This window comes from Paenibacillus sp. KS-LC4 (genome assembly GCF_036894955.1).
In the GTDB taxonomy this organism is placed as follows: Bacteria; Bacillota; Bacilli; order Paenibacillales; family Paenibacillaceae; genus Pristimantibacillus.
On record NZ_CP145905.1, the window covers coordinates 5,595,001 to 5,650,677 of the forward strand.

72 protein-coding genes and 1 other annotated feature (2 of these 73 cut by a window edge) are annotated in these 55,677 nt (G+C 47.2%); of the genes, 3 read left to right on the forward strand and 69 right to left on the reverse strand.

The window, feature by feature from the left end; translation table 11 throughout:
- Positions 1-526: the 5' portion of a stage II sporulation protein M gene (locus V5J77_RS23640; RefSeq protein WP_338553270.1), read on the reverse strand. Its footprint begins 101 nt before the window's first position; 526 of the gene's 627 nt are visible here — the first part of the coding sequence; the start codon lies at positions 524-526; its stop codon lies off the left edge, out of view.
- A 109-nt stretch (positions 527-635) separates the two neighbouring features.
- Between V5J77_RS23640 and pdaB the strand changes: the two genes are divergently transcribed.
- Positions 636-1,451, forward strand: a complete 816-nt coding sequence (gene pdaB, locus V5J77_RS23645; protein WP_338553271.1) for a polysaccharide deacetylase family sporulation protein PdaB — start codon at positions 636-638, stop codon at positions 1,449-1,451.
- Positions 1,452-1,480: 29 nt separating this feature from the next.
- On the opposite strand, the gene V5J77_RS23650 is transcribed toward pdaB, so the two are convergent.
- Positions 1,481-2,101, reverse strand: a complete 621-nt coding sequence (locus tag V5J77_RS23650) for a KinB-signaling pathway activation protein (protein ID WP_338553272.1) — start codon at positions 2,099-2,101, stop codon at positions 1,481-1,483.
- Positions 2,102-2,264: 163 nt separating this feature from the next.
- Between V5J77_RS23650 and gerD the strand changes: the two genes are divergently transcribed.
- Complete coding sequence (gerD, locus tag V5J77_RS23655) at positions 2,265-2,963, forward strand: spore germination lipoprotein GerD (RefSeq protein ID WP_338553273.1); 699 nt, start codon at positions 2,265-2,267, stop codon at positions 2,961-2,963.
- A 153-nt stretch (positions 2,964-3,116) separates the two neighbouring features.
- Here gerD and V5J77_RS23660 read toward each other — a convergent pair whose 3' ends face one another.
- The 66 genes from V5J77_RS23660 to V5J77_RS23985 form a co-directional block, all read right to left on the reverse strand.
- The gene (locus tag V5J77_RS23660) at positions 3,117-4,226 is read right to left on the reverse strand and encodes an Mrp/NBP35 family ATP-binding protein (RefSeq protein ID WP_338553274.1); all 1,110 of its coding nucleotides are present in this window, start codon (positions 4,224-4,226) and stop codon (positions 3,117-3,119) included.
- A 133-nt stretch (positions 4,227-4,359) separates the two neighbouring features.
- Positions 4,360-5,112 carry an N-acetylmuramoyl-L-alanine amidase CwlD gene (gene cwlD / locus V5J77_RS23665; RefSeq protein ID WP_338557029.1) on the reverse strand — a complete coding sequence of 251 codons (753 nt, stop codon included), beginning with the start codon at positions 5,110-5,112 and terminating at the stop codon, positions 4,360-4,362.
- Positions 5,113-5,283: 171 nt separating this feature from the next.
- Positions 5,284-5,979, reverse strand: coding sequence for a phosphoadenylyl-sulfate reductase (locus V5J77_RS23670; RefSeq protein ID WP_338553275.1), 696 nt, complete (start codon positions 5,977-5,979; stop codon positions 5,284-5,286).
- 332 nt (positions 5,980-6,311) lie between these two features.
- Positions 6,312-6,704 (reverse strand): 30S ribosomal protein S9, encoded by a 393-nt coding sequence (gene rpsI, locus V5J77_RS23675; protein ID WP_046234255.1) that lies wholly within the window; start codon positions 6,702-6,704, stop codon positions 6,312-6,314.
- A 20-nt stretch (positions 6,705-6,724) separates the two neighbouring features.
- Positions 6,725-7,162, reverse strand: a complete 438-nt coding sequence (rplM, locus tag V5J77_RS23680) for a 50S ribosomal protein L13 (RefSeq protein WP_046234254.1) — start codon at positions 7,160-7,162, stop codon at positions 6,725-6,727.
- Between the two features lie 184 nt (positions 7,163-7,346).
- The gene (truA, locus tag V5J77_RS23685; protein ID WP_338553276.1) at positions 7,347-8,105 is read right to left on the reverse strand and encodes a tRNA pseudouridine(38-40) synthase TruA; all 759 of its coding nucleotides are present in this window, start codon (positions 8,103-8,105) and stop codon (positions 7,347-7,349) included.
- 528 nt (positions 8,106-8,633) lie between these two features.
- Positions 8,634-8,999: a 50S ribosomal protein L17 gene (gene rplQ, locus V5J77_RS23690; protein WP_046234252.1), complete on the reverse strand. Its 366-nt coding sequence runs from the start codon at positions 8,997-8,999 to the stop codon at positions 8,634-8,636.
- A gap of 42 nt (positions 9,000-9,041) precedes the next feature.
- Entirely contained in the window at positions 9,042-9,986 is a 945-nt protein-coding gene (locus V5J77_RS23695; RefSeq protein ID WP_046234251.1) for a DNA-directed RNA polymerase subunit alpha, read from the reverse strand.
- 126 nt (positions 9,987-10,112) lie between these two features.
- A complete protein-coding gene (rpsK, locus tag V5J77_RS23700) occupies positions 10,113-10,508 on the reverse strand; it encodes a 30S ribosomal protein S11 (protein ID WP_046234250.1) in 396 nt (131 codons plus the stop codon).
- A gap of 19 nt (positions 10,509-10,527) precedes the next feature.
- On the reverse strand, positions 10,528-10,896 hold the full coding sequence (rpsM, locus tag V5J77_RS23705) for a 30S ribosomal protein S13 (RefSeq protein ID WP_046234249.1): 369 nt from the start codon (positions 10,894-10,896) through the stop codon (positions 10,528-10,530).
- An 18-nt stretch (positions 10,897-10,914) separates the two neighbouring features.
- Positions 10,915-11,028, reverse strand: coding sequence for a 50S ribosomal protein L36 (rpmJ, locus tag V5J77_RS23710; protein ID WP_003333770.1), 114 nt, complete (start codon positions 11,026-11,028; stop codon positions 10,915-10,917).
- A gap of 44 nt (positions 11,029-11,072) precedes the next feature.
- The gene (infA, locus tag V5J77_RS23715) at positions 11,073-11,288 is read right to left on the reverse strand and encodes a translation initiation factor IF-1 (RefSeq protein ID WP_046234248.1); all 216 of its coding nucleotides are present in this window, start codon (positions 11,286-11,288) and stop codon (positions 11,073-11,075) included.
- A gap of 3 nt (positions 11,289-11,291) precedes the next feature.
- Positions 11,292-11,573: a KOW domain-containing RNA-binding protein gene (locus V5J77_RS23720; protein ID WP_338557031.1), complete on the reverse strand. Its 282-nt coding sequence runs from the start codon at positions 11,571-11,573 to the stop codon at positions 11,292-11,294.
- Positions 11,573-12,343, reverse strand: coding sequence for a type I methionyl aminopeptidase (gene map, locus V5J77_RS23725; RefSeq protein ID WP_338553277.1), 771 nt, complete (start codon positions 12,341-12,343; stop codon positions 11,573-11,575). Before map ends, V5J77_RS23720 begins: the two co-directional genes overlap by 1 nt.
- Entirely contained in the window at positions 12,343-12,993 is a 651-nt protein-coding gene (locus tag V5J77_RS23730; RefSeq protein ID WP_338553278.1) for an adenylate kinase, read from the reverse strand. Before V5J77_RS23730 ends, map begins: the two co-directional genes overlap by 1 nt.
- 86 nt (positions 12,994-13,079) lie before the next feature.
- Positions 13,080-14,381, reverse strand: coding sequence for a preprotein translocase subunit SecY (secY, locus tag V5J77_RS23735; RefSeq protein ID WP_338553279.1), 1,302 nt, complete (start codon positions 14,379-14,381; stop codon positions 13,080-13,082).
- Positions 14,382-14,822, reverse strand: a complete 441-nt coding sequence (gene rplO / locus V5J77_RS23740; protein WP_046234243.1) for a 50S ribosomal protein L15 — start codon at positions 14,820-14,822, stop codon at positions 14,382-14,384. It abuts the gene before it with no gap.
- A 44-nt stretch (positions 14,823-14,866) separates the two neighbouring features.
- A complete protein-coding gene (gene rpmD, locus V5J77_RS23745) occupies positions 14,867-15,046 on the reverse strand; it encodes a 50S ribosomal protein L30 (RefSeq protein ID WP_046234242.1) in 180 nt (59 codons plus the stop codon).
- Between the two features lie 13 nt (positions 15,047-15,059).
- Positions 15,060-15,557, reverse strand: coding sequence for a 30S ribosomal protein S5 (gene rpsE / locus V5J77_RS23750; RefSeq protein WP_046234241.1), 498 nt, complete (start codon positions 15,555-15,557; stop codon positions 15,060-15,062).
- Between the two features lie 30 nt (positions 15,558-15,587).
- Positions 15,588-15,956, reverse strand: a complete 369-nt coding sequence (gene rplR, locus V5J77_RS23755) for a 50S ribosomal protein L18 (RefSeq protein WP_338553280.1) — start codon at positions 15,954-15,956, stop codon at positions 15,588-15,590.
- A 60-nt stretch (positions 15,957-16,016) separates the two neighbouring features.
- Positions 16,017-16,559 (reverse strand): 50S ribosomal protein L6, encoded by a 543-nt coding sequence (gene rplF / locus V5J77_RS23760; protein WP_338553281.1) that lies wholly within the window; start codon positions 16,557-16,559, stop codon positions 16,017-16,019.
- 31 nt (positions 16,560-16,590) lie between these two features.
- Positions 16,591-16,989, reverse strand: a complete 399-nt coding sequence (rpsH, locus tag V5J77_RS23765; RefSeq protein ID WP_338553282.1) for a 30S ribosomal protein S8 — start codon at positions 16,987-16,989, stop codon at positions 16,591-16,593.
- A gap of 31 nt (positions 16,990-17,020) precedes the next feature.
- On the reverse strand, positions 17,021-17,206 hold the full coding sequence (locus V5J77_RS23770) for a type Z 30S ribosomal protein S14 (protein WP_006037933.1): 186 nt from the start codon (positions 17,204-17,206) through the stop codon (positions 17,021-17,023).
- Between the two features lie 26 nt (positions 17,207-17,232).
- Positions 17,233-17,775: a 50S ribosomal protein L5 gene (rplE, locus tag V5J77_RS23775; RefSeq protein WP_338553283.1), complete on the reverse strand. Its 543-nt coding sequence runs from the start codon at positions 17,773-17,775 to the stop codon at positions 17,233-17,235.
- 29 nt (positions 17,776-17,804) lie between these two features.
- Positions 17,805-18,158 carry a 50S ribosomal protein L24 gene (gene rplX, locus V5J77_RS23780; protein WP_074905002.1) on the reverse strand — a complete coding sequence of 118 codons (354 nt, stop codon included), beginning with the start codon at positions 18,156-18,158 and terminating at the stop codon, positions 17,805-17,807.
- Positions 18,159-18,216: 58 nt separating this feature from the next.
- Positions 18,217-18,585: a 50S ribosomal protein L14 gene (gene rplN, locus V5J77_RS23785; protein WP_046234236.1), complete on the reverse strand. Its 369-nt coding sequence runs from the start codon at positions 18,583-18,585 to the stop codon at positions 18,217-18,219.
- A gap of 44 nt (positions 18,586-18,629) precedes the next feature.
- Entirely contained in the window at positions 18,630-18,893 is a 264-nt protein-coding gene (gene rpsQ, locus V5J77_RS23790; protein ID WP_046234235.1) for a 30S ribosomal protein S17, read from the reverse strand.
- A 54-nt stretch (positions 18,894-18,947) separates the two neighbouring features.
- Positions 18,948-19,148, reverse strand: a complete 201-nt coding sequence (rpmC, locus tag V5J77_RS23795) for a 50S ribosomal protein L29 (RefSeq protein WP_046234234.1) — start codon at positions 19,146-19,148, stop codon at positions 18,948-18,950.
- The gene (gene rplP / locus V5J77_RS23800) at positions 19,138-19,572 is read right to left on the reverse strand and encodes a 50S ribosomal protein L16 (RefSeq protein ID WP_046234233.1); all 435 of its coding nucleotides are present in this window, start codon (positions 19,570-19,572) and stop codon (positions 19,138-19,140) included. Before rplP ends, rpmC begins: the two co-directional genes overlap by 11 nt.
- 2 nt (positions 19,573-19,574) lie before the next feature.
- The gene (gene rpsC, locus V5J77_RS23805; RefSeq protein WP_338553284.1) at positions 19,575-20,237 is read right to left on the reverse strand and encodes a 30S ribosomal protein S3; all 663 of its coding nucleotides are present in this window, start codon (positions 20,235-20,237) and stop codon (positions 19,575-19,577) included.
- Between the two features lie 13 nt (positions 20,238-20,250).
- A complete protein-coding gene (rplV, locus tag V5J77_RS23810) occupies positions 20,251-20,586 on the reverse strand; it encodes a 50S ribosomal protein L22 (protein ID WP_046234231.1) in 336 nt (111 codons plus the stop codon).
- A gap of 42 nt (positions 20,587-20,628) precedes the next feature.
- Entirely contained in the window at positions 20,629-20,907 is a 279-nt protein-coding gene (gene rpsS / locus V5J77_RS23815; RefSeq protein ID WP_338553285.1) for a 30S ribosomal protein S19, read from the reverse strand.
- 64 nt (positions 20,908-20,971) lie between these two features.
- Positions 20,972-21,802, reverse strand: a complete 831-nt coding sequence (gene rplB / locus V5J77_RS23820) for a 50S ribosomal protein L2 (RefSeq protein WP_046234229.1) — start codon at positions 21,800-21,802, stop codon at positions 20,972-20,974.
- A 17-nt stretch (positions 21,803-21,819) separates the two neighbouring features.
- Positions 21,820-22,113, reverse strand: coding sequence for a 50S ribosomal protein L23 (gene rplW, locus V5J77_RS23825; RefSeq protein WP_046234228.1), 294 nt, complete (start codon positions 22,111-22,113; stop codon positions 21,820-21,822).
- Positions 22,113-22,736 carry a 50S ribosomal protein L4 gene (gene rplD / locus V5J77_RS23830; RefSeq protein ID WP_338553287.1) on the reverse strand — a complete coding sequence of 208 codons (624 nt, stop codon included), beginning with the start codon at positions 22,734-22,736 and terminating at the stop codon, positions 22,113-22,115. The genes rplW and rplD overlap by 1 nt, the downstream gene beginning before the upstream one ends.
- Before the next feature lie 27 nt (positions 22,737-22,763).
- On the reverse strand, positions 22,764-23,387 hold the full coding sequence (gene rplC / locus V5J77_RS23835) for a 50S ribosomal protein L3 (protein ID WP_056035792.1): 624 nt from the start codon (positions 23,385-23,387) through the stop codon (positions 22,764-22,766).
- Between the two features lie 46 nt (positions 23,388-23,433).
- On the reverse strand, positions 23,434-23,742 hold the full coding sequence (gene rpsJ / locus V5J77_RS23840; RefSeq protein ID WP_197938307.1) for a 30S ribosomal protein S10: 309 nt from the start codon (positions 23,740-23,742) through the stop codon (positions 23,434-23,436).
- A gap of 476 nt (positions 23,743-24,218) precedes the next feature.
- Positions 24,219-25,013, reverse strand: a complete 795-nt coding sequence (locus V5J77_RS23845; RefSeq protein WP_338553289.1) for an ATP-binding cassette domain-containing protein — start codon at positions 25,011-25,013, stop codon at positions 24,219-24,221.
- Positions 25,013-25,909, reverse strand: a complete 897-nt coding sequence (locus tag V5J77_RS23850) for an ABC transporter permease (RefSeq protein WP_338557033.1) — start codon at positions 25,907-25,909, stop codon at positions 25,013-25,015. The genes V5J77_RS23845 and V5J77_RS23850 overlap by 1 nt, the downstream gene beginning before the upstream one ends.
- A 126-nt stretch (positions 25,910-26,035) precedes the next feature.
- Positions 26,036-27,097 carry an ABC transporter substrate-binding protein gene (locus V5J77_RS23855; RefSeq protein ID WP_338557035.1) on the reverse strand — a complete coding sequence of 354 codons (1,062 nt, stop codon included), beginning with the start codon at positions 27,095-27,097 and terminating at the stop codon, positions 26,036-26,038.
- 199 nt (positions 27,098-27,296) lie between these two features.
- Positions 27,297-28,487, reverse strand: coding sequence for an elongation factor Tu (gene tuf / locus V5J77_RS23860; RefSeq protein WP_338553290.1), 1,191 nt, complete (start codon positions 28,485-28,487; stop codon positions 27,297-27,299).
- A gap of 117 nt (positions 28,488-28,604) precedes the next feature.
- A complete protein-coding gene (gene fusA / locus V5J77_RS23865; RefSeq protein WP_338553291.1) occupies positions 28,605-30,680 on the reverse strand; it encodes an elongation factor G in 2,076 nt (691 codons plus the stop codon).
- A 56-nt stretch (positions 30,681-30,736) separates the two neighbouring features.
- Positions 30,737-31,207, reverse strand: coding sequence for a 30S ribosomal protein S7 (gene rpsG, locus V5J77_RS23870; protein ID WP_046234219.1), 471 nt, complete (start codon positions 31,205-31,207; stop codon positions 30,737-30,739).
- 52 nt (positions 31,208-31,259) lie between these two features.
- Positions 31,260-31,679 (reverse strand): 30S ribosomal protein S12, encoded by a 420-nt coding sequence (rpsL, locus tag V5J77_RS23875; RefSeq protein ID WP_046234218.1) that lies wholly within the window; start codon positions 31,677-31,679, stop codon positions 31,260-31,262.
- A 157-nt stretch (positions 31,680-31,836) separates the two neighbouring features.
- Positions 31,837-32,067, reverse strand: a complete 231-nt coding sequence (locus V5J77_RS23880) for a ribosomal L7Ae/L30e/S12e/Gadd45 family protein (RefSeq protein WP_338553292.1) — start codon at positions 32,065-32,067, stop codon at positions 31,837-31,839.
- A 220-nt stretch (positions 32,068-32,287) separates the two neighbouring features.
- A complete protein-coding gene (rpoC, locus tag V5J77_RS23885) occupies positions 32,288-35,917 on the reverse strand; it encodes a DNA-directed RNA polymerase subunit beta' (protein WP_338553293.1) in 3,630 nt (1,209 codons plus the stop codon).
- A gap of 90 nt (positions 35,918-36,007) precedes the next feature.
- On the reverse strand, positions 36,008-39,574 hold the full coding sequence (gene rpoB, locus V5J77_RS23890; RefSeq protein WP_338553295.1) for a DNA-directed RNA polymerase subunit beta: 3,567 nt from the start codon (positions 39,572-39,574) through the stop codon (positions 36,008-36,010).
- 310 nt (positions 39,575-39,884) lie between these two features.
- Positions 39,885-40,481, reverse strand: coding sequence for a class I SAM-dependent methyltransferase (locus V5J77_RS23895; RefSeq protein WP_338553296.1), 597 nt, complete (start codon positions 40,479-40,481; stop codon positions 39,885-39,887).
- Between the two features lie 117 nt (positions 40,482-40,598).
- Positions 40,599-40,958, reverse strand: coding sequence for a 50S ribosomal protein L7/L12 (rplL, locus tag V5J77_RS23900; protein WP_338553297.1), 360 nt, complete (start codon positions 40,956-40,958; stop codon positions 40,599-40,601).
- An 80-nt stretch (positions 40,959-41,038) separates the two neighbouring features.
- A complete protein-coding gene (rplJ, locus tag V5J77_RS23905; RefSeq protein WP_338553298.1) occupies positions 41,039-41,542 on the reverse strand; it encodes a 50S ribosomal protein L10 in 504 nt (167 codons plus the stop codon).
- A 60-nt stretch (positions 41,543-41,602) separates the two neighbouring features.
- Positions 41,603-41,755, reverse strand: a sequence feature (ribosomal protein L10 leader region).
- Positions 41,756-41,771: 16 nt separating this feature from the next.
- The gene (gene rplA / locus V5J77_RS23910) at positions 41,772-42,464 is read right to left on the reverse strand and encodes a 50S ribosomal protein L1 (protein WP_338553299.1); all 693 of its coding nucleotides are present in this window, start codon (positions 42,462-42,464) and stop codon (positions 41,772-41,774) included.
- 137 nt (positions 42,465-42,601) lie between these two features.
- Positions 42,602-43,027 carry a 50S ribosomal protein L11 gene (gene rplK, locus V5J77_RS23915; RefSeq protein ID WP_046234210.1) on the reverse strand — a complete coding sequence of 142 codons (426 nt, stop codon included), beginning with the start codon at positions 43,025-43,027 and terminating at the stop codon, positions 42,602-42,604.
- A gap of 100 nt (positions 43,028-43,127) precedes the next feature.
- Positions 43,128-43,661 (reverse strand): transcription termination/antitermination protein NusG, encoded by a 534-nt coding sequence (nusG, locus tag V5J77_RS23920; protein ID WP_046234209.1) that lies wholly within the window; start codon positions 43,659-43,661, stop codon positions 43,128-43,130.
- 23 nt (positions 43,662-43,684) lie between these two features.
- A complete protein-coding gene (gene secE / locus V5J77_RS23925) occupies positions 43,685-43,894 on the reverse strand; it encodes a preprotein translocase subunit SecE (protein ID WP_046234208.1) in 210 nt (69 codons plus the stop codon).
- Between the two features lie 18 nt (positions 43,895-43,912).
- Complete coding sequence (rpmG, locus tag V5J77_RS23930) at positions 43,913-44,062, reverse strand: 50S ribosomal protein L33 (RefSeq protein ID WP_015847242.1); 150 nt, start codon at positions 44,060-44,062, stop codon at positions 43,913-43,915.
- Between the two features lie 327 nt (positions 44,063-44,389).
- Positions 44,390-45,040: an RNA polymerase sporulation sigma factor SigH gene (gene sigH / locus V5J77_RS23935; protein ID WP_338553300.1), complete on the reverse strand. Its 651-nt coding sequence runs from the start codon at positions 45,038-45,040 to the stop codon at positions 44,390-44,392.
- A 192-nt stretch (positions 45,041-45,232) separates the two neighbouring features.
- A complete protein-coding gene (locus tag V5J77_RS23940; RefSeq protein WP_338553301.1) occupies positions 45,233-45,757 on the reverse strand; it encodes an NYN domain-containing protein in 525 nt (174 codons plus the stop codon).
- 2 nt (positions 45,758-45,759) lie between these two features.
- Positions 45,760-46,515, reverse strand: coding sequence for a 23S rRNA (guanosine(2251)-2'-O)-methyltransferase RlmB (gene rlmB, locus V5J77_RS23945; protein WP_338553302.1), 756 nt, complete (start codon positions 46,513-46,515; stop codon positions 45,760-45,762).
- Entirely contained in the window at positions 46,515-47,021 is a 507-nt protein-coding gene (locus V5J77_RS23950) for a ribonuclease III domain-containing protein (RefSeq protein ID WP_338553303.1), read from the reverse strand. The genes rlmB and V5J77_RS23950 overlap by 1 nt, the downstream gene beginning before the upstream one ends.
- On the reverse strand, positions 47,018-48,439 hold the full coding sequence (gene cysS / locus V5J77_RS23955; protein ID WP_338553304.1) for a cysteine--tRNA ligase: 1,422 nt from the start codon (positions 48,437-48,439) through the stop codon (positions 47,018-47,020). The genes V5J77_RS23950 and cysS overlap by 4 nt, the downstream gene beginning before the upstream one ends.
- Positions 48,436-49,098 (reverse strand): serine O-acetyltransferase, encoded by a 663-nt coding sequence (cysE, locus tag V5J77_RS23960; protein WP_338553305.1) that lies wholly within the window; start codon positions 49,096-49,098, stop codon positions 48,436-48,438. The genes cysS and cysE overlap by 4 nt, the downstream gene beginning before the upstream one ends.
- 4 nt (positions 49,099-49,102) lie before the next feature.
- The gene (locus V5J77_RS23965) at positions 49,103-49,363 is read right to left on the reverse strand and encodes a hypothetical protein (protein ID WP_338553306.1); all 261 of its coding nucleotides are present in this window, start codon (positions 49,361-49,363) and stop codon (positions 49,103-49,105) included.
- A gap of 390 nt (positions 49,364-49,753) precedes the next feature.
- Positions 49,754-51,220: a glutamate--tRNA ligase gene (gltX, locus tag V5J77_RS23970; protein ID WP_338553307.1), complete on the reverse strand. Its 1,467-nt coding sequence runs from the start codon at positions 51,218-51,220 to the stop codon at positions 49,754-49,756.
- 811 nt (positions 51,221-52,031) lie between these two features.
- The gene (ispF, locus tag V5J77_RS23975) at positions 52,032-52,514 is read right to left on the reverse strand and encodes a 2-C-methyl-D-erythritol 2,4-cyclodiphosphate synthase (protein WP_338553308.1); all 483 of its coding nucleotides are present in this window, start codon (positions 52,512-52,514) and stop codon (positions 52,032-52,034) included.
- Between the two features lie 2 nt (positions 52,515-52,516).
- On the reverse strand, positions 52,517-53,221 hold the full coding sequence (gene ispD / locus V5J77_RS23980) for a 2-C-methyl-D-erythritol 4-phosphate cytidylyltransferase (protein ID WP_338553309.1): 705 nt from the start codon (positions 53,219-53,221) through the stop codon (positions 52,517-52,519).
- Positions 53,222-53,277: 56 nt separating this feature from the next.
- Positions 53,278-54,375: a PIN/TRAM domain-containing protein gene (locus V5J77_RS23985; protein ID WP_338553310.1), complete on the reverse strand. Its 1,098-nt coding sequence runs from the start codon at positions 54,373-54,375 to the stop codon at positions 53,278-53,280.
- Between the two features lie 149 nt (positions 54,376-54,524).
- Between V5J77_RS23985 and V5J77_RS23990 the strand changes: the two genes are divergently transcribed.
- The gene (locus V5J77_RS23990) at positions 54,525-54,920 is read left to right on the forward strand and encodes a DUF1573 domain-containing protein (RefSeq protein ID WP_338553311.1); all 396 of its coding nucleotides are present in this window, start codon (positions 54,525-54,527) and stop codon (positions 54,918-54,920) included.
- Positions 54,921-55,111: 191 nt separating this feature from the next.
- On the opposite strand, the gene pssA is transcribed toward V5J77_RS23990, so the two are convergent.
- Positions 55,112-55,677, reverse strand: the 3' portion of a protein-coding gene (pssA, locus tag V5J77_RS23995) for a CDP-diacylglycerol--serine O-phosphatidyltransferase (RefSeq protein ID WP_338553312.1). Its footprint extends 181 nt past the window's final position; 566 of the gene's 747 nt are visible here — the last part of the coding sequence; the start codon falls outside the window, past its right edge — the gene reads right to left on this strand; it ends in the stop codon at positions 55,112-55,114.

Genomic DNA, 55,677 nt, shown 5'->3' on the forward strand with positions numbered 1-55,677 from the left:
AAAATAAAATTTCCAAACCGCTCTTATCCACCTGCCCATTTGGGCTAACCGTTGACTTCATTAGCTTTAAAACAAGGACACCAAATCGCATCCCATATGCACCAGCAATAATAATTGCCGGAATTTCAATAATACCGTGCGGCAACAAGCCTTTAAAAATCATTTCCATTACAGTGCCCGCTCCATGCAGCTCAGCTGTCCGGTTCACCAAATAACCAATAATCATGCCATTAAAGACGAGGAAGAAAAGCGGAACTACTCCAAGAAAAGCACCAAGGTACATGATGAAGATGGATTTAATGGCATTGTTGAAAAAAATGAACAATATATAGCTCATCGTCGGATTGTCTGACTGATCGAGCTGCTGTGCCAGCTCCGCTATCGCCTTCAGCTGTTGATCCATCATATCGCTAATTGCCGTATTGCTTCCACCTACAACAATGCCGGCAAAAAATAAGATACACCCAAAAGCAATATAGCCGCTCATCGAGCGAAAATGATCGAGAATTTCCCGAGGCTTAAACAAATGATGCCCTCCTCTGCCCATTATAAATTGAACAAGCATGAATAACTTGGCGCTATGAGCATAGATTGTACTAGAACAAGCTTCCATTAGAGAGGAGAGCCCGCCTAAGATGAACTTTTTTTATGTAATGAACGGTCGTAAAATCAAGCACTACAGTCTTATTGTACTTGCACTCGTATTTTCGGTAGGCGTCATTTACGCGGAGCGCGACAATATTACGGTGTTTTCACCGCAACAGCCCGCTGCCATCTACAGTGTTCCGACAGAAAAGAAAGTTGTGGCCCTTACGTTTGATATTAGCTGGGGCGAAAAACGCGCGGAGCCAATACTGAAAGTGCTTAAGGACAAAGGTATTACGAAAGCGACCTTTTTTCTATCGTCGCCCTGGATTCAATCGCATTCCGATATTGTGAAGAAAATAACCGACGCCGGTTATGAGATCGGAAGCCATGGTCACAAGCATGATTATTACAGCAAGCTGAGCGACGATGAAATCCGTACGCAAATATCTACTGCTCATTCGATTATTTCCGATACGACTGGCAAACAGCCTAACTTGATTCGAATGCCGAATGGCGATTTTGACAAACGGGTGCTCCGTATTGCGAGCGAAATGAACTATAAGGTCATTCAATGGGACACCGACTCCCTGGACTGGATGAACATTGGCACCGATAAAATCATTAGCCGAGTAGTGAGTCGCGCTCATCCTGGCGATATCATATTGATGCATGCCAGCGATTCCGTAAAACAAACGCATGAAGCACTGCCCGTTATTATCGACCAGCTGCGCTCCAAGGGCTATGACTTCGTGACGGTGACGGAGCTCATTACACAGACGGAAACCGAGGGCAAAGCCGTACAAGACAAATCCACCCTCTCCTCCACCGGTACAAGCCAATTGAACGCAGCAGTGAAGCGTTAAGCGATGCAGGTTTAAAAATAGCTCCTACATTAAGCGACCGGCTTTGCAGATGATGCAGATTCGGTCGCTTCGCTTTTCAAAATCCGCGGCAGCATCAAAATTTGGTATGCATTACATGCAAACAACGGCACAATCATAAAGATGACGGCGGCCATATTAGTCTCCCCTTTTAAAGCCGGAGAAGCTTCAATGAACGTAACGGTGAACATTAGGAAAACGGTCGGCACAAAAGCTACCGCTTTCGTCTGCTTCACCTTTATATAAGACACAGCAAGGGAGAACAGCATAAGCAGAAGCGGCAAAAGCCAGAAGAACCAGCCATTCGTCCGCTGCTCAAACAGCAAATAGCCTAAAGCAAATGCTGCAAACACGGTGGTATAGCCTTGCAGCGTATTCCAGAGATAGCTTTTGCGAAATATGCTAAGCGCGATATAATTTAAAGTCAAATAAGCAAAGAAGCACATTTGGCTGAATACACCAAACATAAGGCCAACAAGTGCCATCATAGCAAAATTGAATCCTGAGGCATCCAGTCCCATAAAGCCGAATTCTGGATCCGTCCACTGCATCGTTATTCCGCATATCGCTGTAGCCAAACCACCGACTGCCATACAGCTCCAAAAAAGAAAAAACCATTTTCTGATATTCACGTTTGACATCCCCCTAAATTTTTCAAGCACTACCTGTCCAACACCCTTTATTTTACCACGTTCACATTAAAAAGCTAACCTTTCCCCATGATAATGGACGGAACTTTGGCACATACTACTCCCATCAATACAGGAATGCTGCCACGAAGGGAGAACACGAATCATGCGCATTCGTATGACGGTATTTATGCTTCTCATTGCAACGTCCTTTGTCTTGACCAGTTGTGGATCGGAATCATCGGGAAGCAGCCAGCAAGTCACGTACAAAGACATGAAATCCATGGTCATTGATATACTCAAAACGGAGGATGCTCAAAAAGCGCTCCAGGAATCGGCTCAGCAAATGTCGGGCTATAATGGAAACACGTCCAAGCTTCTGTCTGTGCAGGATCAGGAGCAAGTTCGTCTGGCGGTGAAGGATGTATTGGTCGCACCTGAATATGACAAGGTAATCAAAACGCTGATGACCGACGTTCGTTTCGCCGGGGAATTTGCCAAAGCCGTCAATAAGCAGAACAAGGACATTCACAAGCAGCTGCTTAAGGACCCGTCGTATCAGGAGCAGTTAATTAAGGTGATGAAAAATCCGGAGATGGACAAGATGATTTTGGAGGTGCTGCAAAGCACGCAGTATAAAAAACAAGTCATGTCGATTATGCAGGAGTCGATGCAAAATCCGCTTTTCCGGCTTGAAGTGCTCGATCTAATGAAGAAAGCCGTTCAAGAAGAACTGAAGCCAAAGCCTAACGAGAAGGTCGACAAGCAGGGCTCTGGAGAAGAGCAACAAAGCTCCGGTGATGATAGTGGCGGCGACCAGCAGGATTCTGGCTCGGGAGACGGGCAGCAGGATAGTGCCATGTAGCTTGTGATCAAAAATGAAATGGCTAACGCCGTCCTAGTTAAAAAGAAAGTAAAAAAGCCCCGCTGTGAATGCAGTTAGGCCAGCTATCTGGCTAATGCTTCATTCATATGCAGGGCTTTTGTCATTTTCGTTATTAAATTGAAGGAACGGGAGCTATTCGCATTTTTGCAGCACTTTGTCTGCTAGCTCCAGATACAGCTGGCCTGTCTCGCTCTCAGCCTTGTATACGGACGGCGAGAAGTCCGGCTCTGATGGATGATTATCCGGCGCACCAAGCGGAATTTGGGACAGCAGCTCGGCATGAAGCGACTCCGCTAGCCTTCCACCACCGCCGCGGCCAAAAATGTACTCCGGCTCGCCGCATTTGCTGCATTTGTAATACGCCATATTTTCTACGATACCGATGATTTCATGCTCGGTCTTAATCGCCATTGCTCCTGCGCGGGCAGCAACGAATGCAGCTGTAGCATGCGGCGTCGTAACGATAATTTCTTTGCTTTGCGGGATAATCTGATGAACGTCCAGCGCTACATCGCCTGTTCCCGGCGGCAGGTCAAGCAGTAAATAATCAAGCTGACCCCATTCGATTTCGTCAAAAAAGTTGCGCAGCATCTTGCCCAGCATCGGCCCGCGCCATACGATCGGGCTGTTATCCTCGACGAAAAAGCCCATCGACATCACCTTCACCCCGAATTTTTCAATCGGGATGACCCGCTCGTTCACGACCTGCGGGCGCTCTTCAATGCCCATCATATCGGGCACGCTGAAGCCGTAAATGTCGGCGTCGATTATGCCGACACGCTTGCCCCTGCGAGCGAGAGCGACCGCGAGGTTCACGGTCACTGTGGATTTGCCGACGCCGCCCTTGCCGCTGGCGACGGCAATGAACTGCACCCCGCTGCGGGCATCCAGCAGCGGGCTCGCCAGCCCGGCCCCGTGGCCTTGCACGGGGCCGGCGGCGCCTGCGCCTGCGGCAGCGGAGGCTTCGCCGCCGCCGCTTGGCGCCCCGCGCTGCGCGGATGCATCCGCCGCAGCTGCGGGCTCTAGCGCACGAAACCGGCAATGCACGGTTTCGGCGCCCAGCCGCGCTAGCGCTTCGCGCAGCGCGGCTTCCAGCGAGGGCTTCGCCTCCTCGCTGGCAATCAGGACCGTCAGTGAAACTTGACGGTCCTTCACCATCACATCGCGGACGGCTACCTCGCCCGCCGTATATATCGCCGTTACTGCTTCAACGGCTTCCAAAGCTTGCTCACGTGTTAACATAGGATACGTCCCCACCTTTATGTATGCGATTACTGCTTATTAATAATGATTATAGCATAGTTAAGCAGCAACATTCATTGCTGTAACGTGTCGAAACGGTTTCATCCTTGTGGCGTGCCCTCTGCCGGCAGCATCATTTTTCTCCAGCAGCGAATCTCAAAAGCCCTTGATAGATGGAAGCCGCCACCTTCCGCTGGTATTCCGAATCGGCTAGTCTGGCCGCTTCCCCCGGATTAGACAGAAAACCGACTTCAATCAAGGCCGTAGGCACCTCCGTAATGGCTTTAAGCAAATAGACGGAATTTTCCGTTGCTGCAACGCGACTCGTATTTTCCAAATTGCGTTTAATTTCGTTCTGGATAGCCGCAGCAAGCAGCTTGCTGCCGAGATGAGTAGCCGGATTGTAAAAGGTTTGTGCCCCTGACCATTTTGCTGATGGAATACTGTTCATATGGATGCTTACGACCAAATTAGGCTGGCTCTCCTTGATGATATTGACACGCTTATGCAAATCCTCCGTTTTCCGTCTGCTGTAGGTTTTCGTATCCGGAGCTGCCAGATCATAATCCCCTTCGCGCGTCAGCACGACAATAGCTCCCGCCTGCTGCAAATAATCGCGCAAATAAAGCGCAATTGCCATATTCAAATCTTTCTCAACGACTCCCTGCTTGCTCACCGCCCCGCCGTCCACTCCCCCATGTCCAGCATCAAGCGCGATCGTTTTACCAGATAACGGCGTTGCCCACGTCTTCCATGTCCGTGCAGTTCGTTCATCTCCATAAGTAAGCAGCGTCCATACGAGTGCAATGGCCAGCGCAGCGGCAGTCAAGCGCAGCGCTCCCTTTAGTGTTATCCAAACGACCCAGCGTCGTCCCCATCGGCGCAAAAAAACCACCCCGTCCTCCATAAATAATAATCAGCACCAGCTTGGCCGGCGCTCATTATCATCTATATGGGACGAGATGGTTATTTATGAGTGTGCCTCTGCACGTTCACAGTAACACACAATAAAAATGATTAGGTGACAGACTGCTCGGCAAGCCTTTTTCAGTAATGATTATTTATGCAAGCCGCACTCTGTTTTTTCTTGTCCTGACCAGCGTCCAGCACGTGGGTCCTCGCCTGGCATAACTTGACGCGTACAATATTGGCAGCCAATGCTCGGATAGTTCTGATCATGAAGCGGATTATAAATAACATCATTTTCGCGGATATAATTCCATACATCCTCTGATGTCCAATGGGCAATTGGATTAAACTTGACCAACCCGAATTTTGTATCGTATTCGATTTTTTTAGCGTTGGCACGTGTTGGCGCCTGATCACGACGAATACCTGTTATCCATGCTTCATATTGGGACAGTATGCGGGTAAGCGGCTCTACCTTACGAATGTTGCAGCATTGATTGGCATCTGACTTCCATAGCTCTTCGCCATATTGCGCAGCTTGCTGCTCCGGCGTAATTTTCGGCTTCACTTCTACGAATGGGATTCCTGGATAACGCTCGATCATACGATCACGAGTCTCATATGTTTCTTTGAAATGAAAATCAGTATCCAAGTAGAAAATATCTGTTGCTGGGCTAATCTTCTGCAGCATGTCTACAAGCACAACATCCTCTGCACCGAAGCTACATGCAAAAGTCAGATTAGGGAATGTCGCTACAGCAAATGCAATAATTTCTTCTGGCGTTGCATTTTCAAGCTCCACAGCTTGCTTGGCAATAAGCGCTTCCTTCTCAAAAAGATTCATCTATTTATCCCTCCGTATCAATTCCAAGTATATTGATCTGTATTTGAGTTTAATTATACGTCGTCCTCTTACAATCTTCAATATCTAGTTTACTCCAAAATGAAATAAAGTTTGCTTATATTCCGAAAAAACAGGCTCAAAGCACGCTTCTTCTACTTGTCCCATCTGCATTTTCTGTATTTCCTTCGGCCTGCCTGCTGGCAATAGATCAGGTTGGTTTTTTCAGCGACTTTTATATGCTTTTGCAGACTATGATTGACGGTCTTTTGCTTTGTTCCTTTTAAAAAGCAACAAAAAACCCCCGGCCAGAGGGCCAGGGGCTGTAAAACATATTAACGTTTCGAGAATTGTGGCGCGCGACGAGCCGCTTTAAGACCGTATTTTTTACGTTCTTTCATACGTGGGTCACGAGTCAGGAATCCAGCGCGTTTCAAAGCTGGACGGTATTCAGCGTCTACTTTCAGTAGAGCGCGGGAAATACCATGACGGATAGCGCCTGCTTGACCGGACATACCGCCGCCGTTAGCAATAACCAATACATCATATTGCGTCAGCGTTTCTGTCAGGTTAAGCGGTTGTTTAACGATTAGTTTCAATGTTTCCAAACCGAAGTATTCGTTGATATCACGTTTGTTAATGATGATTCGTCCTTCACCTGGCACGAGACGTACACGTGCAACAGAGTGTTTACGACGACCCGTTCCATAGTATTGCACTTGAGCCATGAAACTGTCCTCCCCTTTAATTACCCGCGAAGTTCGTAAACTTCAGGATTTTGTGCTTGGTGCGGATGTACCGAACCAGCGTATGCTTTAAGTCTAAGCTTCATTTTGTTACCTTGACGTGTTTTTGGCAACATGCCGTGAACAGCCAATTCGATAACGCGATCAGGCTTTTTGTCGATCATCACGTTAGCCGGTGTAACTTTCAAACCACCGGAGTACATCGAGTGACGGTAGTACATTTTGTCTGTCAGTTTTTTACCTGTCAGAACGATTTTTTCAGCGTTGATTACGATAACGAAATCGCCTGTATCAACGTGAGGTGTAAATTGCGGCTTGTGTTTGCCACGGATCAAGCTAGCTGCTTCGCTTGCCAGACGACCGAGGGTTTTACCTTCCGCATCAATGATGTACCATTTACGTTCAACTTCATTTGGCTTAGCCATATAGGTGGTACGCATGGAGATCCTCCTTCATTCGCTTACGTTTAAAATTTAATTTTATCAAAGAACGTTTCCGTTCGATTTATAACTGTTATTGCTGCCAAGTTTGTGACGATCTCAGTCGGGGCTGTGGGATAGCCACTAAGAAAGCACAAGTTATATATTACTATATAAAGTGGCCTAAAGCAAGCAGTTTGTACGATTAACTTCTTAGTTCATCTGGATATTCAACTTCGACTAGCGTAAGGCCATGAGGCATTGCCGTTGGTCCAGCCAAAGACCTGCTTTTACCTTCTAATATGTGCTTCATATCTTCCGGCTTGAGCTTGCCTTGCCCCACCCATAGCAGCGTCCCCATAATAACCCGCACCATATTGTACAAAAAACCATTGCCAGTCACGTACATATGAAGCTTGCTGCCCTGCTGCTCAAAATACGCCTCATAAATCGTTCTTATATGATGCGGCTTTGTCGAATGAATAGATGTGAAGGAAGTAAAATCATGCTCGCCGATCACATAAGGAAGTGCCTTCGCCATAGCCTCTGCATCTAAACGCATCGGATAATGAAAGCAATACTCGCGGGTGAATACATCTGGGAACTTGCCACGGTCTATCGAATAACGATACGTTTTTCGTTTGGCTGAGCGCCGGGAATGAAAATGCTCCGGCACCTCGAACGCCTCCAAAATAACAATATCCTTTGGCAGCCTCGTATTCAGTGCAATTGCCCATCTTTCCACCGGTATGACGGATTTCGTATGAAAATTGAATACCTGACCCATAGCATGAACGCCTGCATCTGTCCGGCCCGAGCCAATGATATTAATTTCCTCACCCGTAAGTGCCTTTAACGATTTCTCAATCTCCTGCTGCACCGTTCTGAGATGCGGCTCCAGCTGAGACTGGAAGCCATTAAACTGCGCCCCATCGTAGCTAACCTTTACTGCAATATTTCGCATGTGGAATTCCTCCCAGGCCCCCAAGAGGGCTTCTAGCCAAACCTTCAATGGTTTCTATCCCAAACCCTCAATCGAGAATTTACCCAAACCTTCAAGGCTTTCCAGCCTTCAGCTCCCTCATCTCTTTTCCGCATCCACAAGAGCTGCACCGCAGTTCCTGCTTTGTAGCAACCACTGGCAGCAAATTCTTTGCTGCTCAATGCAAGATTAAGGAGAGGGCCGTTTGGCCGACATAGTAGTATCACTTAGTAATGGGGCACAACTCGTTATTAATAATCAGACAACAACGCTCGTAAGCCCAAGCTTTCACGGAATGCACGCCCACCCAAAGCTTCACACTATCATCAGCCAACGCTAAGCCAATCATCCCGGCCCTCACAAAAGCCAGCGCACATGCAAAAACGACTTCGTCGTCCTTCTAGGACGCTTGAAGAGCTTTGCCTTAGAATTTTTAGCGGATATAAAGATGAAACTTATATATTCTTAGAATTAAAAAAAGGTGGCCTCGAGGGTCCACCCTTTCTCATGTTACGCGCGGTCTACCAGTTCCAAATATACCATTGGCGCAGCGTCGCCACGGCGAGGTCCTAGTTTCAAAATCCGCGTGTATCCGCCCGGACGCTCCGAGTAACGGGGGCCCAGCTCAGAGAACAATTTTTGGATTGCATCTTGCTCTCCATCGATTGTTTCACGACGCACGTAAGCTGCTACTTGACGACGAGCGTGCAAGTCACCTTGCTTCGCTTTCGTGATCAGCTTTTCAGCGATCGAACGAACCTCTTTCGCTTTTGCTTCCGTTGTTTGAATACGCTCATAAAGGAAAAGGTCAGTAACGAGATCACGGAACAATGCTTTCCGCGCGCTAGCGTTACGGCCTAGTTTTTGATATGCCATCTTGATTTTACCTCCCTTGCCTGTAGTCTAGACTAATTGATGCTACTCTTCCATGCGCAGGCCAAGACCTAGTTCTTCCAGCTTCTCTTGAACTTCCTCAAGCGACTTGCGGCCCAAGTTGCGAACCTTCATCATGTCCTCTTCGGATTTCGTAATCAGCTCTTGAACGGTATTAATGCCTGCACGCTTCAAGCAGTTGTATGAACGTACGGAAAGATCGAGTTCTTCGATAGTCATCTCCAGAACTTTCTCTTTTTTGTCTTCTTCCTTCTCCACCATAATCTCGGCATCCTTCGCTTCGTCAGTCAAGCCAACGAATAGATCCAAATGCTCAGTCAAGATTTTAGCGCCGAGGCTTACAGCCTCTTCCGGACGAATACTGCCGTCAGTCCAAACTTCCAGCGTAAGCTTATCATAGTTAGTCACTTGACCAACACGAGTATTCTCCACACTGTAATTTACACGTGTAATTGGCGTGTAAATCGAATCAACCGGGATTACTCCAATCGGTTGATCTTCCCTTTTATTACGGTCCGCTTGCACATATCCGCGTCCCCGATTAGCAAAAACACGCATATGGAGCCGCGCGCCGGAGGCCAAGGTGGCGATGTGAAGATCAGGGTTCAAAATCTCGACATCGCTGTCAGCACGAATATCGCCCGCCGTAACGATTCCTTCGCCTTCAGCGTCGATTTCCAAAACCTTCTCTTCATCGGAGTGGATTTTCAACGAGAGGCCCTTCAGGTTCAGAATGATTTCCGTTACGTCTTCCATCACTCCTGGAACTGTAGAGAACTCGTGAAGCACTCCGTCGATCTGAACGGAAGTAACAGCTGCACCCGGCAAAGACGACAACAAAATTCGGCGAAGCGAATTTCCAAGCGTCGTGCCGTAGCCACGCTCGAGCGGCTCAACAATGAACCGTCCGTAAGTCCCATCCTCGTTCAAATCCACGGTCTCGATTTTCGGCTTTTCGATCTCAATCACTAATAGTACCCTCCTTCAAACGTCGCTCCGTTACCATACCGTATCTTAAGTCAAATCTCGTAGTATGCCAAACCTTCACAACCATTATTCACAAGTTGCTGTCATTTGATACCACAGTGGATCTAACTATACGCGACGACGTTTTGGTGGACGGCATCCGTTATGAGGCACTGGAGTAACGTCTTTAATCAGGTTAACTTCAAGACCTGCTGCTTGAAGCGAACGAATAGCTGCTTCACGACCAGCGCCTGGACCTTTAACCATAACCTCAACGGTTTTCATGCCATGTTCCATTGCTGCTTTAGCTGCAGTTTCAGCTGCCATTTGAGCTGCGAAAGGCGTGCTTTTACGCGAACCTCTGAAACCCATGTTACCGGAGCTTGCCCAAGAGATTGCATTGCCGTGAGGGTCCGTAATTGTAACAATCGTGTTATTGAATGTCGAGCGAATGTGAGCGACGCCAGACTCAATATTTTTCCGATCACGACGTTTTGTACGAACGACTTTTTTCGGTTTTGCCATTATCCTATTTCACCTCTTCTTATTTCTTTTTGTTAGCTACAGTCCGACGAGGACCTTTACGCGTACGCGCATTTGTTTTCGTGCGTTGACCGCGAACAGGCAAACCACGACGGTGACGAACACCACGGTAACATCCGATTTCAATCAGACGTTTGATGTTAAGCGAAATTTCACGACGCAGGTCGCCTTCCACTTTAACTGTTTTGTCAATTGCTTCACGAATTTTCGCAAGCTCGTCTTCTGTCAAATCACGAACACGAGTGTCCGCGTTAACGCCAGTTGTGCTCAAGATCTTTTGTGAAGTCACTTTGCCAATACCGAAAATGTATGTCAGAGCGATTTCGACGCGCTTATCACGCGGCAAGTCTACACCAGCTATACGTGCCATAGGCCGTTATCCCTCCTTCTATCCTTGTTTTTGTTTGTGTTTCGGATTTTCACAAATCACCATAACGTTGCCTTTGCGACGAATGACTTTGCATTTTTCGCAAATCGGCTTAACCGAAGGTCTAACCTTCATTGTGATTACCTCCCGAATCTTTCGCTCGTAAACCGCAATGCGGCCTACTTACGATAGGTGATGCGCCCTTTTGTTAAATCATAAGGCGATAACTGTATAACCACCTTGTCTCCCGTCAGAATACGAATAAAGTGCATTCTGAGCTTACCGGAAACATGTGCGAGAATTTGATGACCGTTCTCCAGCTCCACCTTGAATGTGGCATTCGGCAACGGTTCAATCACCGTACCTTCGACCTCAATGATGTCTTCCTTAGCCAACCGTCATTCTCCTTTCGCATGTGCAAACTTCTGTATAACATAACGTAACTTGGTATTGGTCACCCTGCCTGATTCAAGCAAGCTGTTTACAACTTCGCTGCTTATCACAGGCTGTAACTCGAGATGCAGAACGTTCTTCTTCTTCGGCGAGTCAAAGCGCCGCTTATCGCCATCTACAATCATAACGAATCGCTCGTCAATGATAGATATAACGATCGCATAGCAATCTTCATCCTTGCCCCGAAGCACTTTGACAATTTGGCCTACCTGCGGGAACTTATCCATCACTGGCTTACTTCCGCCTGTGGCTTCGAAAGCGTCAAAATTTCAAAACCATTCTCCGTTACGGCAACCGTATGCTCAAAATGAGCACACATCGAGCCGTCTTCCGTTACGACCGTCCAATTGTCTTCAAGCGTGCGGACATATCGTTCACCGATGTTAACCATAGGTTCGATGCAAAGCACCATTCCTGGCTCAAGCTTCGGTCCGCGACCTGGCGTGCCATAGTTCGGAATTTGCGGCTCCTCATGAAGCTTGGCTCCAATTCCATGACCCACAAATTCTCGTACAACCGAGAAGCCAGCCGCTTCGACAACTTGTTGAACAGCATGGGATATCGTAAATAGCCTCTCATTCGGACGGATCAGATTCACGGCCGCATAAAGCGACTGTTCTGCTACATCCAGCAGCCTTTGCACTTCCGGCGTTACTGCCCCAACCGCGTAGGTCCATGCAGAGTCGCCATGATAGCCATTGTACTGCGCTCCGATATCAATACTAATAATATCGCCTTCGTTCAACTTCCGAGGTCCTGGAAAACCATGTACCAGCTCGTCATTTACAGAAGCGCAAATGCTAGCGGGAAAACCATTGTAACCTTTAAAAGAAGGCACTGCACCTTGACTGCGGATATAGTCTTCAGCCAGTTGATCAAGCTCAAGGGTAGTAATACCCGACTTAACCGACTTCGCCATCAACTGATGTGCATCCGCAACAATTCTGCCTGCTTCTCTCATATAGCGCAGCTCCGATTCGGATTTGCGTATAATCATTACAACGAACCTCGCAAGATGGAAGTAATATCGGCTGTTACCGCATTAATTTCCTTCTCGCCATCGACTTCGCGAAGTAGACCTTTATCACTGTAATAGTCAAGAAGTGGAGCCGTTTTGGAAATGTACTCATCAAGACGCGTTCCAACCTTCTCCTCCGTATCATCTGAACGCTGATACAATTCGCCGCCGTCTTTATCACAGACGCCTTCTTGCTTCGGCGGATTGAACAGAATGTGATACGTCGTTCCGCATGTTTTGCAAATGCGTCTTCCAGTTAGGCGTGCCAAGAGGAACCCACGATCAACCTTTAAATTAACGACATGGCCAATGCCTCGGTCAAGTTCCTTCAGCATGCCATCAAGCGCTTCGGCTTGTTGCAATGTCCGAGGAAAACCGTCCAGCAAAAACCCTTTATTGCAATCGTCTAATGAAAGACGTTCTTTTACGATACCGTTCGTAATCTCATCGGGTACGAGCAGCCCTTTATCGACATACTCTTTCGCCTTGAGACCGAGCGCAGTGCCTTCTTTCATAGCAAGGCGGAATGCATCGCCTGTCGAGATATGTGGAATACCAAACTCGGAAACGATTCGTTCAGCTTGCGTTCCTTTACCGGCTCCCGGAGGGCCCATGAATAAAATGTTCATTCGTGTTCCTCACTTTAAACACAATAGGTTCATGCGGGTCCGTACCATCGCAAGCGACGTCACGGAAGCCCGAACAGAACCTATTGTTATTTATTGATAAACCCTTTGTAATGGCGTTTGATCAACTGAGTTTCGATTTGCTTCATCGTATCAAGCGCAACGCCGATAACGATTAGAAGCGAAGTTCCGCCAAGTTGCACCGTTCGCGGCAACCCTGCAAGCGTTCCGAAGAGCACTGGCAAAATGGAGATAACCGCTAGGAAAAGCGCGCCCGTCAATGTAATACGCGACATAACGCGAGTCAGATAAGAAGAAGTTGGTTTGCCCGGGCGAATACCTGGGATATAACCACCGTTCTTTTTCATTTGATCCGCCATTTGTACCGGATTAATTTGAACGAAGGTATAGAAGAAAGTGAAACCGATAATCAACAGTACATACAAGACCATACCAAGCGGTTTGTCATAATACATATTATTGATAATCCAGTTTGCCCATGCCGATCCATTCCAGAACTGAGCGATCGTAATCGGGAACATCAAAAGCGATACCGCGAAAATAACCGGAATAACACCTGCTCCGTTTACTTTCATTGGGATATGCGTTGATTGTCCGCCGTACATTTTTCTGCCCACTACGCGTTTAGCGTATTGAACAGGAATTTTACGAATCCCTTGCTGAACAAAGATAACACCGATGATAATGGCAATGATCGCAATAACGATCAGAACCATTTTACCAATATTCCAGAACAATGCAGCTTCTTGACCAATAAATTGATCTTGCCAAATTGTACGGATGTGGCCTGGGATACCGGCAGCGATACCTGCAAAGATCAGGATCGAAATGCCGTTACCAATACCACGCTCAGTAATTTGTTCGCCTAGCCACATCAAGAAAGCAGTACCTGCAGTCAAGATGATAGCAACAACCAAATAATCAACGAAGGTTGCACCAGGAATCATCTCATTGCCATATTGGCGATTGAAGCCGATTGCTGTTGCAAAACCTTGAACCAAACCAAGAATAACCGTGCCGTAACGAGTAATTTGAGCGAGCTTACGTTTTCCGTTCTCGCCTTCCTTCGCCCACTCTGCAAATTTAGGAATAACATCCATTGATAACAGCTGCACGATAATCGAAGCTGTGATATATGGCATAATCCCAATTGCAAAAATAGAGAATTTGAAAAGCGCTCCACCAGAAAACGTGTTAAGCAAGCCGAACAAATCTGCACCTGCGCGATCAACTTGTTTGAACACTTCTTTATTGACGCCCGGTACCGGAATGAAAGAACCAATCCGGTAGATGAGCAGGATGAAAAGCGTAAATAGAATGCGCGAGCGCAAATCCGCAACTTTCCAAATGTTGGACACGGTTTTGAACAATTAGATCACCTCGGTTTTACCGCCGGCAGCCTGGATTTTCTCTACCGCAGATTGAGAGAACTTGCTTGCTTTTACAGTCAGTTGGACGTTGATTTCACCGTTACCCAAAATCTTAATGCCCGCTAGTGGATTTTTTACAATCCCTTGCTCAAGAAGAACTTCTGGTGTGACTTCGGTGCCTGCTGCAAAGCTGTTAAGCTCTTCAATGTTGATTATGGCATACTCTTTACGGAAACGGTTGTTAAATCCGCGTTTCGGTACACGACGGTACAATGGGTTTTGACCACCCTCGAAACCAGGACGAACACCGCCGCCGGAGCGAGCATTTTGACCTTTGTGACCACGTCCAGCTGTTTTACCGTTACCGGTACCAATACCGCGACCTTTACGTTTTGGCGTTTGCTTGGAACCTGGTGCTGGTGCGAGTTCATGCAATTTCATCGTTCTTGCACCTCCTTGTTTATTTCTTGGTATGAATGACTTTTCTATACTTCTTCGACTTTAACCAAGTGGCTAACATGTTTAACCATGCCGCGAATAGCTACAGTATCGTTCAATTCAACGGTTTGACGGATTTTACGAAGTCCCAGCGATGCTACAGTAGCACGCTGTTTCTCGTTACGGCCGATCAAACTGCGAACGAGGGTGATTTGCAATTTTGCCATCGTATACCCCTCCTTAACCTAACAGCTCTTCGACAGTTTTACCACGAAGCTTCGCAACATCTTCAGCACGTTTCAAACGTGAAAGACCTTCGAGCGTTGCGTTAACCATGTTCATGGAGTTCGAAGAACCGAGGGATTTCGTCAAAATATCGCCAACGCCAGCAAGTTCAAGAACTGCACGAACCGGGCCACCAGCGATAACACCTGTACCTTCGGATGCCGGCTTCAGGAGAACTTCTCCAGCGCCGAAATGTCCTAGCACAAGGTGAGGAATTGTTGTACCAACGATTGGAACATGAATCAGGTTTTTCTTAGCATCTTCGATACCTTTGCGGATTGCATCAGGTACTTCGCCTGCTTTACCGATTCCTGCGCCAACATAGCCGTTGCCGTCGCCAACTACTACCAATGCACTAAAGCTGAAGCGGCGTCCGCCTTTAACAACTTTGGCAACACGGTTGATGTTGACAACTTTTTCAGTAAGTTCTAACGTATTCGGATCTATACGCAAGTCGTTTAACCTCCTTATAAGTAAAGTCGATTAGAATTCCAGACCAGCTTCGCGAGCTGCATCAGCAAGCGCCTGAATTCTTCCGTGATACAAGTAACCACCGCGATCAAAAACTACTTGGTTTACACCTTTCGCTTGAGCGCGTTTTGCAAGCAATTCGCCTACTTTACGAGCAGCCTCAACGCTGCCGCCGTTGCCGATAGCTTCAGCCAGCTCTTTGTCTTGTGTAGAAGCAGCAGCAAGTGTTACTCCTTGTACATCATCGATCAATTGAGCATACATATGCTTAGCGGAACGAAACACCGACAGACGTGGACGTGCAACCGTTCCATTGATTTTTTTACGAACACGCAAGTGTCTTTTCAGACGTGCCTTGTTTTTATCGCCTTTCGTAATCATTCAAGGTTCACTCCTTTCCAATTCCTCATACCGCTATGTTAAGCAGCCCTATCAGACTGCTTATTTCTTCTTACCAGCTTTACCTTCTTTGCGGATAATACGCTCGCCTTCGTACTTGATACCTTTACCTTTATACGGCTCAGGCTCACGTACTGAACGGATTTTGGCAGCAAATGCGCCAACGAGTTCTTTATCAATTCCGCGAACAGTAATTTTCGTGTTTGCAGGAACGTCGAACTCGATTCCGCCTTCAGGAGCGATTTCCACTGGGTGAGAGTAACCAACGTTAAGAACGATTTTCTCACCATTTTTGCTTGCACGATAACCTACGCCAACGAGTTCAAGATTTTTCGAGAATCCGTCAGTAACTCCGCTCACCATGTTAGCGATGATGCTGCGAGTAGTACCGTGCAAAGAGCGATGCAATTTATTGTCAGAAGGACGTTCAATGACGATCTCCGTTTCACTCACATTGACTTTCATATCTTTGTGATATTCACGAGAAAGCGTTCCTTTAGGTCCTTTAACAGTGATAACTGAATTTTCCAAGTTAATTGTTACGCCGTTAGGCACTTGGATTGGCTTGCGACCAATACGGGACATCGTTACACCTCCAATCTTTGTGACTTGTTAATTACCAAACGTAGCAGACGACTTCGCCGCCAGCTTTGCCTTGACGTGCTTCTTTATCAGTCATAATCCCTTTGGACGTGGAAATAATAGCAATTCCCAGACCGCCCAGTACACGAGGGATCTCATTAGATTTTGTATAAACGCGAAGTCCTGGTTTAGAAATACGTTTCAGACCAGTGATTACACGCTCTTGGCTCGGGCCGTATTTCAAGAAAATACGGATAATCCCTTGCTTGTTATCCTCGATATATTCAGCATCGCGGATGAAACCCTCACGCTTCAGAATTTCAGCGATTTCCTTCTTCACTTTCGAAGCGGGCATTTCAACGGTTTCATGGCGAACAAGGTTCGCGTTGCGAATGCGTGTCAGCATATCTGCAATCGGATCAGACATAACCATTTGTGTTAACCTCCTTCCCGAACTAGGCTTATTACCAGCTTGCTTTCTTAACGCCAGGGATCTGGCCTTTGTATGCTAACTCACGGAAACAAATCCGGCAAACTTTAAACTTTTGCAAAACAGAGTGCGGACGGCCACAACGTTCACAGCGCGTGTACGCACGCACTTTAAATTTCGGTGTACGCTGTTGCTTCACTTTCATCGAAGTTTTTGCCACTGGGTATTACACCTCCTAAAAGTGGATTACTTCGCAAATGGCATACCCAATTGGGTGAGCAATTCGCGAGATTCTTCGTCCGTTTTTGCCGTCGTCACGATGACGATATCCATACCACGAACTTTATCAACTTTATCGTATTCAATCTCCGGGAAGATCAATTGCTCTTTCAAACCCAGTGTGTAGTTACCGCGACCGTCAAATGCTTTTGAAGATACACCGCGGAAGTCACGAACACGTGGGAGGGAGATGTTGAACAGCTTATCCAGGAAGTAATACATACGCTCGCCGCGCAGTGTTACTTTAACCCCGATTGGCATGTTCTCACGAAGTTTGAAGCCGGCAATGGACTTCTTCGCGCGAGTTACAACCGGTTTTTGACCGGCAATTTGACGAAGCTCTTCAACAGCAACATCAAGTACTTTCGAGTTAGCAACCGCTTCGCCGACACCCATATTGATGACGACTTTCTCGATTTTAGGCACTTGCATAACTGTTGTATAGTTAAACTTCTGCATCAGAGCAGGAGTGATCTCGTTTAGAAAACGATCCTTCATTCTTGCAGCCATGATTCATGGTCCTCCTTCCTACAGTAACGTTAGTCGATTACTTCGCCGGAACGTTTTGCGATCCGAACTTTTTTGCCGTTATCAAGCACTTTGTATCCAATGCGAGTTACTTTACCGCTCTTCGGATCAATGTGCATCACGTTCGAAACGTGGATCGGCGCTTCTTGCTCGATAATACCGCCCTGCGGGTTAGCCTGCGATGGACGAGTATGCTTTTTAACCATATTGACGCCTTCTACAAGTACGCGATTTTCACGCGGGTATGCAGCGATTACACGGCCTTTTTTGCCTTTATCCTTACCGGAAATGACGATGACCGTATCATCTTTTTTAACGTGCAATTTATTGTTATGCGATTCAAGAATTTTTTTCAATCTTGGCATGAGTTACACCTCCTGCATGCTTGATGATCAAGCTATTGCAATCCCTTGGGGACTTTTATTAGATAACCTCTGGTGCAAGCGATACGATTTTCATGAAATCTTTATCGCGCAGCTCACGAGCAACTGGTCCAAAAATACGAGTACCACGTGGGCTCTTGTCTTCTTTAACGATTACAGCTGCATTTTCGTCAAATGCGATGTAGGAACCGTCTTTACGACGAACCGTACGCTTTGTACGAACGATAACTGCTTTAACAACATCACCTTTTTTGACAACGCCGCCTGGTGTTGCTTGTTTAACGGAACAAACGATCAAATCGCCGATAGCCGCTACGCGACGACCAGTTCCACCAAGTACACGGATACACATCAGTTCTTTAGCTCCTGAGTTGTCAGCGACACGCAAACGGGAAAATGGTTGAATCATGTCAACGTCCTCCTTTCGGACAAAACTAGATTACATTTTCAAACTTAAAGGACAATCGCTACTTCAACAATCTCCACGAGTCTGAAGCGTTTGTCTTTCGAAAGCGGACGAGTTTCCATAATCTTTACAACATCGCCGATTTTAGCTTCGTTGTTCTCATCATGGGCTTTGAACTTTTTCGTGGATTTGATGCGTTTATGGTACAGGCTGTGCTTTTTGTAAGTTTCAATAGCAACAACAACTGTTTTATCCATTTTGTCACTCACCACTTTACCGACTAACACTTTGCGGGCATTACGTTCGCTCATGTTCTTCCTCCTTCCTTAAACCTTGGCAAATTTTCCTTAGTTAAGGACTACTATTTAGCTGCTGATACCGAGTTCTCTTTCACGCAAGATGGTTTTAGCACGAGCAATTTCTCTCCGTACGTCACGAATCCGTGTCGGATTGTCCAGTTGACCAGTAGCCAATTGGAAACGAAGGTTGAATAGCTCCTCTTTAAAACCATTTACCTTTTGTTCGATCTCAGCAGAGGTTAGGTTACGAAATTCACTAGCCTTCATTTGCTTCACCACCTACTTCTTCGCGTTTCACGAACTTCGTTTTAACAGGCAGTTTGTGTGACGCAAGACGCATTGCTTCGCGAGCAACCTCTTCAGGCACTCCAGCAAGCTCAAACATAATTTTGCCTGGCTTAACGACAGCAACCCATTTCTCAACGTTACCTTTACCGCTACCCATACGAACCTCGAGAGGCTTTTGAGTGATTGGCTTAGCTGGGAAAATCTTAATCCATACTTTACCACCACGTTTGATGTAACGAGTCATAGCAATACGAGCCGATTCGATTTGACGGTTCGTAATCCATGACGGCTCAAGCGCTTGAAGACCGTATTCTCCGAAGGAAACTTCAGTACCGCCTTTAGCGCGACCTTTCATATGTCCGCGTTGTTGCTTGCGGTGTTTGACACGTTTAGGTACCAACATGATTAGTTGCCTCCTTCCTGGGGAGCTTTCTTCTTAGCCGGAAGGACTTCGCCACGGTAGATCCATACTTTTACACCGATACGACCATATGTCGTATGCGCTTCAGCTGTACCATAGTCGATATCAGCACGAAGGGTATGAAGTGGAACTGTACCTTCGCTATAGCCTTCTGAACGAGCAATTTCAGCACCGCCGAGACGTCCGCTAACAGCGGTTTTGATCCCTTTAGCGCCAGCACGCATCGAACGTTGGATCGCTTGTTTCAAAGCACGACGGAAAGAAACACGACGCTCCAGCTGTTGTGCGATACTTTCTGCTACAAGAATAGCATCCATATCTGCTTGTTTAATTTCAGAAATGTTGATGTGAACTTTTTTACCTTTAGTGATTTTACCAAGCTCCGTGCGCAGGTTCTCCACTTCAGAACCGCCTTTACCGATAACCATACCCGGCTTCGCAGTTTGAATCGTCACGTTAACACGGTTAGCCGCGCGCTCGATTTCGATATGGGATACTGCCGCATCCTTAAGTTTGTTCTTCAGGTATTCACGAATTTTCACGTCTTCAATCAGAAGATCGCCGAAGTCTTTGCCTGCGTACCATTTGGATTCCCAATCACGGATAATCCCGACACGAAGACCGACCGGATTTACCTTTTGACCCACACGTTATCCCTCCTTATTTCTCAGATACCACCAAAGTGATGTGGCTGGTTCTTTTGTTGATTTTGCTTGCACGTCCCATTGCACGTGGGCGGAAACGTTTCATAGTTGGACCTTGGTTAACGAAAGCCTGGGAAATAACCAGCTTGTTAACGTCCAATTGATAGTTATGCTCAGCGTTAGCAATAGCAGAGTTCAGCAGCTTCTCCAAAATCGGGGAAGCAGATTTAGGCGTGTGACGCAGAATCGCGATTGCTTCGCCAACTTTCTTGCCGCGAATCAAATCCGCAACGAGTTGAGCTTTACGAGGAGCAATACGTACGAATCTCAAATGCGCTTTAGCTTCAGACATGTGTGAACCTCCTTTCAATCGATAAAGATCTTATAGGCAAAACTATCTTCTGCCTGTTTTCTTATCGTCATCATGACCTTTGTACGTACGAGTTGGTGCAAACTCACCAAGCTTGTGTCCAACCATATCTTCCGTCACCCATACCGGTACGTGCTTACGGCCGTCATAAACGCCGAAAGTGTGACCAATGAATTGCGGGAAAATTGTCGAGCGACGGGACCAAGTTTTGATCACGACTTTTTTGTTTGATTCATTCAAATCCTCGACTTTTTTGAGCAGGTAGCCGTCAACAAACGGTCCTTTTTTCAAACTGCGACCCATGTGGAGTCCTCCCTTCGCGGAACATAACGTGACTTTATGTCACGCAGCCTCATTTAAGCAGTTATTACTTCGTACGACGACGAATAATATATTGGCTCGAAGCTTTTTTCTTCTTGCGGGTTTTGTAACCAAGTGTTGGTTTGCCCCAAGGAGACATTGGCGATTTACGACCGATCGGAGCGCGACCTTCACCACCACCGTGTGGGTGATCGTTAGGGTTCATAACTACGCCGCGGACTTCAGGACGTCTGTTCAACCAACGGGAACGGCCAGCTTTACCGATTTTCACGAGCTCGTGATCTTCGTTACCAACAGAACCGATTGTAGCACGGCAAGTTTTCAGAATACGACGAACTTCACCGGAAGAAAGGCGAATCGACACGTAAACTTCTTCTTTACCAAGAAGCTGAGCTTCAGTACCAGCAGCACGAACCAATTGTCCGCCTTTACCTGGTTGCAATTCAATGTTGTGGATAACCGAACCAACAGGAATGTTACCAAGTGGAAGAGTGTTACCTACTTTAATATCGGCAGTAGGACCAGACATTACTTGATCTCCAACTTTAAGACCTTTTGGAGCGATAATGTAGGCTTTCTCACCATCAGCATAGTGGATTAGAGCGATGTTGGAAGTACGGTTTGGATCGTATTCGATCGTAGCCACTTTACCAGCAATCCCATCCTTAAGACGCTTGAAGTCGATAATCCGATATTTACGTTTGTGTCCGCCGCCTTGATGACGAACCGTAATTTTACCTTGGTTGTTACGACCAGCTTTTTTGAAAAGTGGTGCTAGCAACGATTTCTCCGGTGTGTCTGTTGTGATCTCTTCGAAAGTCGAGACCGACATACCACGACGTGCAGGAGAGGTCGGTTTATACTTTTTAATTGGCACTTGAATTTCCTCCTTTTCTATACAGACGTTTCAAAGAACTCAAGTTCTTTGCTATCATCGCTCAGTTGAACGATTGCTTTTTTCCATTCGGATCTATAACCGCTATATTTACCATAGCGCTTAGGCTTGCCAGCAACACGCATTGTGTTAACGCTAGTAACCTTAACTTTGAAAATTTGCTCAATAGCGTTTTTGATTTCTGTTTTGTTAGAGCGAAGATCAACTTCGAACACGTAACGTTTGGAAACCATGTATTCGCTAGTACGTTCTGTAATAACAGGACGTTTAATAATATCGCGAGGGTTTTTCATTACGCAAACACCTCCTGTACTTTCTCTACAGCATCTTTAGTGATGATGAGCTTGTCATATACAAGTACATCCAGAACATTAATGCCGTCAGCTGCGACGAATTTCACACCTGGAATGTTACGAGCAGACAATGCTACATTGTCATCGTAGCTAGGCAAAACAACAAGCGCTTTACGAGCCACTTTCAGGTTGTTCAAAATAGCTGCGAATTCTTTTGTCTTAGGAGCAGCGAACGACAATTGATCAAGAACGATAATGTCATTTCCGATTACTTTCGAAGACAGAGCCGATTTGATTGCCAAACGGCGAACTTTCTTAGGAAGCTTGAATCCGTAAGAGCGTGGAGTCGGTCCAAATACTGTACCGCCGCCAACCCATTGCGGGGAGCGAATGCTACCTTGACGAGCACGGCCAGTTCCTTTTTGTTTCCAAGGCTTACGACCGCCACCACGTACTTCAGAGCGTCCTTTCGTTTTGTGAGTACCTGCACGTTCAGCAGCTTGCTGAAGCGTAACAGCGCTGTGTAGAACGTGTTTGTTAGGCTCGATACCGAATACGCTATCTGCCAATTCAACCTCGCCTACTTGCGAACCGCTCACATTGTATAATGTTACTTTAGGCATTTATTGTTCCTCCTTTCTTCTAAGAATTTATTTCTTAACGGTAAGTTTAACTTTCACAAAACCGTTTTTAGGGCCTGGTACAGAACCTTTAACCAGCAACACGTTACGCTCAGCGTCTACGCGGATAACTTCAAGCTTCTGAATTGTGATAGCGTCAGTACCCATGTGACCTGGAAGGCGTTTGCCTTTAGGTACGCGGTTCGCTTGAATCGAACCCATGGAACCTGGACCACGGTGGTAACGGGAACCGTGAGACATAGGACCCGTGCTTTGTCCCCAACGTTTAATAACGCCGGCAAAGCCTTTACCTTTAGAAATACCTGTTACGTCAACGAATTCGCCTTCTGCGAAAAGGTCAGCTTTAACCACTTGACCAACTTCATAGTCACCCAATTGGATGCCGCGAATTTCACGAACGTAGCGCTTAGGAGTAGCTCCCGCTTTTTTAGCGTGGCCAATTTCCGGCTTAATAGTTCTGCTTTCTTTCTTGTCGGCAAAACCGAGTTGAACAGCTTCGTAACCATCAGTTTCCTGGTCTTTCTTCTGCAAAACGACACATGGTCCAGCTTCGATAACCGTAACCGGAATTACGTTACCTTCAGCAGTAAACACTTGAGTCATTCCAAGTTTTTTACCTAAGATACCTTTCATGTTGACACCTCATTTCCCTTCTATATCACATATACTGGTGTTGCTTTTACAGTTTGATTTCGATATCTACACCGGATGGTAAGTCCAGGCGCATCAACGCATCAACCGTTTGCGGCGTAGGGTTAACAATGTCGATCAAGCGTTTATGTGTACGCATTTCGAATTGCTCCCTGGAATCCTTGTACTTGTGTACCGCGCGGAGAACGGTGATGATTTGCTTTTCCGTTGGAAGCGGAATCGGCCCGGAAACACTCGCTCCGGAACGTTTTGCAGTTTCTACAATTTTCTCTGCGGATTGATCAAGAATCCTGTGATCGTACGCCTTCAAGCGAATACGAATCTTTTGCTTTGCCATATAAGTCCCTCCTTCTATCGCCCAATTTATTATCGGACATACTCCATGAGAAAACCCGGCACATGCCCCATGGCAAAGGGGCCGGGTGTGTCGGCAACCTCTCACATCATCGCAACGTCACAGACCAACAGACATTATTATAACGAAATGAATGGGCAAAAGCAAGCAGAACTTTGCTTTCATACTGCTTTCATTAAAATTAGTACAAATTCATTCTTTTGTGTGCTAAGATGCAGCCTTTTACTGCATCTAGCATTGGCCTATTATCGGCTTCATAAACAAAACGAATGCAGTTCCTTCTATATTATATAGAAGCAACTGACTTGATAGTCTGCGAATAAAAGCTGTGCCGCCTCTTAATACAAGAAAAGATCGCCCTTTATGTGAGTACAGCGGCAAGCTTCACCTATGTCTCATAAAAAGCGATCCTATTATTCGCAAAGCACCCTAATACACTCTTCATCACTTTATGCTTATTAACCTAACACAATCCGGTCGTCGGCCAGCTTCTTACCGCTAATTTGCTCAAATTCGTTAAGCAGCTGCGCTACCGTCAGATCCCTCTTGCGACGCTCATTAACATCAAGGATGATGCGCCCCTTGTCCATCATAATAAGCCGGTTGCCTAGACGGATTGCCTGCTCCATATTGTGAGTAACCATAAGCGTCGTCAGCTGCATCTCATGTACAAGCGAATCCGTGAGCGCTGTAATCAGCTCTGCTCGAGCAGGATCGAGCGCAGCCGTGTGCTCATCAAGCAGCAATATTTGAGGCTTTGTAAAGGTCGCCATCAGCAGGCTAAGCGCTTGCCGCTCTCCCCCGGATAGAAGGCCAACCTTTGCGCCCAAGCGGTTCTCAAGCCCAATACCGAGCCTTGAAAGCTGCTCCTTGAAAAAAGCACGCTTGGCTGGCGTCACTCCCAGCATGAGCCCACGCGGCTTGCCCCTTTTATAAGCCATAGCCAGATTTTCCTCAATCGTCATGCGCGGCGCTGTGCCCGCCATTGGATCTTGAAATACTCTGCCAATCCATTGGCTGCGTTTATATTCGGGAAGCAGTGTCATTTTATCCCCGGCTATTTCAACATCCCCCGCATCTGGGCGTGTGACACCCGATATAATATTCATCAATGTAGACTTGCCAGCTCCATTACTTCCAATGACCGTAACAAAATCGCCAGGCATCAGATGAAGATTAATGTTAATTAAAGCAGGCTTTTCATCAACAGTTCCTGGATTAAAAAGCTTGGACACCTTTGAAATGTTCAGCATTACTGCCCACCTCCACGTTGTACAGAATCAGTAAGCAGCTCCGCTGAGCGTTTGCGAGCCATTTTTTTCTGCTTCATTGATTTCTGAATGGTTGGAACTACAAGGGCAACAATGACGATTACGGCAGTAATCAGCTTTAAGTCAGAAGCCTTGAGCCACTCGACCCGGTAGGCAATCGTAATAATGATTCGATACACAATGGAACCAAGAACGACTGCCAGCGTAGCCCAAAAAACTTTACGAGCTCCAAAAATAGCCTCACCAATAATAACGGAAGCCAAACCGACGACGATAACGCCAATCCCCATGGAAATATCAGCAGCAGTGGACTGCTGTGCGAATAAAGCGCCTGACAAAGCAACGAGCGCGTTGGAGAGGGATATACCGATGATTTTAGTCGTTTCCGTGTTGGAACCAAAGCTGCGAATCATACGCTCGTTATCTCCTGTCGCACGCAAACTTAGCCCTAAATCGGTATGCAGAAACAAATCGAGGAGCAGCTTAGCCACAATAACAACGATAACGACAATAACAAGTACGTTGCTAGTTGTAAAAATCGTATCCATGCCATATACCGAAACGTTCGGCTTGCCCATAATTCGCAAATTAATGGAATATAGCGCAATCATCATAATAATACCGGAAAGCAGCCCATTAATTTTGCCTTTAGTATGCAAAAGCCCAGTAATGGCACCTGCCACTGCACCGCCAGCAAAAGCAGCAATAGTGGCTACCCAAGGCGATACCCCGTTCGTAATCAAAATCATCGCAATGCCGCCGCCCGTCGTGAAGCTACCCTCCACGGTCAAATCCGGAAAATCCAATATACGATACGTAATGTAGACGCCAAGCGCCATCAAAGCATAAATTAAACCAAGCTCAATTGCACCAGGCATTGATTTCAATAAACTAAGCAATTGGTAACCTCCTCATAGCGAACGGGTAAACTACAAACGGCTACTGCCGTCTAATGGCGACAATAGCCGTTACTTTACAACATAAATTGCCCGTTAAATATCCAACTATTCAATGATGTTGGTAGCAGCATCCTTGACTTGATTTTTCATCTCATCGGTTACGGTAATGCCTTGTTCCTTAGCTGCCTTCATGTTCAAAATAAGATCCAGCTTGTCCGGCACAGTTACTTTCATTTCGCCAGGCTTTTTGCCATTCTTCAAAATATCCACAGCCATTTGGCCTACTTGGTAACCATGGTCATAGTATTTGAAGCCAATTGTAGCAAAGGCACCACGCTCAACCGTATCACGATCACTCGCAAAAAACGGAAGGTCATTATCATTTGCTACTTTAATCAACGTATCCAAGCTACTAACAACTGAATTGTCCAAAGTAACGTACAAGGCATCAACTTTACCCACAAGTGAAGCAGCAGCTTGCTGTACTTCCGATGTGTTGCTCACTGCTGCACGAACAAGCTTAATGTCATGCTTAGCAAGCGCTTCTTCAGCAATCTTTGCCATTACCACAGCATTAGGCTCACCTTCATTAATGACCAGCCCAACATTTTTCACTTTTGGAAAATTAGCAGCAACAAAATCCATTAACTCCGTAATGGCAGCAGGGTTTGTATCGGACGCTCCAGATACTAGACCGCCAGGTGCATCTAAATTTGTAACGAGCTTCGAATCAATCGGATCGGTAACCGCTGCAAAAAGCACAGGACGATCCGTCACTTCTTTAACTAGCGCTTGTGCTGATGGTGTAGCAATACCTAACGCTAAATCACTTTTGTCAGCCGCAATCTTTTGAGCCAACGTTTGGTTGTTCGCTTGATCTGCTTGTGCCGTATTAAAATCAATGGTCAAATTCTGACCTTCAACCAAGCCCGCATCCTTTAATGCTGCAATAAATCCTTCTCTTGTCGCGTCTAGCGACGGATGCTCTACATACTGTGAAATCGAAATTTTATAATTTTCTTTCGCTCCACTGTCTGTTGCTTCAGCAGAACTGCTTGGTGCAGCTGAAGCCTGCTCTCCTGTATTACCCGATCCTTTATTGCTCCCGCATGCCGAAATGACCAAAACGAGTACTAGCATGAGTCCTACCCACATATTTTTCTTCATCATCTCTAAAACCCTCCCTTACTTAATAAGCTGCATCTGTCTTACATTCCCATAAGTTTTCCTTCTATCGCAGCTGTATACATCTTATCTCATATTAAAGGCGATGCAGCAGCGCCGTCAATGACTTGTCCATGGAAAATAAAAAACCTCTCACCGAGGTGAGAGGTTTAAGTCGTGCGCGGCTTAAAGCCGCACGCGATTATTTTTGGATAGTTGCTACAGCGCCAGCGCCTACAGTACGGCCGCCTTCACGGATGGAGAAACGAGTTCCTTCTTCAACCGCGATTGGAGCGATAAGCTCAACCGTAACTGTGATGTTGTCGCCAGGCATAACCATTTCAGTACCTTCTGGCAGGTTGATGATACCAGTAACGTCAGTTGTACGGAAGTAGAACTGTGGACGGTAACCAGTGAAGAAAGGCTTGTGACGGCCACCCTCTTCTTTAGTCAGAACGTAGATTTGTGCAGTGAAGTTAGTGTGTGGTTTAACCGAACCCGGTTTAGCCAATACTTGTCCACGCTCAATATCTTTACGGTCTACACCACGAAGCAATGCGCCAACGTTGTCGCCTGCTTGAGCGGAGTCAAGCAATTTACGGAACATTTCAACGCCTGTTACTACGGATTTGCGGGACTCTTCAGCAAGACCGATAATTTCGATCTCGTCGCCTACTTTGATAACGCCACGCTCAACACGGCCAGTTGCTACAGTACCACGGCCAGTGATTGTGAATACGTCCTCGACAGGCATAAGGAAAGGTTTCGCAACATCGCGCTCAGGAGTTGGGATGTAAGTGTCAACTTGCTCGAACAACTCAACGATTTTTTCAGCCCAAGGACCATCAGGGTTTTGCAAAGCTTCACGAGCTGCACCACGGATGATTGGAGTGTCGTCGCCTGGGAACTCATACTCGGAAAGAAGGTCGCGAACTTCCATCTCAACCAGTTCAAGAAGCTCTTCGTCTTCAACCATGTCGCATTTGTTCAGGAATACAACGATGTAAGGAACGCCAACTTGCTTGGACAGCAAGATGTGCTCACGAGTTTGTGGCATAGGGCCATCAGCTGCGGAAACGACCAGGATTGCTCCGTCCATTTGTGCAGCACCAGTGATCATGTTTTTTACATAGTCGGCGTGACCTGGGCAGTCAACGTGAGCGTAGTGACGAGTTGGCGTCTCATACTCAACGTGAGCTGTCGAGATCGTGATACCGCGCTCGCGCTCTTCTGGAGCTTTATCGATTTGGTCGAATGCGATAGCAGCACCGCCGTATTTTTTGGAAAGTACAGTAGTGATTGCTGCAGTCAGAGTCGTTTTACCGTGGTCGACGTGACCGATTGTACCGATATTAACGTGCGGTTTAGTACGTTCAAATTTAGCTTTTGCCATTGAACTTAATCCTCCTCAATATTAAAAAAATTTTATGTGGGGGTAGAGCACCTGCAAGCTAAGCAAGCAAAAATGCCTACCGGAGTAAATACAGTGAATTATTACAAAGACAAATGATTATTCGCCTTTGTGCTTAGCAATAATCTCTTCAGCGATCGACTTAGGAACTTCTTCATAGTGAGAAAGCTCCATCGAGAATACGCCGCGTCCTTGTGTACCGGAACGAAGTGTTGTGGAATAACCAAACATCTCGGAGAGAGGCACCTTAGCACGGATAATTTGCGCGCCTGCGCGAGTATCCATACCTTCAATGCGACCACGACGGGAGTTCAACATACCCATTACATCGCCCATATACTCTTCAGGAACAGTAACTTCAACTTTCATGATTGGCTCAAGCAGAACTGGCTTACATTTTTCTTTGGCAGCTTTAAGCGCCATCGAACCTGCAATTTTAAATGCCATCTCCGAGGAGTCAACATCATGATAAGATCCGTCGAAAACAATTGCTTTAACATCAACGAGCGGGAAACCAGCGATAACGCCGTTTTTCATCGACTCTTCGATACCAGCTTGGATTGGAGCGATAAATTCACGAGGAATCGATCCACCCACAACCTTGTTTTCAAATACGAAGCCTTCACCTGGCTCTTGTGGAACGAATTCAACCCAGCAATGGCCATATTGACCTTTACCACCGGATTGACGAACGAATTTACCTTCGACTTTTGCAGCTTGACGGAACGTTTCACGATAAGCAACTTGAGGCTTACCAACGTTTGTCTCAACCTTAAATTCGCGAAGCATACGGTCAACTAGAATCTCAAGGTGAAGCTCACCCATACCAGAGATAATCGTTTGGTTAGTTTCTTCATCCGTATGCGCACGGAATGTAGGATCCTCTTCCGCAAGCTTGGAAATCGCGATACCAAGTTTGTCTTGGTCAGCTTTCGTTTTTGGTTCGATAGCTACCGAGATTACTGGCTCAGGGAAATTCATAGATTCAAGAATGATCGGACTTTTCTCATCGCAAAGCGTATCGCCTGTAATGGTGTCTTTCAAACCAACTGCAGCTGCGATATCTCCGGAGTAAACTTCCGAAATCTCTTGACGGCTGTTCGCGTGCATTTGCAGAATCCGACCAATACGCTCACGTTTGTTCTTTGTACCATTCAGAACATACGAACCGGATTTCAGGACACCAGAATACACACGGAAGAACGTCAATTTACCAACATAAGGGTCCGTCATGATTTTGAATGCCAGAGCCGAGAACGGTTCTGAATCTGAAGATTGACGAACTTCCTCAGTACCGTCATCCAGTGTACCTTTGATAGCTGGTACATCAAGTGGCGATGGAAGGTAATCAACAACAGCATTCAACATCATTTGAACGCCTTTATTGCGGTAGGAGGAGCCAACGATAACTGGGAAAATTTTAACTTCGCAAACGCCTTTACGAAGCGCTGCTTTAATTTCTGGAACGGTAATTTCTTCACCTTCCAGATATTTCATCGTTAATTCTTCATCCAGCTCGGCAACTTTCTCGATTAATTCCGTGCGGAGTTCTTCGACTTGGTCGGCATACTCAGCAGGAATTTCGATTTTCTCAGGGTCTTTTCCGAGATCATCTTTGTATTTGTATGCTACGCGCTCAACGATATCGATAACGCCGACAAAATCGCTCTCAGCGCCAATCGGAATTTGAATCGCAACAGCATTTGCTTGTAGACGCTCGCGCATATCCTTGATAACGTTCAAGAAGTCTGCACCGATGATGTCCATTTTGTTGATATAAGCGATCCGTGGAACGCCATAACGGTCAGCTTGACGCCATACCGTCTCAGATTGAGGCTCAACGCCTTCTTTTGCACTGAAAACGCCAACTGCCCCGTCCAATACGCGGAGGGAACGCTCAACTTCAACTGTGAAGTCAACGTGTCCTGGGGTATCGATGATATTGATGCGGTGTCCATCCCATTGAGCTGTCGTCGCGGCAGACGTAATCGTAATACCGCGCTCTTGCTCTTGTTCCATCCAGTCCATCGTCGCGGCGCCTTCATGCACCTCTCCGATTTTGTGAGTACGGCCTGTGTAGAACAAGATACGCTCAGTTGTAGTGGTTTTACCCGCATCAATATGCGCCATAATCCCGATGTTCCGTGTATTATTCAAGGAGAACTCTCTAGCCATGAACTGGTCTCCTCTCATTAAATGAGATTATTTGTTGATTCAGCGTCAGCTGAATCCTACCAACGGTAGTGAGCAAACGCTCTGTTCGCTTCTGCCATTTTGTGTGTATCTTCACGCTTCTTAACGGATGCACCAGTGTTATTGGAAGCATCAGTAATTTCAGCAGCCAAACGCTCTACCATCGTTTTCTCACCGCGGTTGCGTGAGTAGTTCACGAGCCAACGGAGACCAAGCGATGTACGGCGCTCAGGTTTAACTTCGATCGGCACTTGATAGTTGGCACCGCCGACACGGCGTGCTTTAACCTCAAGTACTGGCATGATATTTTTCAAAGCTGCTTCGAACACTTCCATCGGATCTTTACCCGTGCGTTCTTGGATCAGTTTGAAGGCATCGTACAACAGCGTTTGAGCTGTTCCACGTTTACCGTCGATCATAATGCGGTTGATGAGTCTCGTTACCAGTTTGCTATTGTAAACCGGATCCGGAAGCACATCGCGTTTTGTTACAGGACCTTTGCGTGGCATGAGAAAGTCCCCCTTTCTTGAATGATCATTTCATTAGTGGTTAAAGCATGTCTTATTTCTTAACTTTAGGACGTTTTGCACCGTATTTCGAACGAGCTTGGTTACGGTTGTTAACACCCGCTGTATCCAAAGCGCCGCGAACGATATGATAACGTACACCCGGAAGGTCTTTTACCCGTCCGCCACGGATCAATACGACACTGTGCTCTTGAAGGTTATGTCCGATACCCGGAATGTAAGCTGTAACCTCTACGCGGTTAGTCAAACGTACACGCGCATATTTACGAAGTGCAGAGTTCGGTTTTTTCGGAGTCATTGTACCTACACGAGTGCACACACCGCGTTTTTGCGGAGCACTGATGTTTGTAGCTTCACGTTTCAAGGCGTTGAAACCTTTTTGCAAAGCTGGCGATTTTGATTTTACGACTTTAGCTTGGCGTCCTTTACGGACTAGCTGGTTAATTGTTGGCATGTTGCCACCCCCTTCCGTTATTCATGTCATTTAATATGGTAGACATTACACCTAATTTTAAAGCCCACAGATCCAGGTGGTTCATAAAAGAACAAATAAAAATTCTCACCAGTCCATCATCAGATTGAAGTTGCACCAGCAAAAATACTTTTTTCCTTTATTCATCATCGGTTACGAGCGCTGCCATAGCAGCTCCGACATCAATTCCGCAGGTTTTCCCAAGGTCTTGCATCGTTTCTACCCATTTGACCGGGATACTCGACCGCTCACACAAATGAAGTATCTTCTCTTTCATTCGTGGATCTGCATCTTGAGCAATGTAGACTTCGATTGCTTTATCTTGCTCAAGCATCTTCGTCGTCTGTTTCGCGCCAACTTTAAACTGCATGGAATCACCTATCCTTTAGCGGTAGAAGATCACACAATTAGGCACACTTCGATATATTATCACCTGTACACCTAGAGTGTCAAGTGGCTTTATCAGAAAGACAGCAAATGTTAGTCATTTCCTTTTCTGAAAAGCTGCTAGAATCTTGGTATAAGCGCATACGCAGGCAGCTTCCCCTCTCTTGCAAGGGGAGGCCGCCGCAGCATGCATGCTTCAAGCTTTAATCAACGGTAACTGCTTCTGATTCCAGTTCGCCTTGGTTTACAACAGTTTCCTGCTCATCCTCAAGACCTACCAGACGGATGTTGCGATAACGCGTCATACCCGTACCAGCCGGAATCAACTTACCGATAATAACATTTTCCTTCAGACCAAGCAACTGGTCGACCTTGCCTTTAATAGCGGCGTCAGTCAGGACGCGGGTCGTTTCTTGGAAAGAAGCTGCCGACAAGAACGAATCCGTCTCAAGAGACGCCTTCGTAATACCGAGCAATACCGGTTTCGCTACTGCTGGCTCTTTGTCAGCAAAGATCGCTTCGCGGTTGGCAGATTCATATTCATGAATGTCTACAAATGCGCCTGGCAGAAGCTTTGTTTCTCCCGCATCAACGATACGGATTTTGCGGAGCATTTGCTTAACCATGACTTCAATATGCTTATCATTGATTTCTACCCCTTGGTTCCGGTAGACGCGCTGTACTTCCTGCAAAATATAGTTTTGAACGCCGCGGATACCTTTAATCCGAAGCATATCTTTAGGGTCAATCGAACCATCCGTCAGCTCGTCGCCGGCTTCTAGTTGCTGACCTTTTACAACACGGATACGCGAGCCGTAAGTAATCGCGTAAGTTTTGGATTCCGCTTCACCTTGAACTTCGATTTCACGGCGATCCTTCGCTTCACGAATTTCTTTGACCACACCATCAAGCTCGGTGATGATCGCTTGACCTTTCGGATTACGCGCCTCGAAAAGCTCCTGGATACGCGGCAAACCTTGCGTAATATCGTCTCCGGCAACACCGCCGGTATGGAATGTACGCATTGTGAGCTGTGTTCCTGGCTCCCCGATGGATTGAGCAGCAATGATACCAACTGCTTCACCAATTTCAACATGCTTGCCTGTCGCAAGGTTACGGCCATAACAAGTTTTACATACGCCATGACGCGCGCGGCAGCTAAGCACGGAACGGATTTGCAGTTTTTCAATGCCAGCATCAATAATCGCATCGGCTCTATTCGAATCGATCAAATCGTTGCGGCTTACGATAACTTCGCCAGTCTTCGGATGACGAACGGTCTCGAAAGCGTAGCGGCCTTCAATACGGTCGTAAAGATCCTCGATAACCTCTTTACCGTCTTGAATTTTGCTGACAGAAAAGCCTTTATCAGTTCCGCAATCTTCTTCACGAACGATAACATCCTGTGCAACGTCAACAAGCCTACGAGTCAGGTAACCGGAGTCAGCTGTACGAAGAGCTGTATCCGCAAGACCTTTCCGCGCACCGTGCGTCGAGATGAAGTACTCGAGTACGGTCAGACCTTCACGGAAGTTCGATTTGATTGGCAACTCGATAATACGACCCGATGGATTGGCCATCAGTCCACGCATACCGCCCAATTGGGTGATTTGCGATTTATTACCCCGCGCTTTCGAGTCAACCATAAGCATGATGTTGTTATAGCGATCCATCGACTTCATCAAAATTTCCGTCAACTCGTCTTTACATTTGCTCCAAATGCTAATAATCCGGTCATAACGCTCTTCGTTCGTAATCAGACCACGACGGTACTGATTCATAACGATAGCTACCTGATCATCAGAATTTTTAAGAAGCTCCGTTTTTTCCGGCGGTACGATAACGTCCGATACAGCAATCGTAATACCTGCACGAGTAGAGTAAGTGAAGCCAAGCTGTTTAATACGGTCAAGGATAACAGCCGTCAGCGTCGTGTGGTAATTTCTGAAGCACTCAGCAATAATATTACCGAGATAATCTTTACCAACACCGCCTGCTGTAGGCAATTCTTCAATGATTTTCTTCAAATCACTGCCTTTGTCGTATACAAAATATTTATCCGGCGTTCCGTTCAAGAGGTTCGTTTTCGTAGCCTCGTTGATATAAGGGAAATCCTCCGGGAAAATTTCGTTAAAAATAATTTTACCAACGGTCGTTGCTAACAACGACTGCTGTTGTTTTTCGGTGAACACCGTCTTTTTCAAAACTTTCACCGGAATAAAGACACGCGCATGCAACGAAACAATACCGCGTTGGTACGCCGATACTGCTTCATTCACCGTTGCAAACACCGAACCTGTGCCTAGCGCTTCCTTGTTGTCCATCGTCAGATAGTAACTGCCGAGAACCATATCCTGAGAAGGCGTAACGACTGGCTTACCGTCTTTAGGGTTCAAAATGTTGCCCGATGCAAGCATAAGCAAGCGAGCTTCCGCTTGTGCTTCTGCAGACAATGGAACGTGAACGGCCATTTGGTCACCGTCGAAATCCGCATTATAAGCGGTACATACGAGCGGGTGAAGCTTGATGGCGCGACCTTCAACCAAAATCGGCTCAAATGCTTGAATACCGAGTCTGTGAAGGGTCGGGGCACGGTTCAGCAGAACCGGGTGCTCCTTGATTACTTCTTCAAGAACATCCCATACCTCAGGGCTTACGCGCTCAACTTTGCGCTTCGCGCTCTTAATGTTGTGCGCAAGTCCTTTGTTGACGAGTTCTTTCATAACGAATGGCTTAAACAGCTCGAGCGCCATTTCCTTCGGAAGTCCGCATTGGAACATCTTCAGGTTCGGGCCTACTACGATAACGGAACGGCCAGAGTAATCGACACGTTTTCCGAGCAAGTTTTGACGGAAACGTCCTTGCTTACCTTTCAGCATATGGCTGAGCGATTTGAGCGGACGGTTACCCGGTCCAGTCACTGGACGACCACGACGGCCGTTATCAATCAGCGCATCAACTGCTTCTTGAAGCATGCGTTTCTCATTTTGCACGATAATGTCAGGAGCACCCAAATCAAGCAGACGCTTCAGACGGTTGTTACGGTTGATTACACGGCGGTACAGGTCATTAAGGTCAGACGTCGCAAAACGCCCGCCATCCAGTTGTACCATCGGGCGAAGCTCTGGAGGGATAACTGGAAGCACATCAAGAATCATCCATTCCGGCTCATTGCCGGAGTTGCGGAATGCTTCAATAACTTCAAGACGCTTGATCGCACGGTTACGGCGTTGGCCCTGAGCCGTACGAAGCTCTTCTTTAAGCTGCTCCAGCTCTTTCTCCACTTCAATGTCCTGCAGCAGTTTTTTGACTGCTTCAGCACCCATTCCAGCGTGGAAGCCGTAGCCATATTTCTCACGGTAGCTGCGGTATTCCTTTTCAGACAGCAGCTGTTTTTTCTCCAGCGGCGTATCACCAGGATCGGTTACAACATAAGATGCAAAGTATATGATCTCCTCAAGCGAACGAGGCGACATATCCAATGCCAAGCCCATGCGGCTAGGAATCCCTTTGAAATACCAGATATGAGATACAGGAGCTGCAAGCTCAATATGTCCCATACGCTCACGGCGCACTTTCGCACGTGTTACTTCAACGCCACAGCGATCACAGACGACGCCTTTATAGCGAACGCGCTTGTACTTGCCGCAGTGGCACTCCCAGTCTTTGGTAGGACCAAAAATTTTCTCGCAGAAGAGGCCTTCCTTCTCCGGTTTTAACGTCCTATAGTTGATCGTTTCCGGTTTTTTAACTTCTCCGCGGGACCAGGAACGAATTTTCTCAGGCGAGGCAAGCCCAATTTTCATATACTCGAAGTTGTTCACGTCCAACAAGGAGCAACCCTCCTTCGTCATGTATGGCTATTTCATGCATACTAGCGGCTGCGTGTTCGCTAGTAGCGTACACGCAGCTGGGCTAGATTCTTATTCAAGAGCGCCTACTTCAGCGCCTTCTAGATTAAGGTTCAGCTTATCTCCTGCTGCGTCATCATCGTCATCCGACTCTCTTAGCTCGATCTCTTCTTCATTTTCGGTCAGAATTTTAACATCCATACCCAAACTTTGAAGCTCTTTGATCAATACTTTGAATGACTCCGGCACGCCTGGCTCTGGTACGTTCTCACCCTTAACAATCGACTCATACGTCTTCACACGACCAACAACATCATCGGATTTGACGGTAAGAATTTCTTGCAAGGTGTAAGCAGCCCCATAGGCTTCAAGCGCCCATACTTCCATCTCACCGAAACGCTGTCCGCCGAATTGAGCTTTACCACCCAATGGCTGTTGCGTAACGAGCGAGTAAGGACCTGTGGAACGAGCATGGATTTTATCGTCAACCATGTGCGCAAGCTTGATCATGTACATGACGCCAACGGTAACTTCACGTTCAAAGCTTTCACCCGTACGGCCATCATAAAGTACAGTCTTACCATTACGCTGCATGCCTGCTTCTTCCATTGCATCAAAAACGTCATTCTCACGCGCGCCGTCAAATACCGGCGTCGCAGCATGCAAGCCAAGACGTTTACAAGCCAGACCCAAGTGAACTTCAAGCGCTTGGCCGATGTTCATACGAGAAGGTACGCCCAGTGGGTTGAGAACAACTTCTACTGGTGTGCCGTCTGGCAGGAATGGCATATCTTCTTCCGGCATAATGCGGGCAATAACCCCTTTATTACCGTGACGTCCGGCCATTTTATCACCCTCGGAAATTTTCCGTTTTTGAGCAATATAAGCACGAACGAGTTGATTTACACCAGGAGGCAGCTCATCGCCATTCTCACGAGTAAATACTTTTACGTCCACAACGATTCCGTCAGTACCATGCGGTACGCGAAGCGAAGTATCTCTTACTTCACGAGCTTTTTCACCGAAAATCGCATGAAGAAGGCGTTCCTCTGCTGTCAGTTCCGTTACACCTTTAGGTGTTACTTTACCAACCAGAATATCGCCTGCACTAATTTCTGCGCCGACACGGATAATACCACGCTCGTCGAGATTTTTCAGTGCTTCTTCGCCGACATTTGGAATGTCGCGGGTAATTTCTTCTGGTCCCAGCTTCGTATCACGGGCTTCCGACTCATATTCCTCAATGTGAATCGAGGTATAAACGTCTTCTTTAACAAGCTTTTCACTAAGAAGAATGGCATCCTCATAGTTGTAGCCTTCCCATGTCATAAAGGCAACGACCACATTGCGGCCCAGTGCCAATTCGCCTTGCTCCGTCGATGGTCCATCAGCGAGAATATCGCCTTTTTTGATAACATCGCCTTTATGAACAAGCGGACGCTGGTTAATACATGTTCCTTGATTGGAACGCGTAAACTTGTGAAGCTTATGTTTAACGAGATCGCCAGTTACCGACTTGCCGTCAATTTGCTCCACACGGCGCAACCAAATTTCATTGGCAGATACACGTTCAATAATTCCATCAAATTTGGAGACAATACATACACCGGAGTCTTTAGCCGACTTATGCTCCATACCCGTACCGACAAGCGGTGCTTTCGGAATCAAGAGAGGTACGGCTTGCCGTTGCATGTTGGAACCCATAAGCGCACGGTTGGAGTCATCGTTTTCCAAGAACGGAATAAGCGCCGTCGCAACCGATACAACCTGCTTAGGAGATACGTCCATGTAGTCAACGCGCTCGCTTGGCATCGTAAGAATGTTATCTGCCTGTTTATTGTAACGAACGATAACACTGCTTTCTTCGAATGTGCCTTCAGGAGTCAGCTTTGCATTCGCTTGCGCAATTACATAGTTGTCTTCCTCATCAGCAGTCAGATAGGCAATTTGTTCCGTTACAATTCCTGTCTTCGCATCTACCCAACGATATGGAGCTTCAATGAATCCATATTCGTTAATGCGGGCAAAAGAAGACAAGGAGTTGATCAAACCGATATTCGGTCCCTCTGGCGTCTCAATCGGACACATCCGCCCATAGTGGGAGTGATGGACGTCTCGGACTTCAAAGCCCGCGCGCTCACGTGTCAAACCGCCGGGTCCGAGTGCAGACAGACGACGTTTGTGTGTCAGTTCCGCAAGCGGATTCGTTTGGTCCATAAACTGCGAGAGCTGTGAGGATCCGAAGAACTCTTTAATCGAAGCAATAACGGGACGAATGTTAATCAAAGCCTGCGGCGTAATCGCGTTCGCATCCTGAATCGACATCCGTTCACGCACTACTCTTTCCATACGGGACAGACCGATACGGAATTGGTTTTGCAGAAGCTCCCCTACGGAACGCAGACGACGATTACCCAAGTGGTCAATGTCATCCGTGCTTCCTACACCTTGAAGCAGGTTAAGGAAATAGTTAATGGAAGCAATAATATCTGCCGGCGTAACATGCTTCACTGTTTTATCAATAATCCCGTTTGCAATAACCTTAATGACTTTAGATTCATCAAGCGGCGAGAATACACTGATTGCTTGCAGTGGAATACTATCTGCATCAAGCACGCCATTGGCAACATGATACGTTTTGAAGCCAACATTTGTTTCAAGCTTCTCCAAAATGTCATCCAACAAACGGCGGTCAATCATCTGACCTGCTTCAGCAATGATTTCACCGGTCGATGGATCGACAAGCGTTTCAGCTAAGCGCTGATTGAACAGACGATTTTTGATATGAAGCTTTTTATTAATCTTGTAACGTCCTACATTTGCTAGATCATAGCGTTTCGGGTCAAAGAAGCGTGCTACAAGCAAGCTCTTCGCGTTATCAAGCGTAGGCGGCTCACCTGGACGAAGGCGCTCATAAATCTCAATCAGCGCTTTCTCGGTAGAATCCGTGTTGTCTTTATCAAGCGTATTGCGAATATACTCGTCATGGCCGAGCAATTCCAAAATTTCCGCGTCAGTGCCGAAGCCTAACGAACGCAAAAGTACCGTAACCGGAATTTTCCGAGTGCGGTCGATACGAACGTAGACAATATCTTTAGCATCCGTTTCCAGCTCTAACCAAGCTCCACGATTCGGGATAACGGTCGCTGTGTAGTTTTTCTTCCCGTTTTTATCAACCTTCGTGCTGAAGTACACACTTGGGGAGCGCACCAATTGGCTGACAATAACCCGTTCCGCTCCGTTAATGATAAACGTGCCGGTCTCTGTCATCAGCGGGAAGTCACCCATGAAAACTTCCTGTTCCTTCACTTCGCCAGTCTCTTTATTAAAGAGCCGTACTTTCACGCGTAGTGGAGCAGCATACGTCACATCGCGTTCTTTTGATTCATCGACCGAATATTTCGGTTCGCCCAAGCTGTAGTCGATAAACTCAAGCGATAGATTGCCCGTAAAGTCCTGAATCGGCGAAATATCTTGGAATAATTCAATTAAATCCGTTTCCAAGAATTTTTCGTACGATTTTTGTTGGATTTCAATCAGGTTCGGGACTTCCAGCACCTCGTTGATTCGGGCATAACTTCTCCGCGTGCGCCGACCATACTGAACAAGTTGTCCTGCCAACTTAACCTCACCCCTCATGTCTGTCTCACAGCAACGAAACGTACTGCGCAACTGCTTACTTATTCAAATAAAGAAAAGCCCTTATCGAATAGTTCGAAAAAAGAGCATGTTCCACGAGCCAACCATACGCAGCGCAAGCGTATAGATTCCATATCAAGTAATTTTGCCCAAAATGTAAACATTATACGTCAACTACACATTTTATATGCATTTTGCGCTAAAAATTCGCACTTGACATTTTAGTTGACTAAAGAGATTTAGCCCAATTTAATGCTGACATTTTATAATCTTACCACATATAGAAAGTCAAGTCAAGAAATCAAATGACTCATTTAACAGCTTTGTAGATTCGATAGCCCTTATCTTTCGTCACTTCGATTACTTCACTGAACAACGACTCAAGCTTCGCTTCCGCTGATGCGGCACCCTGCTTTTTCTGAATGACGATCCACATCGTTCCGCCAGGAGCCAGCAGCTCATAGCCCTCTTCAAAAATACGATGTACAATCTCTTTCCCGGCCCGTATTGGCGGGTTAGTGACAATCATATCAAATACGGACTGCCGAACCGCTTCATACACGTCGCTTTGATAAACCGTTATATTCTTTATGCCGTTGTTGTGTGCATTTTCTTTGGATAGCGCTACCGCTCTTTCATTCACATCAATCATTGTTACATGACTTTCCGGAGCAAGCCGTGCAATGGTAAGACCGATCGGCCCGTATCCGCACCCAACATCCAATACGCTGCGTTCGCCCTTCAGCTCCAGTGCGTTCAGCAGCACACGCGTGCCGTAATCGACGCCTGTTTTCGAAAAAACGCCAGCATCCGTCATAAATTTCAAAGCTATACCGCGCAGCTGTTCTTCATGAATGCGACGGTCGTTTTTCACGCCAGGGCTTGGCGAATAGTAATGGTCTGACATGCGAATCCCCCTGACCTGATAAAGTCGAACCTTTAATTAGGCTTAGTTTTAAACATAGAACGAACCCCTTGAAACGTAGCGTTTCAAGGGGCCCGCTATCTTCTTAAAGAAGAGATATTACTTAACTTCTACAGCTGCGCCAGCTTCTTCAAGCTTAGCTTTAACTGCTTCTGCATCTTCTTTAGAAACGTTTTCTTTGATTGCTTTAGGAGCGCTATCAACCAGATCTTTCGCTTCTTTCAGGCCAAGACCTGTGATTTCGCGAACGACTTTGATAACGTTGATTTTGGAAGCACCAGCGTTGTTAAGAATAACAGTGAATTCAGTTTGCTCAGCTTCAACAGCTGCGCCGCCGCCTACAGCAGCTACAGGAGCAGCAGCAGTAACGCCGAATTCTTCTTCGATTGCTTTAACAAGATCGTTCAGTTCAAGAACGGTCATAACTTTGATTGCTTCCAAGATTTGATCTTTAGACATGGTTATACCTCCAGAAGTGGTTTTAGTTTTTTTAAGCTGCAGGTTTAAACGAGCAGCAGATTCGATACATGTAAAAAATATTAAGCTTGAGCTTCTTTTTGCTCGCCAACTGCTTTAACCGCAAGCGCGAAGTTGCGCACTGGGGCTTGCAATACGCTGAGGAGCATGGAAAGCAATCCATCGCGCGACGGAAGTTCCGCGAGCGCTTTGATTTGATCCATATCAACAATTTTACCTTCAACAACGCCGCCTTTAAGTTTCAAAGCATCGTTCTTTTTAGCGAAATCGTTAAGAATTTTAGCTGGAGCAACTGCATCTTCGTTTCCGAAAGCAATAGCTGTCGGTCCAGTTAGAATTTCATTCAACTCGGAAAGACCAGCTGCATCAGTAGCACGGCGAACTAGCGAGTTTTTCAAAACTTGAAACTCGATGCCAGCCTCACGCAGTTGTTTGCGAAGTTCTGTAACTTGCGCAACGTTCAATCCGCGATAATCGGCAACGACTGCACTGGAGCTATCACGAAGTTTTGCTGAAATAACTTCAACTGCTTGTTGTTTCTCTTGGATGATTTTTGCGTTTGCCAAACTGTACACCTCCTGTATTATTTTTACATTCCGTTGTTTGACGAGTCAGATCTCTTGCCGCGATGCATGAGAAAAGCCTCCGCTGTAAGTAGCGAAGGCCATGATGGTTCGTTAGTGCAACCCAAGGCCGCACACAAACGCTTTATCATAACACCTCGGTAGGAAATTAAGCCTCTCGGCACCTACTGTCTACGGTATGCGTGTTCGATTTTAGTTCCGTTTCTTGCTATTAGCGGTAGCTAGCAGCGGAGACGCGAGCGCCAGGGCCCATTGTCGAGGAAACGGCGATGTTTTTCAAGTAGACACCTTTTGCTGCAGCTGGTTTAGCACGAACCAAAGCTTCTACAAGAGCGCGAAGGTTAGCATCAAGCTTATCAGCATCAAAGGATACTTTACCGATTGGAGCATGGATTTGACCAGCTTTGTCCAGACGGTATTCAATTTTACCGGCTTTAATCTCTTGCACGGCTTTAGAAACGTCAAACGTTACTGTGCCGGCTTTAGGGTTAGGCATAAGGCCTTTACCACCGAGAATACGACCGAGTTTACCAACTTCAGCCATCATATCCGGCGTTGCTACGCAAACGTCGAATTCGAACCAGCCTTGTTGGATTTTGTTGATCATGTCTGCGTCGCCGACAAAATCAGCGCCAGCAGCTTCAGCTTCCTTCGCTTTATCGCCTTTTGCGAATACGAGGACGCGTTTAGTTTTACCAGTACCGTGCGGAAGTACAACGACGCCGCGCACTGCTTGGTCTTGTTTACGAGGGTCTACACCCAGACGTACAGCAACTTCAACGGATTCGTCGAATTTAGCTGTTGCTGCTTTTTTCACAAGCTCAATTGCTTCTAACGACTCGTAAGTCGCTTCGCTATCAATCAGCTTGGAAGCTTCTACATACTTCTTGCCATGTTTAGCCATTATAAATATCCTCCTCAAGTGGTTTTAACGGAAAATCCTCCTAGGGAAAATCCTCCCACGGCGAAGCCTAAGCTTCACAGCCGGGCATCCTTGTAACAGTCAGCCCTTCGTTTGTTATCCTAACGGATCAAACGCAATTAGTCAACGATTGTAACGCCCATGCTGCGTGCAGTACCTTCGATCATAAGCATTGCTGCTTCAACAGAAGCTGCATTCAAGTCGGGCATTTTTTGCTCCGCGATTTCACGGACCTTAGCACGATTAACAGTAGCTACTTTCTTCTTGTTCGGCTCGCCTGATCCTTTTTCGATACCAGCTGCTACGCGGAGCAATACTGCTGCCGGTGGAGTTTTAGTTTCGAAAGTGAATGAACGATCCTCAAATACGGAAATAACAACTGGAATAATCAAACCTGCTTGATCTGCTGTACGAGCGTTAAACTCTTTACAGAACGCCATAATGTTAACGCCTGCTTGACCGAGCGCCGGACCGATAGGTGGAGCTGGATTCGCTTTACCTGCAGGAACTTGCAGTTTGACCATCTTGATGACTTTCTTAGCCATGACTATACACCTCCTTACACTGGTAATCCACAACATAAAACTAACGAGTTGGCATATCTGCACGACCCTAAAAAACGGGTGCTCTACAGAAATACCGGAACTAAATCTTCTCCACTTGAGTATAATCCAACTCAACTGGCGTTTCTCTGCCAAACATGTTGACATGAACCTTGAGCTTCGCCTTGTCCAGCAAAATTTCTTCTACTGTACCAACGAAATCCGCGAACGGACCTTCCTTGACCCGTACAGTTTCCTTCAGATCGAATTCGATCTTCGGCTTCGGCTCCTCCATACCCATATGCTTCAAAATCTGTTCGACTTCGTCTGGCATAAGAGCGATCGGCTTCGACCCTGATCCTGTCGATCCTACGAATCCTGTAACACCCGGCGTATTGCGAACAACATACCAAGAATCGTCAGTTTGAACCATTTCTACGAGAACGTAGCCTGGATAAACTTTACGTTGAACGGTTTTTTTCTTACCGTCCTTCTCAACCACTTCTTCTTCCATTGGAACAAGTACACGGAAAATTTTATCTTCCATGCCCATCGATTCCAAACGGCGCTCCAAATTGGCTTTTACCTTGTTCTCATAACCGGCGTAAGTGTGTACGACATACCATCTTTTTTCCATTTCAATTCACCTTTGGACCCTTCTTAAACAATCAGTTCAACTAGAGACGAGATCCCGATGTCAAGAAGCCAAAAGTAAATCGTCACAGCCGTAATCGTCAAAACGACAACGATTGAATAGCTTGTCAACTCTTTACGGTTTGGCCAACGAACCTTCTTCAGTTCTGCCCAGCTGTCAGCAAAGAAACCAAACGTTGTTCCGAAGCTTTGCTTCACTTTAGCCAAAAATGCCACGGTCACACCTCCATTTGACTATCTCGTCTCGCGATGAGGAGTCTGCTCGTTACAAAACTTGCAAAACTTCTTCAACTCGATGCGGTCGGGGTGATTGCGTTTGTTCTTGCTGCTCGCATAGTTTCTCTGTTTGCAGTTTGTGCATGCCAACGTGATAATAACCCGCATTGAATTACACCTCCCGAACTGCTACTAAATACCTGTTCACCCTGAAACATGCAGTACCTCAAGATGAAATGAAGGCCAACACGAAAAAAAACCTCATATTTAGGCCTACCCGAACACTTTATCACACGACATACTGGATGTCAATGTAAAAGATAGAATGCGAGCTTGTATAAAAGCTGGAAGCAAGGCGGCATCGGGTCCGCCCTGTTTCTACAAGTATAGGCAGCATTTTCCGATTTGAAACAGAAATGAGCCATCCCCTTCTATAATTACAGAGAAAAGGACAGCTTCTGCATTCTCACTTAAGCTATAAGTATGATGACACTGTTACCCGCTTATGTCCCGGACTTCCAAATAACGTTCGAGTTTCCGCTTCACGCGCTGTAGTGCATTATCAATAGACTTCACATGACGATCCAAATCAACTGCTATTTCCTGATAGGATCTTCCATCCAAATAAAGCATGAGCACCTTGCGTTCAAGATCACTCAAAATCTCGGACATCTTGTCTTCCAGACCGTTAAACTCTTCCTGGTTAATGATCAACTCTTCCGGGTCTGATACCCGGGTCCCGCATATGACATCAAGTAATGTACGATCGGAATCTTCATCGTAAATCGGCTTATCGAGCGAGACATAGGAATTGAGCGGAATATGCTTCTGCCTGGTGGCCGTCTTAATCGCCGTTATAATCTGCCGCGTAATGCACAGCTCTGCAAATGCTTTAAAGCTTGCGAGCTTGTCCCCTTTAAAGTCGCGAATAGACTTATACAGTCCGATCATGCCTTCCTGCACAATATCTTCCCGGTCCGCACCGATAAGAAAATAAGAGCGTGCTTTAGCTCGAACGAAATTCTTGTATTTGTTAATTAAATATTCGAGCGCCAGACTGTCGCCATTGCGAACCGCTTCTACGATTTCCTCGTCCGTACTGCAGTCATATTCGAGCGTACTCCATTCTTTGAGGTCGATGCTCACAAACTATCCCTCCGGCCTGCAAGGCGTACGCCGCTAGATTCATAGCCAGCAAATATAGAGCCAGTATACATTATGTAACCTGACAACGTCAACCGATTTAGACCCCAAATCAATAACAAAACCGATTCTAATTGTCGAATTATTTACATATACAACCAAAAAATCAATTTCACGCCGCCCTCGTACAGCCTGTCATTTCTTGCCTCGCCTAAGCCTTTCCAGCTTCATGCGAATTTCAAGACTGAGACTATTATCCACCGTATTGCGGCGGCTCCTTGTTTCTTCCATCAGCGTTAGCTCAATTTGCTTGCGGTTCTGCTCGATTTCAATTAAGAGCTCGCGGGCCGAGAGGCGAAGCGCCCCATGAGCGAAAGCGACATGCTGTTCGACAAGATCAGAAGTAGCGACATACAAATGCCGTCTTTTTTTATACAGCTCAACAACCATGCGCTCAATGCATTCGTCTGCTGTTTCCTTCTCCCTCGTATACACAATTGTCAGCTTGTGATGCTTGAAGGTCGCTCCCAGCCCAGGCACTTGATGCGCATCGAAAATGATATAGACGGACATGCCGGTAAATCCCTGATAATCCGCGAGCATATCAAGCAGCTTATCCCTTGCCTCCTCGAGGTCGATGGCTTTCAGCTTTTCCAGCACGGGCCAGGCCCCAATCATGTTGTAGCCATCAACCAGCAAAATATCGTCACGCCGTTTCATGTCTAAACGCTCCGGCGCTGTCTTACCACTTCGTACATGAACACGCCCGCAGCAACGGAAGCATTCAGCGAATTAAGCTGACCCTGCATCGGAAGCTTCACCAGAAAATCACATTTTTCTTTAATGAGACGGCCAATGCCTTTGCCTTCATTGCCGATGACGACTGCGAGCGGCATGTCGAACTTCATCGAATATATTTCCTGCTTGGCGCTGACATCCGTACCCGCTATCCATATGCCTTCTTCCTTCAGCCGATCAATGGTTTGCGCCAGATTAGTCACGCGTGCAACAGGCACATATTCCGCTGCTCCAGCCGACGTTTTGGAGACGGTTGCCGTCAGTCCAACCGCACGGCGCTTCGGAATAATAACGCCATGAACACCGGTGCATTCCGCTGTCCGCAGAATGGAACCCAAATTGTGAGGGTCCTCAATTTCATCCAGCAGCAAAATAAAAGGCGTCTCATTGCGGCTGCGCGCCGCTTCTAATATTTCTTCAATTTCGGCGTAGCGAAAAGCAGCCGCCTGTGCAATAACGCCTTGATGCTGAACGCCCTCGGCCATGCCATCGAGCTTCCTTTTATCGACAAATTGTACGATAATTCCGTTTTTTTTCGCCTCTGCGGTAATCGGCTGTGTCATGCTCTTCTGGGCGCCCTCAGCGATCCAAATTTTATTAATTTCGCGCCCGGAACGAAGCGCCTCCAGCACGGGATGCTTGCCAGCAATAATTTCATCTTGCGGGTTAGTCTCAGTCATTATTCGCCCTCCTTTGTTTTCTTGGCTGCGAGGGAAGGAGCGGCTGGCTGTGCCTGCCGCTGCTCCCCCTCTTCTCTTGCTGCAATCGCACAGGCGAATAACTCATGCAAGCGCTGAATGCGGCCCTCATAATATAAATACCCAACGAGACATTCAAGCGCGGTAGCTTGACGATAATCGGCGGGATCAGCATTTTTAGGTGGCGCACCAGATTTCGTATTCCGCCCGCGCCGCACCACATCTGCCTCTTCTTCCGTCAGCAGCGGCTGCCAATACTCCAGCAAAATCCGCCGCTGCGCCTTTGCCGAGACGATGCCCGTCGCTTCCCGATGCAGGTGATGCGGCTTATGATTCGGCAGCGACACCAAATATTGGCGTACCAGCAGCTCGAACACACTGTCACCAACGTAGGCGAGCACAACGGGGTTCAGCAGATTTGTTTTTTTCGAAGGCGTGTAGAACAATAAGTCGCTTGCTAACGCCTCGTTGTTATGCAGCTCACTCATAGGCGGCGCCAACGGATGCCTTGCGGCGTATCCTCAAGAGCGATGCCTTTCTCTGTCAGCAAATCGCGAATTTCATCCGCTCTAGCCCAGTTTTTCGACTGGCGCGCTTCTGTTCTATCGACAATCAGCTGTTCAATTTCCTCATCCAGCAGATTCGCTTCAGCAGACTGCGGCGGGATTAGACCAAGCACCTCGTCCATTTGCTCCAGCACATCCAGAAAAGCCTGCACGCCCTCGATGCTCACATCTGCGCGATTCAAGTATTGATTCGCTTCGCCAACCAGATCAAAAACCGCGGTAATCGCATCCGGCGTATTAAAGTCATCATCCATTTTCGCCTCAAATGCGCTCATAATTTCCGCTAAGCGAGCATCCAACTCGAAAGCCGCAACCGCAGCTTCCTTCTGCTCCTCGCTCTCCAGCACCTGCAAGCGATGACGCAAGTTGGACACGCTGTTTGCGATGCGCTCCACACTGTTTACCGCTTGCTTCAGCGCTTCTTCATTGAAGTTAAGCGGACTGCGATAATGCCCGGACAAAATAAAATAACGAATCGCTTGCGGCTTTACCTGTTTCACAAGTTCGTGCACCGAAATACCATTGCCCAGCGATTTTGAAATTTTCACATTATCAATATTAATATAGCCGTTATGCATCCAATAATTCGCGAGCGGCTTGCCGGTCAATGCTTCCGACTGTGCAACCTCGCACTCATGGTGCGGGAACTGCAGATCATGTCCGCCGCCATGAATATCGAGTGTGTCCCCGAGGTATTTGCGCGCCATTGCCGAGCATTCGATATGCCAGCCCGGACGGCCTGGTCCCCACGGCGTATCCCAGAAAATTTCACCCGGCTTTGCACCTTTCCACAGCACAAAATCTTGCGGATTCTCCTTTCGGTCGCCTACTTCAATCCGAATGCCGAATTGCAGCTCCTCCAGGTTTTGATGCGACAGCTTGCCGTATTCCTCGAACTTGGCAGTACGGAAATAAATATCGCCTTCACTTTCATAGGCAATATCTTTATTAAGCAAGCCTTGAATAAAATCGACAATTTCCGTAATATGCTCGGTTACGCGCGGACTCAGCGTTGCCTTATGCACGGCAAGCGCTTCGAGATCCGCATTAAATGCCGCGATAAATGTCTCCGCCACCTCTGGAACCGTAGTTCCCAGCTCCTCCGCTTTACGGATCAACTTATCATCAACGTCCGTAAAGTTGACGACATAGTTCACCTCGTAGCCTGTGCTCTCCAAATACCGCCGAACGACATCGAAGAAAACAACCGGCCTTGCATTTCCAATATGAATATAGTCGTATACTGTCGGCCCGCATACATACATTTTAACTTTACCCTGCTCCTGCGATTCAAAAGCTTCCTTCTTGCGGGTCAACGTATTATATAGATGCAACGTCATTTCCGATATTCCCCTCCAGTTACAGGCTCCTTGAGCTCTTTCAACTCTGTTTTCAAACGATCAATTTCATTTTTCATATCCCGCAGCATTTCAATGACTGGATCAGGCAGCTGGTTGTGCTCCAATCTGTCCTTCACCCGCTCACCGTTCCGTTTCACCACTCTGCCGGGGTTGCCAACAACGGTGCAATTATCCGGCACCTCGCGCAGCACAACCGCATTGGAGCCTACATTTGAATTATCGCCAATTTTGAAAGATCCCAGCACCTTCGAGCCCGAGCCAATGACAACATTGTTGCCTATGGTCGGATGCCGCTTACCCTTCTCCTTGCCTGTACCGCCTAGCGTAACCCCCTGATAAATGACGACATCATTGCCGATTTCGCATGTTTCGCCGATGACAACGCCCATGCCATGGTCAATAAACAGCCGCTCGCCGATTGTGGCCCCCGGGTGAATTTCGATGCCGGTCATAAAACGACTGAATTGGGATATGATACGCGCAACCGTAAACCATTTGTGACGAAAAAAATAATGAGCCGCCCTATGCGCCCAAATCGCATGCAGGCCTGAATAAGTGAAGACGACCTCAAAACGGCTTCTGGCGGCCGGATCATTTTCGAATACCGCTTCAATATCTGAACGAATATGGCGAAACATCAGCTTATCTCCTCTCAAGCCAGCAGGCCGCTGCCCCCATTATTCCTGCCTTGCTGGCTGCCGAATGTCCATATAAAAAAGCCCCCACAGCATTTGCATGCTGCAGAGGCGTGTGTTCGATCGCGGTCCCACTCTGCTTGAACAACCCTGAACCTCTATCTGTGCCGCTCTCAGCAAGCTTCGGCATGTCTGCCTTCGCCCGCTTCAACCTATGGCCACCAGATAGCTCAGTTGCTATCCATCTCAAAGCCTTTAACGCAGGCATACGTTGCCGCCTACCCCACAAGCGCCTCACCTGCTGCCTTCGAACGAAGCCTCCTTCGATTCAAAAACACAGCTGCTTGGCCTTACGGCTCGGAACAAAGCTCCCAGGTGCAATTTTCCGCCCGCCGAATTAGACAACTTGCAGCTACATTGTCCAAAAGCCGCGGGTAACCCGGCCTGGATGCAATGAAGGTTGTCCTCTCTGCAAATCCAGCAAAACGTACTTTTCCTGTTCATAGCTTGTTAACTGTAAACTTCCTAATAGTAGCCCTAGTATACCCAATCCACCCTTATGTGACAAGAGGCATTGTTTCCGGGCGTGACCATATGGCGAAAAAGAGTACGCCCGGCGCGACTAATCGCGCCAAGCCAAGCTCCCCGTACAGCAAGCCTAGCGGCCCAAACGCTCGTTCAGCCTCGCGATGACTTTCGCTTGGCCAAGCAGTACGATGGATTGATTCAAATCCGGACCATGCGTCTGACCGGTTAAAGCTGCACGAATAGGCATGAACAACTGTTTGCCTTTGAAGCCGGTATCCTTTTGCACCGTTTTAATGGAGGCCTTCACGCTATCCGCATCAAATGCCTCGGCTGGCGTTGCTTCAACCTGTGCGAGAAAAGCAGCCAGAACGGCTGGCACCTGCTCCTCTGCAAGCACAGTCGTCGCTTCCTCCTCATCCTGGGCAGCCTCTTGGAAGAACAGCTCCGTATGCGGCACGATTTCCGCTGCATAGCGCAGCTTATCCTGATACAAGGCAACGAGATTGGTCACCCATGCGCGGCCAGCTTCATCCAGTTGCGCAGACACGCGGCCAGCCTTAACCAAATGCGGCAGACACATCTCGACGACACGCGCCAAATCTGTTTTTTTCAAATATTCATTGTTCATCCAGCTCAGCTTCTGCGTATCGAATACAGCAGGGCTTTTGCTGAGACGCTCAGCATTGAATACTTCGACCAATTGCTCACGCGTAAAAATCTCTTGCTCGCCTTCCGGCGACCAGCCGAGCAGCGTAATAAAATTGAACATCGCCTCTGGCAAATAGCCTAGCGAATCGTATTGCTCAATAAACTGGATGATCGACTCATCGCGCTTACTGAGCTTTTTGCGGTTTTCGTTAACGATCAGCGTCATATGACCAAAGCGAGGCGGTTCCCAGCCAAATGCTTCATAAATCATCAATTGACGCGGCGTGTTGGAAATGTGATCCTCGCCCCGCAGGACGTGGCTAATTTTCATTAAGTGGTCATCCAGCGCAACGGCAAAGTTGTAGGTCGGAATGCCATCTTTTTTCACAATAACAAAATCGCCTGTCTCCGCCGTATCAAAGCTGATTTCGCCTTTTACGACGTCATCAAATTTATAGGTGCGGCCTTCCGGCACGCGGAAACGAATGCTTGGCACGCGGCCTTCCGCCTCGAATGCCTTACGCTGCTCGTCCGTCAGATTGCGGTGCAGTCCAGAATAACGCGGCGTTTCGCCTCGGGCCGTCTGCTCCTCGCGTTCACGCTCCAGCTCCTCCTCGGTGCAGTAGCAGCGGTAAGCGAGCCCGCGATCCAGCAGGTCCTGCCAATATTTTTCATAAATATCAAGGCGCTCCGTCTGACGGTATGGACCGTAGTCGCCGCCAACGTCGATGCTTTCATCCCAGTCAATGCCTAGCCATTTCAAATAAGTGAGCTGGCTTTCTTCTCCACCGGCAATATTGCGCTTCACATCCGTATCTTCGATGCGGATAATAAACTTTCCACCCAAATTACGGGCATACAAATAATTGAATAAGGCCGTCCTTGCATTGCCGATATGCAGATGTCCCGTCGGCGACGGTGCATAACGAACGCGAATTTCTTGTGTCATTGCTTAATGCCCCCTAGTCGCTAGGCGCTTGTCGCCTTGCGCTTTTTGTACTGTCAAATTCGTAAGATAAGTAAGGTGAAAAAGAGCCTACGCTGCGCGAAAAGAGTTTGCTTCCGATCGCCATTCCCCTTAAGTTTCCTCAATTTAACTGGATCAGCCGTTGAAACTTAAGGGTAAAAGCATATGCTTATGATGCTGCTTTCCTACGGAAAGCTTTAAGCGAACGCTGCCGCTTCTCCAGCAAACCCTTTTCTCTCCGCTACGACTTTTTCACCTTGCTTCTCAAGCCATTGCATTAAATCAGCTATTGCTAAACTTTCCTTCACAAAAAGCCCGCTGCGTTTCCTAATATAAACTTCGCTATACCTTAAACAAAATGCCTTTGCTATATCTTTGCTATGCCTTTGCTATATCTTTAGCAAAATAAGTTAGAACATGAATGCAAAAGTAAGCAAGCCACATTGTAATCTTGATTGATTATAGCACCAAATATGAGCAGAAGCCTGCTTATCAAAAGTCAGCTTTATGCTTAGACTTTTGTTTCGGCGGACTCAGAAGACGCTATTATAGCCGAAACACGGGTTATGGCAGCTGAAGCGGACTCAGAAGACGCTAATATGCTTCTGATCGTTATTTGGACAGGGAAATCAAAGAAATAACGGATTTCCTGTCCGCCTAATACCTCAAATCCTCTAAAAAGCCAGAATAGCGGAACCTCAGTCCTCAGTCCTCATCCTCAAGCTTAAGCGGCTCCCTAACCATCCTTTAGCGGCAAAGCTGCCTGTACTGCAGTATCCAAAAATTATTGCGATTATATCACATCTTTAATCAGGCAAACAACGGATTGCGCCGCGATTCCTTCGCCCCGTCCGGTGAAGCCGAGCTGCTCCGTCGTCGTTGCCTTCACATTCACCTGAGACACATCCGCCTCTAGGGCTCCTGCAATAATTTCCGCCATCTGCGGAATATAGGGCAGCATCTTCGGACGCTGTGCAATAATCGTCGAGTCAATGTTGCCAAGCTTATAGCCGCGCTCCTTGACGAGTCCCCAAATATGTACAAGCAGCTTCAAGCTATCGGCATCCTTGAACTCAGGGTCCGTATCAGGAAAATGCTTCCCAATATCGCCAAGCGCCAATGCGCCCAATATTGCATCGCTAATCGCATGCAGCAGCACGTCGGCATCGGAATGTCCCAGCAGCCCTTTTTCATATGGAATAGTTACACCGCCGATAATACACGGCCTGCCTTCTACCAATTGATGAACGTCAAAGCCTTGTCCTACACGAATCATAGTCAGCCTTCCCCTCTCTCCCGCTTCGCGAGCAAAAACTCCGCCCATGGCAAATCCTCAGGCGTCGTAATTTTTATATTTGTATAATCGCCTTCCGCTACGGCAACCGGTACGCCCATTCGCTCGACAACCATCGCGTCGTCCGTCCCCAGAAACCCCTCTTCTTGGGCCTGCTCATGCGCACGCACCAGCAGCTCACGACGAAAAGCCTGCGGCGTTTGAATCGCCCACAAGCTTCGGCGGTCAGGCGTCGAAACGATCAAGCCGTTATCGCCCACCTGTTTAATCGTATCCTTCACAGGCACGGCCAGCACAGCTGCACCTACACGCTCCGCCACGGAGCAGCAGGTGCCGACAGCAGCGGCCGTCACAAGCGGACGCACCCCATCATGCACCATAACCCACTCTATAGCAGGCGAAAGCGCCTGAATGCCGCTGTACACCGAATGCTGCCTTTCGCTGCCGCCTGCAACAACCGCCTTCACCTTGACGATGCCATAGCGGCTGACCAGCTCTTCTACCCGCCCCACGTCATCAGCGCCGACAACGACGATTATTTCTGCAAGGTTACCCAGCGAAGCGAACAGCTCCAGCGTATGTACAACAATCGGCTTGCCCTGCATTTCCAGGTACTGCTTGCTTTCCTTTGTCCCCATTCGCGAACCGCGTCCGGCCGCGACGACGACAACTCCCCATTTTGCCCCCATGCCCAATTCCCCTCAAATCTCTGTGCCGGTATTGTATCCCCTCTATCATACCTTTTTTACTGCGCTTTTTCCAACAGCTTCGGCTTGGCAAAAATCATCCGTCCAGCAGACGTTTGCAGCACGCTCGTTACAAGCACTTCCATCGTCGTGCCGATGTATTCGCGCCCACCCTCCACAACGATCATTGTGCCATCATCGAGATAAGCGACACCTTGTCCATGCTCCTTGCCGTCTTTAATGACCTGCACAATGATTTCTTCGCCTGGCAAAACGACGGGCTTCACAGCATTCGCCAAATCATTAATGTTCAAGACGGACACACCTTGCAGCTCGCACACCTTATTAAGGTTAAAATCATTCGTAACCACTTTGCCATGCAATGCCTTAGCCAGCTTCACCAGCTTGCTGTCCACCTCGCTGATTTCCTCAAAGTCACCTTCGTAGATAAGCACACGTACATCAAGCTCTTTCTGGATCTTATTCAAAATATCCAGCCCCCGACGGCCGCGGTTGCGCTTAAGCAGGTCCGAGGAATCGGCAATATGCTGCAGCTCCTCCAATACAAATTCAGGAATGACAAGCGTTCCCTCAATAAATCCGGTTTTGCAAATGTCGGCGATTCGCCCGTCAATAATAACGCTCGTATCCAAAATCTTATGCTCCTCGAAGTCGCTCGTCTCATCAATAACGGGAGCCGCTTTGCGCTGATTCCATAACTCAACGAGCTTTTCTGAAAGCTCATCCCGCTTGTTCCAGGAAATCCGCACGCCCAAATAGCCGAAGAATAGCGCCATTATGGCCGGCAGCATTACACCTACGCCTCCAATGTCTGACACCGCCGGATACAGCAGCACCGACAGCAGCAGCCCTACGAACAATCCTGCTGCACCAGCAAGCAAATCCTTGACCGGCATAGCCGAAGTCTGCTCCGCTCCACGCTGCATGAAACGAATGAGCGGATTTGCTGCCAAGGTTGCGAGTATGACCCCGCATAATGCGCCGATTCCAACATTCATGTAATAAGTACCGGAATGCTCAAGCATCCCAATAGATGGCTCAGCCCATAATCCCGATAAACTCGTCATACTGTGAAGCTCTCGTCCTGCCATTGCACCTAACATTATTCCAATTAATTGAATGATACGTCTTACCATATTCATCCACCTCCATTACAATTATGTTCCAATTGGGAACACTCTAACCGTCAAAGGTGAATGATTTTTCATTTTGAAATGCAGACCAAGTAAGCTTATAATGGAAACAAGGTTAGAAGTTGCTAAAGTTGATGAAAGAGGTGTAACCGATGAGCGCACCAACATTGGATCAATTTCAACAGCAAGTATCCGAGTTACTGCTAAGGCATCGGAGCCTGCTGGATGTCATGTCAAAGTTTGGGCAGGCTGGAACGTCAGTCAATCGTGCGGTAACGAAAGCCGTGACCGACTGCGGCTGCATTGAGCTTGCGGCTCGCAAGCAGCACTATTCCGATGAACCGAACCTGAAGAGCGCGAAAGAAACGCTGCAAAGCCACCTTTCTGGCGAGCTGTGCGAGCACTGCCGCGATGTGCTTAAGGCCGATCTCGGACGCAACCTGTTCTACATGACCGCGATGTGCAATCTGCTGGATATCCAGCTCGATGAAGTCATCGCTGATGAGTATGATAAATGCTCAACGCTTGGCCTATTTAATTTAACGTAAAGCGAAAGCCTGCACGGCCATTGCTACCTCCACATAATGGTGCAACATACACACCTGTATTCGTGTTGCTATCTTTGGCGGCACCGTCCATTTCCACCAAAAAAAAGCTGCAAACCACGTTTACATGGTTTGCAGCTTTTTTGGGTGCTTCCTCTTTTTAGGACGAACAAGGCTTCTGCGCTAACTGCATACTAGGCAATCGTCTCCGATTGCACCTGCTCCTCGTTTAGCTCCGTATGCTTGTTTTTACGTCTGCGCGGCTTAATGCGCCGATCAACGTTTTTTTTTAAGCCCCACAGCGCATATAGCAGAAGAGGGATGAAAATCAGCTTCGACAAATATTGATTGAACCAAATACCGATCACGAGCGAAAACACGACGATAATCGGCACGACCCAAATCGCGCTCTTCGGAATGCCAAACTTTTTGAAATTCGGGTAACGAACCGTGCTCACCATCAGAATGGAAAGAGCAAGCGTGCTAATTAACAGCACAATAACCGAAATATCATTTTTGAATAGAGCTAGCGTTGCCAAAACACCACCAGCTGCTGGAATCGGCAGCCCGATGAAATAACCGCTTGGCGTCTTCGTTACAACATTAAATCTAGCCAGCCGCAAAGCCCCGCAAATCGGGAATAACGCGGTAATGATCCAAGCCACTGCTGTATTTAAATCCTGAAAAGCGACTACATACATAATGAACGCCGGAGCTACTCCAAAGGAAATAACATCGGATAACGAATCGAGCTCCTTAC

Excerpts from the sequence above, each read along its gene's own strand:
- rplW (WP_046234228.1), bottom strand. The coding sequence starts at position 22,113 with ATGAAAAACCCTCGCGATATTATTAAACGTCCTGTTATTACAGAACGT.
- truA (WP_338553276.1), bottom strand. The coding sequence starts at position 8,105 with ATGCGAAATATTGCAGTAAAGGTTAGCTACGATGGGGCGCAGTTTAAT.
- V5J77_RS23855 (WP_338557035.1), bottom strand. The coding sequence starts at position 27,097 with ATGAAGAAAAATATGTGGGTAGGACTCATGCTAGTACTCGTTTTGGTC.
- V5J77_RS23940 (WP_338553301.1), bottom strand. The coding sequence starts at position 45,757 with ATGAAACGGCGTGACGATATTTTGCTGGTTGATGGCTACAACATGATT.
- rplP (WP_046234233.1), bottom strand. The coding sequence starts at position 19,572 with ATGTTGGTACCTAAACGTGTCAAACACCGCAAGCAACAACGCGGACAT.
- rplR (WP_338553280.1), bottom strand. The coding sequence starts at position 15,956 with ATGATTACGAAAGGCGATAAAAACAAGGCACGTCTGAAAAGACACTTG.
- V5J77_RS23985 (WP_338553310.1), bottom strand. The coding sequence starts at position 54,375 with ATGGTAAGACGTATCATTCAATTAATTGGAATAATGTTAGGTGCAATG.
- rpmG (WP_015847242.1), bottom strand. The coding sequence starts at position 44,062 with ATGCGGGTTATTATCACGTTGGCATGCACAAACTGCAAACAGAGAAAC.
- cysE (WP_338553305.1), bottom strand. The coding sequence starts at position 49,098 with ATGTTTCGCCATATTCGTTCAGATATTGAAGCGGTATTCGAAAATGAT.
- rplN (WP_046234236.1), bottom strand. The coding sequence starts at position 18,585 with ATGATTCAACCATTTTCCCGTTTGCGTGTCGCTGACAACTCAGGAGCT.
- rplQ (WP_046234252.1), bottom strand. The coding sequence starts at position 8,999 with ATGGCATATCAAAAACTAGGCCGTAACGCTAGCGCGCGGAAAGCATTG.
- rplA (WP_338553299.1), bottom strand. The coding sequence starts at position 42,464 with ATGGCTAAACATGGCAAGAAGTATGTAGAAGCTTCCAAGCTGATTGAT.
- V5J77_RS23720 (WP_338557031.1), bottom strand. The coding sequence starts at position 11,573 with ATGGATAAGTTCCCGCAGGTAGGCCAAATTGTCAAAGTGCTTCGGGGC.
- V5J77_RS23990 (WP_338553311.1), top strand. The coding sequence starts at position 54,525 with ATGAGCGCACCAACATTGGATCAATTTCAACAGCAAGTATCCGAGTTA.
- rplK (WP_046234210.1), bottom strand. The coding sequence starts at position 43,027 with ATGGCTAAGAAAGTCATCAAGATGGTCAAACTGCAAGTTCCTGCAGGT.
- cysS (WP_338553304.1), bottom strand. The coding sequence starts at position 48,439 with ATGACGTTGCATCTATATAATACGTTGACCCGCAAGAAGGAAGCTTTT.
- V5J77_RS23950 (WP_338553303.1), bottom strand. The coding sequence starts at position 47,021 with ATGAGTGAGCTGCATAACAACGAGGCGTTAGCAAGCGACTTATTGTTC.
- rpsL (WP_046234218.1), bottom strand. The coding sequence starts at position 31,679 with ATGCCAACAATTAACCAGCTAGTCCGTAAAGGACGCCAAGCTAAAGTC.
- rpsI (WP_046234255.1), bottom strand. The coding sequence starts at position 6,704 with ATGGCTCAAGTGCAATACTATGGAACGGGTCGTCGTAAACACTCTGTT.
- rpsH (WP_338553282.1), bottom strand. The coding sequence starts at position 16,989 with ATGGTTATGTCTGATCCGATTGCAGATATGCTGACACGCATTCGCAAC.
- rplE (WP_338553283.1), bottom strand. The coding sequence starts at position 17,775 with ATGGCTGCAAGAATGAAGGATCGTTTTCTAAACGAGATCACTCCTGCT.
- rpsM (WP_046234249.1), bottom strand. The coding sequence starts at position 10,896 with ATGGCACGTATAGCTGGTGTAGACTTGCCGCGTGATAAGCGCGTCGAA.
- V5J77_RS23895 (WP_338553296.1), bottom strand. The coding sequence starts at position 40,481 with ATGTCAGACCATTACTATTCGCCAAGCCCTGGCGTGAAAAACGACCGT.
- pdaB (WP_338553271.1), top strand. The coding sequence starts at position 636 with ATGAACTTTTTTTATGTAATGAACGGTCGTAAAATCAAGCACTACAGT.
- rpsK (WP_046234250.1), bottom strand. The coding sequence starts at position 10,508 with ATGGCAAAACCGAAAAAAGTCGTTCGTACAAAACGTCGTGATCGGAAA.
- rplL (WP_338553297.1), bottom strand. The coding sequence starts at position 40,958 with ATGTCTAAAGATCAAATCTTGGAAGCAATCAAAGTTATGACCGTTCTT.
- rpmC (WP_046234234.1), bottom strand. The coding sequence starts at position 19,148 with ATGAAGGCTAGTGAATTTCGTAACCTAACCTCTGCTGAGATCGAACAA.
- rpsS (WP_338553285.1), bottom strand. The coding sequence starts at position 20,907 with ATGGGTCGCAGTTTGAAAAAAGGACCGTTTGTTGACGGCTACCTGCTC.
- rplO (WP_046234243.1), bottom strand. The coding sequence starts at position 14,822 with ATGAAATTGCATGAACTCGCACCAGCACCAGGTTCCAAGCAAACGCCA.
- V5J77_RS23850 (WP_338557033.1), bottom strand. The coding sequence starts at position 25,909 with ATGCCTGGTGCAATTGAGCTTGGTTTAATTTATGCTTTGATGGCGCTT.
- rpmJ (WP_003333770.1), bottom strand. The coding sequence starts at position 11,028 with ATGAAGGTTAGACCTTCGGTTAAGCCGATTTGCGAAAAATGCAAAGTC.
- V5J77_RS23660 (WP_338553274.1), bottom strand. The coding sequence starts at position 4,226 with ATGTTAACACGTGAGCAAGCTTTGGAAGCCGTTGAAGCAGTAACGGCG.
- V5J77_RS23670 (WP_338553275.1), bottom strand. The coding sequence starts at position 5,979 with ATGAATCTTTTTGAGAAGGAAGCGCTTATTGCCAAGCAAGCTGTGGAG.
- V5J77_RS23880 (WP_338553292.1), bottom strand. The coding sequence starts at position 32,067 with ATGCAGTTTAAAGTTGGCGCGAAACAGACGACGAAGATGCTTGAGCAA.
- rplD (WP_338553287.1), bottom strand. The coding sequence starts at position 22,736 with ATGCCTAAAGTAACATTATACAATGTGAGCGGTTCGCAAGTAGGCGAG.
- rpsG (WP_046234219.1), bottom strand. The coding sequence starts at position 31,207 with ATGCCACGCAAAGGTCCTGTAACAAAACGCGATGTGCTTCCGGATCCG.
- rpmD (WP_046234242.1), bottom strand. The coding sequence starts at position 15,046 with ATGGCAAAATTGCAAATCACCCTCGTTCGCAGTTTGATCGGCCGTAAC.
- rplV (WP_046234231.1), bottom strand. The coding sequence starts at position 20,586 with ATGTCTGAAGCTAAAGCGCATTTGAGATTCGTACGTATTGCTCCTCGT.
- V5J77_RS23965 (WP_338553306.1), bottom strand. The coding sequence starts at position 49,363 with ATGCCTGCGTTAAAGGCTTTGAGATGGATAGCAACTGAGCTATCTGGT.
- map (WP_338553277.1), bottom strand. The coding sequence starts at position 12,343 with ATGATTATACGCAAATCCGAATCGGAGCTGCGCTATATGAGAGAAGCA.
- V5J77_RS23730 (WP_338553278.1), bottom strand. The coding sequence starts at position 12,993 with ATGAACATTTTATTCATGGGCCCTCCGGGAGCCGGTAAAGGAACGCAA.
- rplF (WP_338553281.1), bottom strand. The coding sequence starts at position 16,559 with ATGTCCCGTATTGGTCGCAAGCCAATCCAAGTGCCTAACGGCGTAACA.
- rplM (WP_046234254.1), bottom strand. The coding sequence starts at position 7,162 with ATGCGTACCACCTATATGGCTAAGCCAAATGAAGTTGAACGTAAATGG.
- rplC (WP_056035792.1), bottom strand. The coding sequence starts at position 23,387 with ATGAAAGGTATCTTAGGTAAAAAACTTGGAATGACTCAAGTGTTTACT.
- fusA (WP_338553291.1), bottom strand. The coding sequence starts at position 30,680 with ATGGCTAGAGAGTTCTCCTTGAATAATACACGGAACATCGGGATTATG.
- nusG (WP_046234209.1), bottom strand. The coding sequence starts at position 43,661 with ATGGAAAAAAGATGGTATGTCGTACACACTTACGCCGGTTATGAGAAC.
- tuf (WP_338553290.1), bottom strand. The coding sequence starts at position 28,487 with ATGGCAAAAGCTAAATTTGAACGTACTAAACCGCACGTTAATATCGGT.
- gltX (WP_338553307.1), bottom strand. The coding sequence starts at position 51,220 with ATGACACAAGAAATTCGCGTTCGTTATGCACCGTCGCCGACGGGACAT.
- ispF (WP_338553308.1), bottom strand. The coding sequence starts at position 52,514 with ATGATTCGTGTAGGACAAGGCTTTGACGTTCATCAATTGGTAGAAGGC.
- rpsJ (WP_197938307.1), bottom strand. The coding sequence starts at position 23,742 with ATGGCAAAGCAAAAGATTCGTATTCGCTTGAAGGCGTACGATCACAGG.
- rpsQ (WP_046234235.1), bottom strand. The coding sequence starts at position 18,893 with ATGAGCGAACGTAATGCCCGCAAAGTGTTAGTCGGTAAAGTGGTGAGT.
- rplX (WP_074905002.1), bottom strand. The coding sequence starts at position 18,158 with ATGCCAAGATTGAAAAAAATTCTTGAATCGCATAACAATAAATTGCAC.
- V5J77_RS23845 (WP_338553289.1), bottom strand. The coding sequence starts at position 25,013 with ATGCTGAACATTTCAAAGGTGTCCAAGCTTTTTAATCCAGGAACTGTT.
- ispD (WP_338553309.1), bottom strand. The coding sequence starts at position 53,221 with ATGGGGGCAAAATGGGGAGTTGTCGTCGTCGCGGCCGGACGCGGTTCG.
- rlmB (WP_338553302.1), bottom strand. The coding sequence starts at position 46,515 with ATGACTGAGACTAACCCGCAAGATGAAATTATTGCTGGCAAGCATCCC.
- gerD (WP_338553273.1), top strand. The coding sequence starts at position 2,265 with ATGCGCATTCGTATGACGGTATTTATGCTTCTCATTGCAACGTCCTTT.
- rpoB (WP_338553295.1), bottom strand. The coding sequence starts at position 39,574 with ATGAGGGGTGAGGTTAAGTTGGCAGGACAACTTGTTCAGTATGGTCGG.